45 protein-coding genes, 6 pseudogenes and 1 riboswitch (1 of these 52 cut by a window edge) are annotated in these 57,409 nt (G+C 67.6%); of the genes and pseudogenes, 27 read left to right on the top strand and 24 right to left on the bottom strand.

Translation table 11 applies throughout. The features are described 5' to 3' along the window. Positions 1 to 866 carry the 5' end (the start) of a tetratricopeptide repeat protein gene (locus ACZ7G3_RS15145; protein ID WP_470925874.1) on the bottom strand. The gene continues 1,771 nt to the left of window position 1, outside the view, so 866 of the gene's 2,637 nt are visible here — the first part of the coding sequence; its start codon is at positions 864 to 866; its stop codon lies off the left edge, out of view. Positions 867 to 1,189: 323 nt separating this feature from the next. Between ACZ7G3_RS15145 and ACZ7G3_RS15140 the strand changes: the two genes are divergently transcribed. Next, positions 1,190 to 1,318, top strand: a complete 129-nt coding sequence (locus ACZ7G3_RS15140) for a hypothetical protein (RefSeq protein ID WP_470925872.1) — start codon at positions 1,190 to 1,192, stop codon at positions 1,316 to 1,318. 262 nt (positions 1,319 to 1,580) lie between these two features. Here the strand turns inward: ACZ7G3_RS15140 and ACZ7G3_RS15135 are convergent. From ACZ7G3_RS15135 to ACZ7G3_RS15125, 3 genes and pseudogenes are all read right to left on the bottom strand, one after another. Further along, positions 1,581 to 1,745, bottom strand: a pseudogene (locus ACZ7G3_RS15135) (IS5/IS1182 family transposase); the annotation flags it as partial. Between the two features lie 50 nt (positions 1,746 to 1,795). Beyond that, positions 1,796 to 3,025 (bottom strand): NADH:flavin oxidoreductase/NADH oxidase family protein, encoded by a 1,230-nt coding sequence (locus ACZ7G3_RS15130; protein WP_470925870.1) that lies wholly within the window; start codon positions 3,023 to 3,025, stop codon positions 1,796 to 1,798. Between the two features lie 82 nt (positions 3,026 to 3,107). Next, a complete protein-coding gene (locus ACZ7G3_RS15125; RefSeq protein ID WP_470925868.1) occupies positions 3,108 to 3,929 on the bottom strand; it encodes an SDR family NAD(P)-dependent oxidoreductase in 822 nt (273 codons plus the stop codon). A gap of 191 nt (positions 3,930 to 4,120) precedes the next feature. Between ACZ7G3_RS15125 and ACZ7G3_RS15120 the strand changes: the two genes are divergently transcribed. Then, positions 4,121 to 4,552, top strand: a complete 432-nt coding sequence (locus ACZ7G3_RS15120; protein WP_426598237.1) for a MarR family winged helix-turn-helix transcriptional regulator — start codon at positions 4,121 to 4,123, stop codon at positions 4,550 to 4,552. Between the two features lie 366 nt (positions 4,553 to 4,918). Here ACZ7G3_RS15120 and ACZ7G3_RS15115 read toward each other — a convergent pair. Both ACZ7G3_RS15115 and ACZ7G3_RS15110 read right to left on the bottom strand, forming a co-directional pair. Continuing rightward, a pseudogene (locus tag ACZ7G3_RS15115) lies at positions 4,919 to 5,275 on the bottom strand (MBL fold metallo-hydrolase); the annotation flags it as partial. A gap of 178 nt (positions 5,276 to 5,453) precedes the next feature. Then, a protein-coding gene (locus ACZ7G3_RS15110) for an IS630 family transposase (RefSeq protein ID WP_470925866.1) occupies positions 5,454 to 6,532 on the bottom strand; the annotation gives its coding sequence in 2 pieces (ribosomal slippage) (positions 5,454 to 6,031 and positions 6,031 to 6,532; 1,080 coding nt in all). Between the two features lie 350 nt (positions 6,533 to 6,882). Between ACZ7G3_RS15110 and ACZ7G3_RS15105 the strand changes: the two genes are divergently transcribed. From ACZ7G3_RS15105 to ACZ7G3_RS15090, 4 genes are all read left to right on the top strand, one after another. Then, complete coding sequence (locus ACZ7G3_RS15105) at positions 6,883 to 7,788, top strand: hypothetical protein (protein ID WP_470925864.1); 906 nt, start codon at positions 6,883 to 6,885, stop codon at positions 7,786 to 7,788. A gap of 326 nt (positions 7,789 to 8,114) precedes the next feature. Then, entirely contained in the window at positions 8,115 to 8,786 is a 672-nt protein-coding gene (locus ACZ7G3_RS15100) for a hypothetical protein (protein WP_470925862.1), read from the top strand. Next, positions 8,783 to 9,439 (top strand): Fic family protein, encoded by a 657-nt coding sequence (locus tag ACZ7G3_RS15095; RefSeq protein WP_470925860.1) that lies wholly within the window; start codon positions 8,783 to 8,785, stop codon positions 9,437 to 9,439. The genes ACZ7G3_RS15100 and ACZ7G3_RS15095 overlap by 4 nt, the downstream gene beginning before the upstream one ends. Further along, positions 9,436 to 9,831, top strand: coding sequence for a DUF5958 family protein (locus tag ACZ7G3_RS15090; protein ID WP_470925858.1), 396 nt, complete (start codon positions 9,436 to 9,438; stop codon positions 9,829 to 9,831). Before ACZ7G3_RS15095 ends, ACZ7G3_RS15090 begins: the two co-directional genes overlap by 4 nt. Before the next feature lie 58 nt (positions 9,832 to 9,889). Here the strand turns inward: ACZ7G3_RS15090 and ACZ7G3_RS15085 are convergent, their stop codons facing one another. Continuing rightward, the gene (locus tag ACZ7G3_RS15085; RefSeq protein ID WP_470925856.1) at positions 9,890 to 11,140 is read right to left on the bottom strand and encodes a DUF4253 domain-containing protein; all 1,251 of its coding nucleotides are present in this window, start codon (positions 11,138 to 11,140) and stop codon (positions 9,890 to 9,892) included. Positions 11,141 to 11,230: 90 nt separating this feature from the next. Continuing rightward, on the bottom strand, positions 11,231 to 11,767 hold the full coding sequence (locus ACZ7G3_RS15080; protein ID WP_470925855.1) for a DUF4240 domain-containing protein: 537 nt from the start codon (positions 11,765 to 11,767) through the stop codon (positions 11,231 to 11,233). Positions 11,768 to 11,852: 85 nt separating this feature from the next. Between ACZ7G3_RS15080 and ACZ7G3_RS15075 the strand changes: the two genes are divergently transcribed. Together ACZ7G3_RS15075 and ACZ7G3_RS15070 are read left to right on the top strand one after the other, a co-directional pair. Beyond that, positions 11,853 to 12,407, top strand: a complete 555-nt coding sequence (locus ACZ7G3_RS15075) for a hypothetical protein (protein WP_470925854.1) — start codon at positions 11,853 to 11,855, stop codon at positions 12,405 to 12,407. Further along, a complete protein-coding gene (locus ACZ7G3_RS15070; RefSeq protein ID WP_470925852.1) occupies positions 12,394 to 12,909 on the top strand; it encodes an SMI1/KNR4 family protein in 516 nt (171 codons plus the stop codon). The genes ACZ7G3_RS15075 and ACZ7G3_RS15070 overlap by 14 nt, the downstream gene beginning before the upstream one ends. 286 nt (positions 12,910 to 13,195) lie before the next feature. On the opposite strand, the gene ACZ7G3_RS15065 is transcribed toward ACZ7G3_RS15070, so the two are convergent. Further along, on the bottom strand, positions 13,196 to 13,954 hold the full coding sequence (locus ACZ7G3_RS15065; RefSeq protein ID WP_470925850.1) for a hypothetical protein: 759 nt from the start codon (positions 13,952 to 13,954) through the stop codon (positions 13,196 to 13,198). Positions 13,955 to 14,246: 292 nt separating this feature from the next. Between ACZ7G3_RS15065 and ACZ7G3_RS15060 the strand changes: the two genes are divergently transcribed. The 3 genes from ACZ7G3_RS15060 (at position 14,247) to ACZ7G3_RS15050 (ending at position 15,775) form a co-directional block, all read left to right on the top strand. Beyond that, positions 14,247 to 14,699, top strand: coding sequence for a DUF3558 domain-containing protein (locus tag ACZ7G3_RS15060; protein WP_470925848.1), 453 nt, complete (start codon positions 14,247 to 14,249; stop codon positions 14,697 to 14,699). 134 nt (positions 14,700 to 14,833) lie between these two features. After that, complete coding sequence (locus ACZ7G3_RS15055) at positions 14,834 to 15,031, top strand: hypothetical protein (protein WP_470925846.1); 198 nt, start codon at positions 14,834 to 14,836, stop codon at positions 15,029 to 15,031. A 336-nt stretch (positions 15,032 to 15,367) separates the two neighbouring features. Then, complete coding sequence (locus ACZ7G3_RS15050; protein ID WP_470925845.1) at positions 15,368 to 15,775, top strand: hypothetical protein; 408 nt, start codon at positions 15,368 to 15,370, stop codon at positions 15,773 to 15,775. A gap of 1,110 nt (positions 15,776 to 16,885) precedes the next feature. Here ACZ7G3_RS15050 and ACZ7G3_RS15045 read toward each other — a convergent pair. Then, positions 16,886 to 17,233: pseudogene (locus ACZ7G3_RS15045) on the bottom strand (MBL fold metallo-hydrolase); the annotation flags it as partial. 364 nt (positions 17,234 to 17,597) lie between these two features. Here ACZ7G3_RS15045 and ACZ7G3_RS15040 point away from each other — a divergent pair. The 5 genes and pseudogenes from ACZ7G3_RS15040 to ACZ7G3_RS15020 all read left to right on the top strand — a co-directional run bounded on the left by ACZ7G3_RS15040 (position 17,598) and on the right by ACZ7G3_RS15020 (position 23,446). Beyond that, on the top strand, positions 17,598 to 17,912 hold the full coding sequence (locus ACZ7G3_RS15040) for a trypco2 family protein (protein ID WP_217167315.1): 315 nt from the start codon (positions 17,598 to 17,600) through the stop codon (positions 17,910 to 17,912). After that, positions 17,912 to 20,077, top strand: coding sequence for a VMAP-C domain-containing protein (locus tag ACZ7G3_RS15035; RefSeq protein WP_426558056.1), 2,166 nt, complete (start codon positions 17,912 to 17,914; stop codon positions 20,075 to 20,077). The genes ACZ7G3_RS15040 and ACZ7G3_RS15035 overlap by 1 nt, the downstream gene beginning before the upstream one ends. After that, complete coding sequence (locus ACZ7G3_RS15030; protein WP_426558054.1) at positions 20,074 to 21,069, top strand: AAA family ATPase; 996 nt, start codon at positions 20,074 to 20,076, stop codon at positions 21,067 to 21,069. Before ACZ7G3_RS15035 ends, ACZ7G3_RS15030 begins: the two co-directional genes overlap by 4 nt. A 4-nt stretch (positions 21,070 to 21,073) precedes the next feature. Further along, positions 21,074 to 22,504, top strand: a pseudogene (locus ACZ7G3_RS15025) (SAV_2336 N-terminal domain-related protein); the annotation flags it as partial. A gap of 288 nt (positions 22,505 to 22,792) precedes the next feature. Beyond that, positions 22,793 to 23,446, top strand: coding sequence for a response regulator (locus ACZ7G3_RS15020; protein ID WP_470926129.1), 654 nt, complete (start codon positions 22,793 to 22,795; stop codon positions 23,444 to 23,446). A gap of 40 nt (positions 23,447 to 23,486) precedes the next feature. Here ACZ7G3_RS15020 and ACZ7G3_RS15015 read toward each other — a convergent pair whose 3' ends face one another. The 3 genes and pseudogenes from ACZ7G3_RS15015 to ACZ7G3_RS15005 form a co-directional block, all read right to left on the bottom strand. Continuing rightward, positions 23,487 to 28,052 (bottom strand): AAA family ATPase, encoded by a 4,566-nt coding sequence (locus ACZ7G3_RS15015; RefSeq protein WP_470925842.1) that lies wholly within the window; start codon positions 28,050 to 28,052, stop codon positions 23,487 to 23,489. Beyond that, positions 28,049 to 28,927, bottom strand: coding sequence for a hypothetical protein (locus ACZ7G3_RS15010; protein WP_426558050.1), 879 nt, complete (start codon positions 28,925 to 28,927; stop codon positions 28,049 to 28,051). Before ACZ7G3_RS15010 ends, ACZ7G3_RS15015 begins: the two co-directional genes overlap by 4 nt. A 397-nt stretch (positions 28,928 to 29,324) precedes the next feature. Continuing rightward, a pseudogene (locus tag ACZ7G3_RS15005) lies at positions 29,325 to 29,672 on the bottom strand (MBL fold metallo-hydrolase); the annotation flags it as partial. A 951-nt stretch (positions 29,673 to 30,623) separates the two neighbouring features. Here ACZ7G3_RS15005 and ACZ7G3_RS15000 point away from each other — a divergent pair. Genes ACZ7G3_RS15000 through ACZ7G3_RS14990 form a run of 3 tightly spaced genes read left to right on the top strand, consistent with a single transcriptional unit; the run spans position 30,624 to position 39,620 of the window. Next, positions 30,624 to 33,848: a helicase-related protein gene (locus ACZ7G3_RS15000; RefSeq protein ID WP_470925840.1), complete on the top strand. Its 3,225-nt coding sequence runs from the start codon at positions 30,624 to 30,626 to the stop codon at positions 33,846 to 33,848. Next, the gene (locus tag ACZ7G3_RS14995) at positions 33,845 to 36,571 is read left to right on the top strand and encodes a DUF1156 domain-containing protein (RefSeq protein WP_426558678.1); all 2,727 of its coding nucleotides are present in this window, start codon (positions 33,845 to 33,847) and stop codon (positions 36,569 to 36,571) included. Before ACZ7G3_RS15000 ends, ACZ7G3_RS14995 begins: the two co-directional genes overlap by 4 nt. Before the next feature lie 52 nt (positions 36,572 to 36,623). Then, positions 36,624 to 39,620 carry a DUF499 domain-containing protein gene (locus ACZ7G3_RS14990; protein WP_426558676.1) on the top strand — a complete coding sequence of 999 codons (2,997 nt, stop codon included), beginning with the start codon at positions 36,624 to 36,626 and terminating at the stop codon, positions 39,618 to 39,620. Between the two features lie 535 nt (positions 39,621 to 40,155). Here ACZ7G3_RS14990 and ACZ7G3_RS14985 read toward each other — a convergent pair. After that, a complete protein-coding gene (locus tag ACZ7G3_RS14985) occupies positions 40,156 to 40,614 on the bottom strand; it encodes a hypothetical protein (RefSeq protein WP_426558674.1) in 459 nt (152 codons plus the stop codon). Between the two features lie 529 nt (positions 40,615 to 41,143). Here ACZ7G3_RS14985 and ACZ7G3_RS14980 point away from each other — a divergent pair. Beyond that, on the top strand, positions 41,144 to 41,689 hold the full coding sequence (locus tag ACZ7G3_RS14980) for a hypothetical protein (RefSeq protein WP_426558672.1): 546 nt from the start codon (positions 41,144 to 41,146) through the stop codon (positions 41,687 to 41,689). Positions 41,690 to 41,704: 15 nt separating this feature from the next. On the opposite strand, the gene ACZ7G3_RS14975 is transcribed toward ACZ7G3_RS14980, so the two are convergent. Beyond that, positions 41,705 to 41,866: a hypothetical protein gene (locus ACZ7G3_RS14975; protein ID WP_426558670.1), complete on the bottom strand. Its 162-nt coding sequence runs from the start codon at positions 41,864 to 41,866 to the stop codon at positions 41,705 to 41,707. Positions 41,867 to 42,290: 424 nt separating this feature from the next. Between ACZ7G3_RS14975 and ACZ7G3_RS14970 the strand changes: the two genes are divergently transcribed. After that, a complete protein-coding gene (locus ACZ7G3_RS14970) occupies positions 42,291 to 43,178 on the top strand; it encodes a DUF5677 domain-containing protein (RefSeq protein ID WP_426558668.1) in 888 nt (295 codons plus the stop codon). A gap of 504 nt (positions 43,179 to 43,682) precedes the next feature. After that, entirely contained in the window at positions 43,683 to 43,907 is a 225-nt protein-coding gene (locus tag ACZ7G3_RS14965; RefSeq protein ID WP_426558666.1) for a hypothetical protein, read from the top strand. Between the two features lie 19 nt (positions 43,908 to 43,926). Here ACZ7G3_RS14965 and ACZ7G3_RS14960 read toward each other — a convergent pair whose 3' ends face one another. Then, positions 43,927 to 44,181, bottom strand: coding sequence for a hypothetical protein (locus ACZ7G3_RS14960; RefSeq protein WP_470925838.1), 255 nt, complete (start codon positions 44,179 to 44,181; stop codon positions 43,927 to 43,929). Between the two features lie 188 nt (positions 44,182 to 44,369). Here ACZ7G3_RS14960 and ACZ7G3_RS14955 point away from each other — a divergent pair, with 188 nt between their 5' ends. Both ACZ7G3_RS14955 and ACZ7G3_RS14950 read left to right on the top strand, forming a co-directional pair. Then, positions 44,370 to 45,245: an alpha/beta fold hydrolase gene (locus tag ACZ7G3_RS14955; RefSeq protein WP_426555403.1), complete on the top strand. Its 876-nt coding sequence runs from the start codon at positions 44,370 to 44,372 to the stop codon at positions 45,243 to 45,245. Between the two features lie 66 nt (positions 45,246 to 45,311). Then, a complete protein-coding gene (locus ACZ7G3_RS14950; RefSeq protein ID WP_426555396.1) occupies positions 45,312 to 46,445 on the top strand; it encodes an IS630 family transposase in 1,134 nt (377 codons plus the stop codon). 271 nt (positions 46,446 to 46,716) lie between these two features. Here the strand turns inward: ACZ7G3_RS14950 and ACZ7G3_RS14945 are convergent, their stop codons facing one another. Continuing rightward, the gene (locus ACZ7G3_RS14945; RefSeq protein ID WP_470925836.1) at positions 46,717 to 47,952 is read right to left on the bottom strand and encodes an MBL fold metallo-hydrolase; all 1,236 of its coding nucleotides are present in this window, start codon (positions 47,950 to 47,952) and stop codon (positions 46,717 to 46,719) included. A gap of 167 nt (positions 47,953 to 48,119) precedes the next feature. On the opposite strand from ACZ7G3_RS14945, the gene ACZ7G3_RS14940 reads away from it, so the two are divergent. Further along, entirely contained in the window at positions 48,120 to 48,704 is a 585-nt protein-coding gene (locus ACZ7G3_RS14940; RefSeq protein ID WP_426598239.1) for a carboxymuconolactone decarboxylase family protein, read from the top strand. Between the two features lie 42 nt (positions 48,705 to 48,746). Next, positions 48,747 to 49,149, top strand: a pseudogene (locus tag ACZ7G3_RS14935) (TetR family transcriptional regulator C-terminal domain-containing protein); the annotation flags it as partial. A gap of 43 nt (positions 49,150 to 49,192) precedes the next feature. On the opposite strand, the gene ACZ7G3_RS14930 reads toward ACZ7G3_RS14935, so the two are convergent. Both ACZ7G3_RS14930 and ACZ7G3_RS14925 read right to left on the bottom strand, forming a co-directional pair. Beyond that, positions 49,193 to 49,978: an SGNH/GDSL hydrolase family protein gene (locus ACZ7G3_RS14930; protein WP_426525612.1), complete on the bottom strand. Its 786-nt coding sequence runs from the start codon at positions 49,976 to 49,978 to the stop codon at positions 49,193 to 49,195. A gap of 204 nt (positions 49,979 to 50,182) precedes the next feature. Next, entirely contained in the window at positions 50,183 to 51,148 is a 966-nt protein-coding gene (locus ACZ7G3_RS14925) for a M23 family metallopeptidase (protein ID WP_426598240.1), read from the bottom strand. A gap of 4 nt (positions 51,149 to 51,152) precedes the next feature. Further along, positions 51,153 to 51,310, bottom strand: a riboswitch (cyclic di-AMP (ydaO/yuaA leader). A gap of 423 nt (positions 51,311 to 51,733) precedes the next feature. Here ACZ7G3_RS14925 and ACZ7G3_RS14920 point away from each other — a divergent pair. Further along, complete coding sequence (locus ACZ7G3_RS14920; RefSeq protein ID WP_470925833.1) at positions 51,734 to 52,531, top strand: tyrosine-protein phosphatase; 798 nt, start codon at positions 51,734 to 51,736, stop codon at positions 52,529 to 52,531. Positions 52,532 to 52,547: 16 nt separating this feature from the next. On the opposite strand, the gene ACZ7G3_RS14915 is transcribed toward ACZ7G3_RS14920, so the two are convergent. From ACZ7G3_RS14915 to ACZ7G3_RS14895, 5 genes are all read right to left on the bottom strand, one after another. Next, entirely contained in the window at positions 52,548 to 52,664 is a 117-nt protein-coding gene (locus tag ACZ7G3_RS14915) for a DUF6126 family protein (protein WP_426525602.1), read from the bottom strand. Beyond that, on the bottom strand, positions 52,661 to 53,311 hold the full coding sequence (locus ACZ7G3_RS14910) for a helix-turn-helix domain-containing protein (RefSeq protein ID WP_470925831.1): 651 nt from the start codon (positions 53,309 to 53,311) through the stop codon (positions 52,661 to 52,663). Before ACZ7G3_RS14910 ends, ACZ7G3_RS14915 begins: the two co-directional genes overlap by 4 nt. Before the next feature lie 171 nt (positions 53,312 to 53,482). Next, positions 53,483 to 54,868, bottom strand: coding sequence for an aspartate aminotransferase family protein (locus ACZ7G3_RS14905; RefSeq protein WP_470925829.1), 1,386 nt, complete (start codon positions 54,866 to 54,868; stop codon positions 53,483 to 53,485). Then, on the bottom strand, positions 54,869 to 56,833 hold the full coding sequence (gene dxs, locus ACZ7G3_RS14900; protein WP_470925828.1) for a 1-deoxy-D-xylulose-5-phosphate synthase: 1,965 nt from the start codon (positions 56,831 to 56,833) through the stop codon (positions 54,869 to 54,871). It abuts the gene before it with no gap. Positions 56,834 to 56,860: 27 nt separating this feature from the next. Next, the coding region (locus ACZ7G3_RS14895) for a flavodoxin-dependent (E)-4-hydroxy-3-methylbut-2-enyl-diphosphate synthase (protein WP_470925826.1) at positions 56,861 to 57,409 on the bottom strand (549 nt) is incomplete at its 5' end.

Raw genomic sequence — 57,409 nt, 5'->3', positions numbered from 1 at the left:
CCGGCCAGGTACTGGGTGAGCATGCCGTCCTTAGCTAGGGCGGCCGCCTCCGCCAAGCGAGGGTCTTCGGAGTTCTTCAGCGCGTCGATGACGGACGGCGTAAACGCGTTGGGGAGGTGGATCTCGCGGCCGGACAGCAGTACGCGGGCCTGATTGAACGGATCGGGCTCTCCCGCCGGCGGCTGGGTGGTGAGCTTGTCGAAGTAGTCGGCACCGGGCCAGATCGTGCCCAGAATGAGGACCGGGCTGCATGAGGTATCCCCCAGGATGCTGCGCAGACCAGCGGCGATAGCTTCCCCGTGCTGCTGGTGGAGCAGGTAGTGGTGGGCTTCGTTCAACCAGATCACCGTCCGCGGTCCGACCCGGGCGAGGTCTGCGAGCATGGCCTGCGGCCGCTCCGGGGCAATCGGGTGCCACAGCCGCCATGTCGGCGGCAGCTGCTGGATCGCCTCCCAGCACGCGCGTGTTTTGCCCGTTGAGGAGGTTCCGACCAGCATCACCAGACGAGTGGCACCGCTCGCGGCCTCGGTCACGATGGAACGTAGCCGTGCATCGTGCTCGCGCTCGACGTACTTGGGCAGGCCCGTTGCCCCGTCCACGGCGATCGCATGGTGGACCTCAAGCGCATAGGGATCAAGGCTGGTGATGGGCTGGCCCAAAGGGTCAGCGAGCTGTACTTGCGTCCACAGCCGGGCGGTGTCCTTGGCAGCCGTAGCCACATCGCCGGCTGCCATCCGTGTCAACACCCTGACCAAGGCGATGGCATCAGCCTGCTTCCCCACACTGGTCGAATCACCGATCAAGCGCCCGATGGTGTCGCGGGACGGGCATGCGTCGAGATCGCTGGCCGCTACCTCATCCGCCATCTCGTCAAGGGTGGGCGCCCCGGCTGAAACGTACGCCAAATAGATCAGGTGCTTCAGGTCCCTCAACGGTCCTGGAGCCACCGCAGGCCGCGCGATCGGACGCGACGTCCCCGACGCTTTGACACGCGCACCCGACCTGGCCCCCGTCCTATCGCGACTCATCGCACCATCATGCCCGCACTACCCAAAACACCGTCACTGAACAGGACAAGGCCCGGTCCAGACCGAGAATCCATCGCAACTCGGTGAGTGACATCCAAAGACCTTGAGAGTGGATTTCATGCCGACCGGCAGACGCAGCCAACACAAGGTCAGGACACACCATGCTTCGAAAGCGCTCCCAGCGACGGCGTTACCAGTCCCGCGACGACCTGCGCAACGCCACCATCAGCGGAGCCGTCTCCGGCACCATCCGCGCACTCCTGGACTGGCTGTGCGACCTCATCCACTGACCTCAGCTCCCCACGGTCCTGGCACGCTGGGTTCAGCAAGCGGCCCAGGATGGTGTCTCATCCAGTGGTGTAGGCCGTCCGGGGTGCCGACGGGACAGTGGAGCTTGGGCTGGAGGGCCAGGCCCTGTCTCTTTGGAGCTCTGACGCCCTGGAAGAGGGCCGATCACTCTGGCGTGATGGCCAAGAGGATTCAGTCGGAACTGGTGGTTGACCGGCGAGGTAGGCCGATCGAGACACGGGGCATCTCCAAGGTCATCGATGGCCATGACGTCCTGGTCGTGCACGTGGACAAGGCCAGGACGGCGGCCAGGATCCGTGCCCAGGTGCCGTCGACGGCCCACCTGATGAGGCGTTTGTGGCCGTCTGGAAGGAGGCCGCGTTCCCCCGGCAGGTCCCGCCAGGGCGAACAGGTGCGGTACTTCCACGCACGTTCGCTGACTGAATGCGTACGCGGTGCCGACCCAATCCCGTCCGCCCTCAGACGGCCGTATGCCATTTCAGATAGGCGCGCCGGCGCCGGGCGCGGACGAGTCGTTCGAGGAGGAGAGCGACGGCCGGAGGGTAGGGCGTCTTCGACGGCTTGCCTGCACCGAGGCGGGCCAGCTGCCGCGACGTGACGGCCTGGACGGCCGCGGCTGCCAGCGTTTTGTGCCGGAAGCGGGTGCGGGGCGGGCGGGCCTGCGCATCACCGCCGGCAAGCCACTGTCCCGGCAGAGTGGGGTCGATTGCCAGCGCCGTGGCCAGGCCGGCCATGGCGACTCCGGAGTCGATCACCTGTTGGGCGACCGCGCGTCGCCGGATCCCTCCGGTCAGCAGCAGTGGCAGCGGCGAGGTGGCGACGAGCCGCTCGGCGAGTTCGAGGAAGTACGCCTCGCGGGCAAGGGTGCGGCCGTCCGCGGGGAAGCCTGCCGTGGCCAGGCTCTCGATGCTGCCGCCGGACAGCTCGACCAGGTCAGCCCCCACATCGGCGAGCATCTTGATCACGTCACGTGCGTCGTCGGTGTCGAATCCGCCGCGCTGGAAGTCCGCCGAGTTCAGTTTCACTCCCACTGCGAAGCCCGTGCCGACGCGCTCGCGGACCGCGCCCATGACATCGAGCAGCAGGCGGGCCCGGTTGTGCAGGCTGCCGCCCCAGCGGTCGTCACGCCGGTTCGCCAGGGGAGAGAGGAACTGGGAGAGGAGGTAGCCGTGGGCGGCGTGGATCTCGACTCCGTCGAAGCCGGCCTGTTGGGCCCGCTGCGCGGTCACGGCGAAGCGTTCCACCGTCTCGTCGATCTGCTGGGCGGTCATCGGCTGGGGTGTCGGGTACATGCTGGAGAAGCCGCCGGCGTCGATCGGCACTGCGGAGGGCGCCCAGGTGGTGCCGGCGAGGTCTTTGGGGATGACGCGCCCGGGGTGGTTGATCTGCATCCAGATCTGTCCGCCTGCCGATTTGCCGGCAGCCGCCCAGCGCTGGAACGGCTCCAGCGGCGTGCCCTGTTCCAGGACGACGTCGCCAGGCTGGGCAACTGCTCTGCCGTCGATCATGACGTGTCCGGTGATCAGCAGCCCGGCGCCTCCCGCGGCCCAACGGCGGTAGAGCGTGAGGAGTTCGTCACCGGGCAGCTGGCCTGGCGCGGCGAGCAACTCTTCCATCGCGGCCTTCGCGATCCTGTTGGGCAGCGGAGCGCCGTTGCTCAGGTGCAGCGGCTCATTCAGCGTGGTCATCTCTTCTCCCGTGACGTCGGCTCTGGGCGGCCTCGGTGGGCTGTCGGCGCCGTTGTCCGTCTTCGCGCCGCAGGTTGTGGCGTCACGCGGTGGCGGGGTCGAGGTCGCTCACGTCTTCGAATCCGGCCTTGCGGTTGAGGTTGCCGGTGATGCGGGCGACCGTGGTCCGGGGAAGCAGGCGCGACGCCCAGGTTCCCGCGCGGTTGGAGGCGCGTCCGGGGAAGGAGACGGACCGGCCGCGTGCGAAGTCGTCGAGTGTTCCGGCAGCGACGTCGGCGGGGGTGTCCGTGGTCTTCGGGTCCATGGACGCGGTCGTACGGTCGAAGAATCCGGTGTCGGTGGCTCCCGGGTGGGCCGCCATCACGCGCACGCCGGTACCTCGGACCTCCTCGGCGAGCGCCTCGGTGAACGAGAGCACGAATGCTTTGGTGGCGGCGTAACTGGCCTGGTACGGCATGGGCTGGAAGGCGGCGGTGGAGGCGATGTTGACGATGCCGCCGCGGCCGCGTTCGACCATGCCGGCGCCCAGGAGGTGGACCAGGCCGATCAGCGCGGTGACGTTCACGTCGACGGACTGGAGGTTGGGTTCGAGGGGACGGCCGAGGAAGGGCCCCACCGACCCCATCCCGGCGTTGTTGACCAGGAGGTCCACGTCCAGGCCGAGTTCCTCGATGGCGTCGACCACCGTCTGCGGGGACCGCCGGTCCGAGAGGTCTGCGGCGATCACGTCGACTCGGACGGAATGGGCCTTCCGGATCTGCCCGGCAAGGGTGTTGAGTGCGTCGGCCGAGCGTGCGACAAGGACGAGGTGTGCGCCTCGGGAGGCGAGTTCCCGTGCGAAAGCCTCGCCCAGTCCCTTCGAAGCGCCGGTGACCACGGCTGTGGTGTTCGTGTAGTCGTGCATGAGTGAGTGCTTCCTGTTCGGCTGGGCGCCGGGCCGCGTCGGAGTGGACGGGCCTCGGGAAGGACGGGACGCGGGAAGCGTCCCGCTCTGGGGACGGCCTCGTGTCCACAGCGGGAACGAGGACCGGTTACTTCGAGCCTCGAAGAAACATAACACTTCGAGACTCGAAGTAAAAAGGCTAGGATGAGGCCATGACGCGAAGCACCCTTGAGGCAGCGGTGGTGGCAAACCATGAGATCTTCATGCGGACCAGCGCCCGGATCGAGACCGTCCTGGCCGAACACGGTCTGACGCAGGCAACCGCTCAGGCACTCTGGGCGATCGACCCGGCCGAGGCGCCGCCCTCGATGAAGGAACTGGCCGGCCGGCTGTACTGCAACGCGCCCAACCTCAGCTTCGTCATGAATCAGCTCACCGGCCGGGGACTCGTCGAACGTTCCGCCGACCCCGCCGACCGCCGTTCACGCGTCGCAGCGCTGACGGAGGACGGCCGACGGGTACGGTCTGCGCTGATCGAGGCAACACTGGCCCTGAGCCCGTTCGCCCGACTGGACGCCGACGACCTGCTCAAGCTGGTGAGTCTCCTGGGCAAGGCGCTCGAACCGACGGCAGGTCCGGCGTGAGACTCGGCAGACTTCAAGACGCGGCACACGGACTCGCCGGTCTGCCGGCAGGGGTGAACCCCGGCGACTGGTCGAGCACGAAGGGGTGTCCGGGTTTCCGGGGTGTCCAGCCGTTGACCCGAGCTGCGCGGATTGCATCGGCAACCCGCTGTAGCCACTGCTGTGGCCGGCATGGTTCGCCGGGGTGATGGGCGGAGGCAGTGGCTCTCGTCCGCGAACCAAACCCTCGGTCACAGTTACTGGCCAACCGGAAATCAACGTGGCCAAGTACCGATCAAAGTCTCAGCACGGGCTGGATCCCGTGGTGCGCGTGTCCGGACTGCAACATGAACCGGGTCTTCTTGGGACGGCAAGGGCCTGAAGCGCTCACCGCTCCCCCGCGAGGTCGAGATCACCCCTGCTCGTCCCGGCCGTACCCTCAGCGATCCGGGGACGCCGCCAGGGGTGCGCGATCGGACCCGACACCGCCCGCCACCACGCCTCGACCGGCAGCTTCCCCGCAGGCTCGAACGGTTCACCCGGCCGCGGGAACGCCACCGCCTGCCCGACTTCCTCGGCCGCGTCCTTCGTCCACTCCCCCGGCTCCGCCCACGCGTGCGGAGCCAGGTTGAACGTCCCCCAGTGGATCGGCAGCAGGGCGCCGCCCGGCCGGCCTCCCTGCAGGTCGAGGTGGGCGCGTACGCCTTCCTCGGGAGTCATGTGGATGTCCGGCCACAAGTCGTTCTTGATTCTTTCAGCCCTCAGCGAGTCAACCTGCTGCCAGGTCCTCTGGACGAACTGGCACGGCGGCTTCTCGCTCGACGCCGCGGGCACACGACGATCGGCTTTACGTCCGACTCGACCTGGCTCTTCCCGCGCGCTTACGCGGGCCAGCACCTCAGCAGTTACTGACTTCGGCTGGTCAAGGTGACGTGGGTTCGTCGAGTCTCAGGCCGGTGCCGGCTATGAAGCCGTCAAGGGTGCCGGGCCGGTACTGAAGGCGCTTGAGCCGGTTACGGACGAGGGCTTCGAGCCGGTCGAGCGCGACTACGGCGAGGTTGGCCAGGCTGCGCTTGACGTGTGCCCATACCCACTCGACGGGGTTGAGGTCGGGCGAATAGGCGGGCAGCAGGAACACCGTCAGCCACTCACGCTCGGCGATCAGCTCGCGCATGGCGTGGGAGACATGGGTGTTCAGCCGGTCCCAGACCAGCACGATCGGTGCCTTGACGAGCTGGTGGACGCCGTCCACGAGCGCGACGAAGTCCCGCTCGCCCATGCTGCGGCGTGCGCTGCTGCCCGCTCGGTGAGTGCGCAGACGGCGGCACAGCCGGGTGCGCGAGCCCGGCCGTATCGCGATCAGCCCGGCCACCGACAGACGCCCCGAGCGGCGCCCGCTGACGGTCACGACCGGGGTGCGCCCTCGCCGGCCCCAGGTTCGTCCCCGGGGCGGCTTCCGGGTGAACCCTGCTTCGTCCTCGAAGCAGATGTAGCCCCCGCAGGCCGCCCGGGCCCTTTTACCTCCGCCCAGGTCCCCTCCTTCCACGCGGTCACGGCCTGCTCGTCACGCTCGGCGACCCTGCGTGCGGGGACCTGCGGGCTGAAGCCGAGCCGGTGCATCAGCCTCGTGGCGCCGGAGACGCTGTAGGAGACGTGGAACTTCCTGCCGATCAGCGTGGCCACCCTCGATGCGGTCCACACCTGGTCCTCCACCCAGCCGTGGGCAGCCGGGCCCTCATCGAGGTACGCAGCCAGTTTCTCCAGGCAGCGCGGGGACAGCCGACAACGGGATCCGCTCGGGCCGCGGGAAGCAAGAGCTTCACGACCGCCATCCCGCCACAACTGGTGCCAGTGGTAAGCCGACTTCACGCTCACCCGCAGCCGCCGTGCGACCTCCGACGGCTTGATCTCCTGCTCAAACCACTCGGCCGCCTGCATCCGTACTGACTCACGGCGCCGACGTCCCGCAGGGGGCAGCCCGCCCCCATCCGCATATCTCACACCACACGGATACAGCCGCCCACCCACACCCATCAGAGGCTTCGCAAAGATTCACCCTGACGAGCCGAAGTCAGTACCACCTGGGAGAGTGGCTGAAGCGTCTCGGCATCTACTCCCGTCCAGGCCGGACGTCCGCTTTGATGGGGCTGTCCACTCAACTGGCGGCGGCGGTCCTCTCGAAGCTTCTGGGCCTCAGTCTCGAGAGGGCCACCGCATGGATTCAGTCGGGAGGCAACTGGGTCCGATACGCTGCAGAGCTCAAGGACCATCCTCTCCCCAGGCTTCACCGCCCAGCGGATGAGAGCGAAACCCCGGGCGCTTGATGGCCCAGGGGTTCTATCGTCTCGGTCATGGAATCAGAGCAGTTGAAAAGCTCATCTCAACGATGGATGAACGCCGCACTTGCGGCCTTTGCCGAGGGGCCCGAGAGCTACGACTTCGCCGTCCACCACGCTGGAGTCGCTACAGAGCACCTGCTCAAGGCATACCTCGCCGGAATCCATCCAACTCTGATCATCGATGGTCGGCACTTCGACTCGTTGCTTCATGCCACGGGCCTAGGCTCCCATGCGGCTCCGCTGACCAAGGTGAAGACCATCGGCCTGGTCGACGCTCACGAGCGGGTACTCAAGCTCCTCCCCAGGAAGGTCCCGATCGACAAGAAGGCTCTCGAACCACTGGCGGACGCCCGAAATGGCGTCGCCCACAGTGCGATACACGACTCGACACAAGCCGAAGCGGTGTTCACAGTCTGCCTGCGCTTGGCCGACCCCATCCTCGAAGAGCTGAAGGTCGATCCGATCAGCTACTGGGGCCCTTACGGGGTCCTGCACGACAAGCTGGTCGATGAGCAAGTACGGCAGGAACGCGTCGCGACAGAAGCCCTGCTGGTCAAGGCCCGCTCCCTGTTCGAGCAACGATTCGGGCACATGCCACACAAAGAGCGCGACGTGGTTCTGGCCACAATCACCAGCAAACCGATGATCATGATGAGTCGGGAAGCACCGAAAACGTGCCCAGCTTGCGGAGCTCAGGGCTGGGTGGCTGGTGAGGTGAACGTCCAAGGCATCGCTGGCCAGGAAGTGGTTTACCTCATCCCTTACGGGTTCCACTGCTCAGCATGTGACCTCGAAGTGGACAGCAAGCTGCTCCCTCACTTGGGGGACCTCAATGAGGACATCGCCCTGGACGACGACCCCTACGACTACCTCGGGCACGAACCGCCAGTGGACGAAGACGTCTACAGAGGCCGATGAGCCAACTCACCTGACGACACTCCGCAGGTTCTGTCATCCGCAGCTTCGCAGGGCCTGCTTTCACTCCGGATCGGCAAGGAGGAGAGAGGGAGGAGGGGGCCGCAACGACTCGTTGAGAGACTCCCTCGCCGCTTCCAGGGAGCTGTCACGCTTTCCATCGTCGCCAGGACGACGCGCGACTTCGGGGTTTTCACGAGTGGGTCTGACCAGGCGGGACAGAAGCGGTTGAAGATCGCTTCCCAGCTAGCCGGAGATCGTTTCCCGTTGATGAGGCAGGCACTCGATATGGAGTGGAGTCAGGGCGGCTACGCAGGCAGAGTGGGACGGTGAGTGAACTGTGGGCACACACCCTGACGTGGGCAGATGTGGATCCGGCTCGACATCCGTTCGCGATGGACGACGATGCGGCGGAGGAGCTGGCGAGCCTTGTCGCGCCCTTGTTGCCCAGCGCTGACGTCGCTCGCGAGGATCGCTGGCGTTCGCTGGATCCCGTCACCGAGGTCCTGGCGGGCCGGTACGGCCGATGGGCCTGCGGATGGAACTGGTCGGTCGGCGAGGGTGACGTCGACGGAGGCGTTGTCGAGGTCTGGTGCTGTTCATCCGACTCCGTGACGACCCCGGATGCGACTGCCCCGCTGGTCGTCGAGGCTCTTCGGGAATGGCGTGGCTGGCTGGAGGACCTGGCGGAGCGGTTCGCGGCCCTGACCCCGCCGGAGAACACCGCGGCTTCTTCGGTGGACCTCTGGTACTGGGAGCGGGCGTGCACGCGTTTGGTCACCGTGGTGGCTGACCGCACCCAGACCGAGAGTGGCTGGTACGGGCACTGCATGCAAGTCCTCCGATGGTTCCTCGCCTACAACGGCATCGACGAGGACCAGGCCGAGGAGATCGTCAAGAACGCGGTCGGCGGCCGGTTCGGCAGTTGGATCGCACCTGATGTACCGGTGGTCGACGCAGTGAGTTCGCGGTTCGCCAGAAGCGTGGGTGGCATCAGATGACTTCCGGGACCGGCCAACCGAAGGACAGCCTTGTCGACTGGCTGCTCATCCGGCCGAAAATCCCCTGGCCGTCCTGGCGCGGCGCACGCCTCGTCTCGGAGGCGCCGGCCCGCGACGGCTTTCGGAATTTCTTCATGGCAACGCGAGACGGACGTGACAGCGAGGGTACCGCACGGGTCCTGAACGCCCTTGAGGTGGCCTTCGCCGACGCTGAGCAGGACAGGCCGCTGACCTTCGCCCTCATGGCGAAGTGGCAGCGGGCTGTGCTGGGCCACGACCTGGTCGGTTTCCGCACGATGCCAGCCTTCGCGAAGGGCGGACGGGAGCGCTACGGTCTTACACCCGATGCGCAGGCGCTGTTCGAGCGCTGTCTGTCCGATCGCTCTCAACCTGATCTGAGCCTCCCGTCACGCGCTGCCCGGACCTACCTCGACATCCTCTTCTTCCATCCGTTCGAGGACGGCAACGCCCGCGCGGCCATGCTGGCGTTGGCCTTCGTCCTGGCCCGCGAAGGCGTCCTCCTCGACCAGGTTCACCCACTGCAGACCACCCGCTGGGCCGATGACGCAGAAGGCGCGGCCGATCTGGCGGTGCTGCTCGGAATCCTGATCACCGCTGCGGAGCGGCGTCTGTCCCACGGGAGGCAGTCGTGAACGCACGCGATGTCCTGCTCAACAAGCTCGCACAGGGGATGCGCCCGATGTCAGAGGGCATCGAATGGTTCGACGGCCTCGGCCAGGAAGAGCAGTCCGAGGTGCTGCTGTTCCTGCGCCATCACTGCGTTCAGGCACGCGCCGTCGCCGAGGACGCGCCGGAGAGCATCCGCCGTGCGGGGCTGCGCCCGACGCATACGCCCGCAGTGTTGATCTCACGAGGCCGGATAGACGAGCAATTGGGAAAGATCGCCGGTCTCGCGCCTCTCGACGAGCGCCGCAAAGCGTTCCGGCTCCTGATCGCGGTGCTCGCGATCGCCGACGGACGGCGCCGCGAGCGCTTCTGCTCCGGCGACTGCAGTCATTGGTGGCACAGACTGTCCGTGGCCTGACAGCCCAGCACCGCACTCTGAAGGCCACATCCCAGTCGAACGCCTTCCGGGTAGCGGATCAGTCCCACCAGAAGTCCCAGTGGTGGGCACCGGTGATCCGCTGAGCGTATGCGGTCAGTGTGTACGGCCTACTGCCCTGCCAGATGTTGTCCGGGCAGAAGGCGAAGTGCTCGGCGGCGACCAGGAGAGCCTCGTGCTCGTCCACGGGAGGCGAGGCGACGCTGAGGTGCAGCGTGGAGAAGCCGACCGCTACGACACGAGCACCGAACCGGCGCTCCCAATCCCGGACGACCGCGGAAAACTTCGCGGTGTCATTGTCGTAGTTGCAGGGGCCGGCCCAGCCCGCGGCCGTCAGCGCCTCGGCACCGGACGCCGCGGCGACAAGCCCCAGGCGCGTCTGAGGGCGGTCAGCGAGGAACGCCTGCGCGAACTCGGCGGCCGGTTGATCGGGGTTCGCTGTCGTCTCCCGACCGGGCACGAGACCGGGCCAGGTCTGCCCGAAGGGGGCCGTGACAGCGAGGCGCTTGTCGGCTTCGAGCATGTCGTCGTCTTCGTCGACGGCTGTGTAGGTCGTCCACCACTGGGCGAGGAGGTCGGCAGGGTCGTGGCTTGCCGGGGAGGACATCTGCTCGGGGAAGATCTCCCCGGATCCCCATGGGCGGAATTCGCTGTCGTTCGGATCCAGCGAGTCGAGCAGCAGCGGCCACGGGCCGGAACGCACGTGCTCGGCGTGCACCCGTGTCCACAGCTCGGCCGTGGCCGGTCCGTCACTGAGCCAGAGGGGTTGTACCTCTCCGTCGCCCTCATCGGACGTGACCATCCGACCGGGCGGAAGCATGCTTTCACAGCCCGATCGGGTTTCATGGTGCATGGGGCGGACGCTGGCGCTGTGACCAGGAAGTATCACTGGGAGGGTCCCACCACTCGATCGCGGAACTGCTGGAAAGCGTGCCAGCCCGGACGTCTGCCCCGGAGTGATCAGGTCCCCTTCGGCGCAGTCGAGCGCCTTGCACCGCAGAGCCTCGGCGAGACGGAGGACGGGTGTCAGCACGTCGTCGCCGGAGCCCCGGATGTGGAGCATGACGGAGTCCACCGGGTCTTCTGAGCCGATGTTGAGCTCGATGGACCATGTAGGGCCGGAAAGTTCGCCCCACGCGGGGTCCAAGAGATCGACATCGGGAACGGCCTGGGTGACAGCCGCGAGTACGTCGTGTCGCCGGCCGAGCGGGTCTGGGGTGTAGTTGGCGGGAAACTCCTGCACCGAGGTGACGTCGTCGGGCAAGCGAAGGAGGATCACGTCCCAGCTCATGATGGCCTTCCGGATAGGACTCGAGTAGCGGTTGCGGTGGGGAAGTTCAGGCTGGGCTCTATCGGCATCACGGGAAGGTGCCCACTGCTGTCAGTACGAATACAGCGCGGTCAAGGCGGGGAGCCTGCGAGCCATCTCTTCACGGTCGTCAAAATTGAAGTCCCAGGCAGGGCCCAGGTCCGGGTACCGGATGGTGAAGGCATCGGCGGGGAGTTCCTGGCCAGTGGCCTTCTGGTGTGCGTTCCAGACGATGCTCAGCATGTCTTCGCAGTCGAGGTCGGTGCCCTCAGCCGCGGCAGTGCGGACGTGGGAGAGTTCGGCAAGTGTGTCGGGGGCTGCAAGGACGCCCTCGAATGTCGTACGTCCTTGTGCGATCAGCCAGCCTCGGAAGTAGTCGAAGCCGTCGTCCGAGCAGCCGCCGTTGACGACATAGGCGGCAGCCCACAGCCGGTTCTGGTAGGAGTCGGCCATGAGATCCCACAGGGTCTGCTGTGCCGCGGTGATCTCTTGGACTGAGCAGCGAGCAAGCAAAGCGGAGGCACAGTCGGCGATATCGGAACCGTCCCTGGTGTCAGGTACGTGTTCACGGGCTTTCTCGATCAACGTCCAGAACTGCTCCTTGTTCATGGCCGCGAGCATGCCACCACGCACTGACATCGGCTCCCGGCACGGTGATTGTCGGAGGGCACGGCTACCGTGCTGGCGTGCTGGCGTGCCGAACTCATATACGACGTTGTGGACGAACCACTTGTGCCGAGAGCTCGAACGGTCCGGCTATACCGGTCAGCGGCTGACGATGCTGTTCGGCGGGCCACACCAGTCGCTGCCGAGCTTCCAGCGCGCGGGGGTGCAGCCTGGCGACCGCATCTACCCGGTGCGTGTGCACCGCACCCGCCTCCATGTGCTGGGAATGCTGGAGGTAGCCCGAATCGTCCCCTACGAGAACGTCGGCTCGGTGCTTCCCGATGATGACTACGTGAAGTTGCTGGACTGGCGCCCGCTCAAGGCTGGATGTGTCACTGAAGTGCTTGTCGGACCGCCAGGTGCCCCGCTCACCTTCGACACGGTCGTCCCCGGGGACCTTCTGGAGCGGCTGACGTTCACATCTCGTCGTGGCGAGCGCCTGCTCAAGTACGTCGAGGGCGGGCGGCTGATCCGCTCGGTGAGCCTCCAGGGCATCTACCGCCTCGCCGCCGACTCCGCTGAAGAGCTTGATCAGTTGGTTCGCCACGACGGCCCGAGCGGAGGAGCCGATGAAGTTCGATGAAATCAAGGCGTCCTTCTGGAGCGGACACACCTACGGTGTTCAGCCCGCCTTGACCCAGGCGACCGTCGCCGACGCGGAGCAAGCCCTCGGGCTGCGACTCCCCGAATCGCTGCTCGACCTTCTGCGTGTGCAAAACGGCGGCGGTGTCACGGCCGGCCTGGATGCCTTTCCGACCAATCAGCCAACCTCGTGGAGCGAGGACCACATCCCGTTCACCGAGTTGATGGGGATCGGCACCGGCGGGCACGGCTTGTCGCTGTTGGACACGCCGTACCTGGTGGATGAGTGGGGACTGCCGTCTCCAGTCGTGCTGCTGTCCGGTGACGGTCACTACTGGATCGGTCTCGACTACCGGGCCTACGGCGCGTTGGGGGAACCGTCGGTGACCTGGTTCGACACCGACTCCGGGCGCAGAACTGCCGCTCGCGGCCGACTTCCGGGCATTCGTGGAGGGCCTTCAGCCTCTCAGCCAGTTCGAGTGAGCGGCCGTGGAGCCCGTTGAACGTCCGGGCTTCGCGTTCTGCGGCGGGAACAAAAGGCGCTGGTGGGGATGGCCTCCGGCTCTGCTGCGTCGGCGTGGATGATGGTGCCGTGACGAGCATCAGCGGAGACCACGACGTGAGGGCCTGTCGAGCAGCCCCTTCAGGAGGTTGGCCACGCCCGACTTGCCAGAGCCCCAAGGTCCCCCCCCTCTGGATCCACCCATTCCGTGATGGTGGTGGACATGCGGGGGCAGTGTGCGGTTGCTGATCAGTCGTCGGCCGGGTCGGTTCGGGACGGCTGGGGCATCAGCCGACCCACACGGTGTAAACAGCTCGGGTGGCCTCGCCGATGGCCGGGATGCCGGTCCACTGCTCGCGGTAGCTCATGCCCGTGGGCAGGGTCTGCGGGATGTTGTCGGAGAAGCCGCTTTCGCCGCCCACGACCTGGCCCTGGGCGTTGTAGAGGATGACCTGTTGCGTCACTCCCGACGACACGGCGTCCGTGGTGCTGTTGGTGACCTTCGCCGACAGGTCGTAGGAGTTCGAGGCGTCCGTGTACGTATCGTCTGTGCTCGCGGTGAGCTTGACCTCGCTGGTCTTGAGCATGGGCGCTTCGATGGAGCCGGCCCGGCCGAAAGCGTTCTCCGCTCGAGATACTTCGATCTTGTCCGGGGTGCCGGTCAACTCGGTGCCGATACTGCCGCCGATGGTGCCGAAGTAGTCGAAGGTCGCGCCGGCCGGAATGTTAGGCAAGGTGTCCTGGGCGGAGCCGACGATCGTGCCGGTCTTGTCGAGCGCGCGGACGTCGACAGCGACGGAAGCTTCGGAGGCCCCGGTGTTCTTGACCCGGGTCACGTACCAGACCTGGGGCTCGTCCCACGAGGTGGCGTTGTGGCTCCAGGCCAGGCTCACGGTAGGTGCGACGGCCACGGGCTCCACGGTGGCAGGCTGATCGACCTGTGCGGCGCTCGTTTCCTTCGGTGCCGGGTCGTGGTCGCTGCTGCATGCGGTGAGCGCGGCAGCGAGGACGGCTGCGGTGGCGAGCGTGATGGTTCTGGTGTGCATGGTCCCTCCAAGGGCGGTTCAGGCACCCGTCGTTGTGAGGGCTGCGTGAAGATGATAAATGCTATGTGCATGCTTCATGTCGCAGCTGCGACAGGGATCGCTAGATCATCTACCGGGAGCGATCCCTGCACGGCACTGCCATGCAGAACACTGCCCACGCGGTTGATCCGATCAACGACCTTCAGCGCGCTCGACGGGCCCAGTCGACGCGTTGATTCCTCGTTGTTGGGTGCCGTCTATCCTGCAACGCAGGGACACGCGTGTAGCCCTCGTGACATATATGGGGGGGAACGTGAAGAGAATCGTGATCGCGACAGCAGTTGGTCTGCTGCTCGTCGGGTGTTCCAGCTCGACTGAGGATGAGCCAGGCGGGAAGTCGCAGCAGACCTCTGCGGACTCGAGAAGCGGGTCGAGCGAGGCGCCGCCCGATGAAGCGCCGTCACCAGTGACGGTCGACGAGGCGCCGACGTCCGTGACGGTCAGCGAGCTCTACTGCTACGGCGGCGACGAACCGAGCGAGTACTACAGCACCTTGGAAGCGTCATGGGCCGGTGAGCACGATCTTTGTGAAGCCACGCTTGCTGGTGCTGAACTGAGCGAGGTCGAGAAGACGGCGGTGACGACTGCCTACGGCGAAGGCGCCAGCCTTGACCAACTCGCCGTCCTTTACGGGATGTGTGCCCAAAACGGCGCCGAATCCTGGGACTACCTCGCCTCGCAACGGCCGGCTCGGACGAGCAGCTGAGCGAAGTTCGTGGGGCCCTGCAACTATGCCCGAACCACCCCCAGAAGGGCGCAATCGAGAAGCTGATCGGCGGTGCGGAGAATCGCAACGACTTGGAGGCGGAAGGACGGGTCTTCGGACCCGGTGTGTATCGCGTGGGTTCGGAAATCAAGCCGGGCACCTACTACACAACGGATGTGGAGGACTGTTACTGGGAGCGACAGGATGCCAACGGCGAGGTGATCGATAATCATTTCACCACTGCCGCGAAGCGGGTACAAGTGACGATCAGCAGCAGCGACTACGCCTTCAACAGCGAGCGCTGCGGAGAGTGGCAGCCAGTCACTGGCTGACCTCCTGGTCGCCGCCTCTACAGCCCCCTGGCTGACTCTCGCACGCCGGGAGACTAGCTGATCGTTTCAGAATGAGAGCTTCCCGACCGAGCAGTCTCATTCCAATACCTGGTGGGATGGGATGGTGTGGCCACCTCCTGGTCGGCGATCCGGTCATTCCGAGCAGCCTCATGCTGTGGCGGGCATGACTCGGGCGACGTGCTCTGCGCCGAAGCGGTGCGGCTGACTCCCCTTCGAGTGCCGGCTGCCCAGGACAGGAGGAAGCCCATGCCGATATTTCGGGTGACGTTGAGCCACAGGGGCGCCAGCTCCTCGGTGTTGGACATCGCCTCCCAAATGAGCATCGGCACTACTGCGATGGAGATGCCCGAGGTCAGCGCGATCCGCCTGGCTGTCGTCAAGCGCCTCTGTCCCCGGGCCGTGCTGGGCGAGAAGGCGCAGCCGCACAGCCAGCCCGCGACCACCGCCGCGAGGAAACACGGAACGATGATGGACAGGTACGGCCGCTCACCGTCCTCCGATATCAGCGAGGCGAGAATTATGACGGTAGACAGAAGACCGAAGCATCCCCACGCGCCACAGGCCGCGCTTGCCTCCGTCGGCTTGGCCGATATGATCGTCGAAGCCTCCGGTGAGGGGAATCGCGTACTGTCCGACGTCGATCGAGTCGGGATGCGTCGCGCCGATCCTGTGGAGCGTTCCGGCCTGCGCACGGCGGCTGAGGGGTTCCGCCCGGTCCAGTAGGTTCGGGTGTGCCGACGTACGTACGTCGTTCGGCCGTTGGGTAGGCGGCGCTTGTGGCCGCGCACCGACACGGGGGTCCTGCGTTTTCTCGCCACTCGGTTCTCCCCGGACGGACCATGGTTACGGCTCCCGGTGGAGCCGTTCCTCCCGAGGTACTTTATATTGCAATGACTTCGGTGGTATTCGCAGGTCATGCCCTGTCCAGCACGGCCGTGAGACCGTCCGAGCCGCAGACGGCCAAGGGGTGAGGAGCATTGTCCGCCCGGCCGCCTCCTGTAACGCTCTTGCCTCCGAGAAACAGACATGCCCAGGTCATGGGCCTCGTTGGGCAACCCGATCCGCGGGTCACACGGTTCACCGGGTGTGAGAGCCAAGGCGATGGCACGGGCGCGACGGCGGGAGCATGAGCCACGCGATGGACAACAGCAGCAGCGCACCGGACTTGGAGGAGTTCGCCGAAGGGGGCGGCTCGCGGTTGCTGCGTACCGCGTGACTGCTGGCCTGCGACACGCACCTGGCCGAGGACCGGCTGCAGACCGCCTGGCGAAGGCGTGGCCTAATCCGGAGGCCGCCGACCCGACAGCCGGACCACCGGACGGCCAGCGCGCGGCACCAGGCATCAATCGTCCCGGCCTCCCGTGGGGTCTCCGGCGGCCTCTCGTACCCGCCCGGGCGGAACGGTATCTCCGGGCGCACAGAGGACCGGGGCCACTCGATCCCGGCCGGTCCGACAACCGGCCCGTCATAGAGGGTTATCGCCTCCCCTGGCGCGTTGAGGGGTACGCCGGCGACACGGGAGTCTCGGCTTCGGGCCAAGGTGACGAGGCAGGCATGCGCCGCACCCTAGACGCTGCCACCGACACTGGCCGAGCAGTGCGGCCGAACGCTGCCCAGCCAGGCCCCTCCCGCAAGCTCAGCGCTCCATATTGCGCGTTCGGACAACAACCCGGGACGGGCCTTCAACGGACGGCAAGGGCCTGAAGTGCTGAGCAGTGGCTTCACGGTCCACGCGAGGCGCTCCGTCCAAGGCTCGCAGCAAACGATCTCGCTCGTCAGCAGGGAGACACTCCAGCATCCGGACCATCTCCCCAAGCTCGTCCCCGACCGGCCTCACCGCTCCCCCGCGAGGTCGAGATCACCCCTGCTCCTCTCGGCCATACCCTCAGTGATCCGGGGACGACGCCACGGATGGGCAATCGGACCGGACACCGCCCGCCACCACGCCTCCACCGGAAGCTCCCCCGCCGGCTCGAACGGCTCCCCCGGCCGCGGGAACGCCACCGCCTGCCCGACCTCCTCGGCCGCGTCCCTCGTCCACTCCCCCGGCTCCGCCCACGGATGCGGAGCCAGATTGAACGTCCCCCAGTGGATCGGCAGCAGCACCCCACCCGGAGCGCCTCCCTGCAGGTCAAGGTGGGCCTGAACCCCCTGCGCAGGCGTCATGTGAATGTCTGGCCACATGCCGGGCAGCGGCGTATAGTCCGTGTGGTTCTTGGGCCAGAAGTCGTTCTTGGTTCTTTCAGCCCACAGTGACTCGATGGCACGTGAGGCGCCGGCATCGACAGCCGCGTCCCGCTCGGCGCCAGGTGCGAGCAGTACGACATCCACTACTTGGTCCGGCCTCGGCTTGGCATGCGATCGAGAGTTCCGCCCCTGTTGGAGCTCGTGTCGTTGCACGGGAACGTCAGGCGACGTCGGAGCGCGGACCCGTTCCTACCCGCCAGACACGCATCCCGACGCGTCCGTTCCCCCGAAGCCGGGGCGCTCGGCCCCATACCCTTGGCAGACTACTCCGCAGGCACAGTGCGCGTTGGGGGTACGGATGACGGGGATCGGTCTTACCGCAGCGATCGAGGAACTGCGGCAAGAGCTTTATCGGGCACAGGACCTGGGGGCAGACCAGCAATTCGCGTTTGGCATCGAGGAGGCCGAACTGGAACTGCAGCTGGAGCTGCGCAACAGCGGCAAGGGGGACGGCAAGGTCAGCTTCGGTGTGGCGACCGTCGGCGCGGGCGGCGAGCACTCCAGCGTCCGCGCCCACAGACTGACGCTGAAACTTTCGGTCCGGGACCGGGCCCGCGGCGGCTCCAGTCCAGAGATCAGCGACACCGAACCCGGCTCCTGGGATGAGGAGTGATGGACCCGCACAGACTGGTGCTGATCCGCAGCGGGACCACGCGGCTGCGCCATCGCGTCGGGTCCGGCTATCTTGTCGCGCCGCGCCTGGTGCTCACCGCCGGACACATCCTCCAGGACCGCGAAAGCGGCGCCTACTGGGAGGAGATCCAGGTCAGAGTGGGACACCCGGGCCGCGGTGAAACGCTACGCACCGGCGCGGAGCTGATCTGGACCCATCCGCAGGACCTGGACGTCGCCCTGCTGCTCACACACGACAAGATCGACGTACCGGGGTCGGTCCGATGGGGCCACCCCGTGGGCACGACCCCGCTGCGTTACGAGGGACTGGGCTTTCCGCTGGCATCCGCAGAAGACGGTCGTGACGCCGAACACCTTCGAGGTGTCCTGCCTCCGCTGTCCTCCGGGGCTCGTGGCCTCTACGTGCTCGACCAGGAGTCCGCACCCGACCTTCGCGACGACGGCCGCAAGGCCTGGGGAGGCGCCTCGGGAACCGCAGTGTTCTGCGAGGACTACCTGGCGGGCGTGGTGATTCGCGACGACCGGTCCTACGGCAACCGCCGCCTGCGGGCCCTCCCGGCGCATTGCTTCGTCCAAGACGCCGGCTTCGAAGCACTCCTGCGGCGGTACGCCGACGGCCCACCCCGCCTGACCGAGATTGGCGCCGCCCTCCCGACGGCTCAACCCGCGGCGGAACGCAGCCCGGCCGAGCAGGAGACCGAACGGCTCCTGTGGTCGGTGCTCGGCGGCCGGAGGACGTACGCGGCACATGCCCGCGACCTCGCACGGCGGCTCGGATATAACGTCTCCGACAGCCACGAACCGACCATGCCCGACCTCGCGGCACTCGTGGCAGCCCATCCCCGCGCCCTGCCCGCCCTGAGCAGCACCCTGACCCCGGCCCTCACGGGCGAGGACGAGCGCACCCGTCTGACGGACGTCCTCACCCGCGCCCGCGCCGGCGGACTGTGCCTGCTCCTGTCCCCGGACGAGTACGAGCACTTACTGGAACTGCTCTGCGGCATCTGCAAGGAGCAGCCCGCGCTGATACCTCGCGCCGCCCGCGAGGCCCTGCGCTTTGCCTGGCTGCCCGACCCGCTGAACCGCACGCATCTCTGCGTCGACGATCTCGAACACGTTATCGAGCACCTGGAGTCCGTCTCCGACAGCGAGCGCGTACCAGACGGCACACCGCCCGTACCAGCCCTGCTCCGCCTAGTCGAGGTTGTAGCCGCCGCCCTGGGAAGGGGAGCGGGCGCGGAGCTGCGCAGCTGGTCCGATCAGGTGGCCGCCCGGACCGGCATCCATCCGGCGGCGCTTGCCGAGCGCCGCACCGACGCCGGCCGCTGGGCCGCCCGGCAATCCTCCCCCTTCTCTCGCGTCGTCGTCGAAATATCCCGCGCGCGGACCGAACCGCGTGAGAGCTACTACTGCCGCATCCTGCTCGCCCGCGCCGACGGCACGCAGACCCCCCTCAACGAGGCGGAAAGCGCGCCGCGGACACCCGAGGGAGTGGCCCAGCGGGTGCGCGACGCCGTCGAGGTCGTCGCGGACGAGCTCGGCCCGACGGCCGTGCCCCACGCGACGGTTCTGGTGGACCGCGACAGCCTCCAGCTACCCATCGACGAATGGAACCCCGGGGCGCCCAACGAGTTCGTGCCTGACCAGCCGATCGGCGCCGAGTTCTGCCTCACCCTGAGCTGCCCGGAGATGAGCGACCTGGTGCGGGGCAGAGAACGTGAGCACCGGCGGCGCTGGGAGAGCGGACACGCGGCCGCGTTAGTGGTCGACGACGAATGTGTCACTCGCCCACGGCTTAGGCGCCTGCTGCAGACCACTCACCGTGATGCCACTCAGGTCGTGCTCCACGGTTCCCCGGACCAGCGGGACGCACTACTCGAACTCTGCCTGGCGCTCGGCGTCCCGGTCGTCCTTTGGGACAGGAGGGCCGACTGCCCTGCGGACGCGGCCGGGCTGCAACAACTGGACCCCACCGGCTCCCTCGCCGATCTGCCCGAGCGAGTCCGACTCTTCCGCGGGACGGCCTTCGACGAGCCGGAAACGTTCCCGGCGCGCCCCGCACTCGTATGGGAGGAACACGGTCGGCGACCGCGGCCCGAATTACTGACCCTGCAGGATCCCCCAGAAGGAGCCCACGCGTCATGACCGTCGCAGAATCCGCTGCCACCGGCCACCCCACCCCATCCGGCGACGGGAACTGGCGGCTCTTTCGGGGCGACGGAACGGCCCGCGCGGTCACCTTCCCGCCCGCACCACCATGGCGCCGGCTCCGCACAGAGGAGCCCGACGGCTCGCGGACCGCACGCCCCCACCCGTACCTGATCGACCCCGACGACGCGGACATCGTCAACGCCGCCCTCCACCTGCGCCGGCCTCTGCTGGTCACGGGACACCCCGGTACCGGAAAGTCCTCCCTGGCCCACGCAATCGCTCACGAACTCGCCCTCGGCCGTATCCTGCACTGGCCAATCAACAGCCGCTCCACCCTGCAGGACTCCCTCTACCACTACGACGCGATCGGCCGACTGCGGGAAGCCAACCTCCGCCGGGACACGGACAGCTCCGACCCCGGCATCGGCCAGTACGTCCGGCTCGGCCCCCTGGGCACTGCGTTGCTGGCCCGGGACCGGCCCAGGGTCCTACTCATCGACGAACTGGACAAGGGGGACGTCGATCTACCCAACGACCTGCTCACCGTGTTCGAGGAGGGCGAGTTCGAGATTCCGGAGCTCAGCCGCCTCCCCGAGGAACACTCCACGGTCCACGTCCAGACCGACGACCCTGACGCGCCAGCCCCAATTGTTCGAGGCCGCGTCCGCTGCCCTGAGTTCCCCGTCGTGGTCATCACCAGCAACGGTGAACGCGAATTCCCTCCCGCTTTCCTCCGACGGTGCGTCCGTCTCGACCTGCCCGAGCCCGACGAGGAACGGCTGCGGGACATCGTCGCCGCGCACCTCGGCCACGAGGCACTTCACGACATCGACGGCCTGCTGGAGGAGTTCCTCGGCCGCCGCGCACCCGGAGAACTCGCGACCGATCAGCTCCTCAACGCGGTCTTCCTACGCAAGGGGGGCATCGATCTGGACGCCGGCCGACTGCTCGACGCCGTTCTGCACCAACTAGGCGGGGCGGTATGAGGGCATGCTCGGACGTCTGAGAGAGATCCTGGCCAGGAGCGGCGTCGACCTCGCCGACGAGGAACTCCTCGACGTCCTGTGGCTCGCCAGGAACCTGCCGGGCGACGTCGATCCGTTGGCGCGACGTCCGGCCCCGGCCGCCCCCTCACGGCAGGTCGCCGAGCATGGCGAGCCCCGGGCCCCCGACGCGGACGATGCCGTGCAATCAGGTGCGCACCCGCCGCCGGACGTCGCCTCGCACCGCCTGTTCCCGCTGTACGCGGCCCCGCGAGGGAAGGGGAGCGGCAGGCCGGAGCCGACCCTGCACCGGGCACACGCCGTACGCACGCCGGGCCCTCATGTCCTGCCCAGCCGTCATCTCACGCTCGGCAAGGCGTTACGGCCGCTGCGGCAGCGGCTCCCCGATCGACGCCGTCAGGAACTGGACGTGGCACGGACGGTTGATGCCATGGCCGAGACGGGCCTGCCCGAGACCGTGACGGGTGCAGCTCGTAGCCGCTGGCTGTCTCTCGCCCTGCTGATCGACGACGGCGTGTCCATGGTCCTGTGGAAGCGTCTGGCCTCCGAGATCCGCACACTGATGGAACGGGCCGGGGCTTTCCGCGACGTCCGCGTCTTCGGACTCAATACCCGTGGTTCCCACGCTCCGTTGCTGAGCAACCGTCCCTACCACCAGCAAGGTCCCTACCTTCCGCCGGCCGCGCTCTGCGACCCCACCGGCGCCACCCTTGTCCTCATGGTCAGCGACGGCGTCGGCGACGCCTGGTGGGACGGCCGGATGAGTGAGGTGGCGGCCATGTGGGCCCGCCGGCAACCCACCGCGATTGTGCAGGCGCTGCCCGCCCGGCTCTGGGCTAACTCGGGCGTCATGACTCGGCCGTGGCACGTCACCAGTGTCCGCAGGGGCGGCCCCACCACCGCTTGGCACGTCACCGACCTGAGACTGCCGGCGGATCTGGTCGCGTTCGACTCTGTCCCCGTTCCGGTGCTTGAACCCACACGGGCCTCCGTCGGTGACTGGGCCCGGCTGGTCGCCTCACCGAGCGCGACCGCGGTGCTGCCGCTGTGGGACATCGGGCGGTACGTCACCCAATCCTGGCGCGCCGGAACCCGGCAGGTTACGGACGCTGAAGCCGTCCTGCGCTTCCGCGACGCGGCCAGCCCGGAGGCATACCGGCTCGCAGCCCACCTCGCAGCCGTGGCGCCCGTCACGCCCTCAGTCATGCGCATGGTGCAGGAGGCCCTGGGCCCTCCGACGGACACCGGGCACCTCGTGGAAGTCTTTCTGGGCGGCCTCATGCACAACGCCGCTGCTGACCCCACCGGCAGGTCGCCGCAGCCAGAGTTCTTCGACTTTTCCGCCGACGCACGGAGCATCCTCCTCGGCACGCTCCCCGCCCGCGAGCTGCTGCGCACCACGCGTCTCATCGCCGACCGCCTGGCAGCGTGGGTCCGGCACTCACCGAGCTTCACCGCCTGGGTGGCGCATCCGGGAGGAGCCGCCGCCGTCGGCGCACCCGAACGATCGTTCGCCCATCTGGAAGAGCGGCTACTGAAACGCCTTGGCGTCGCCACGCACATCGACACCCCGACCACCGACCGGCCTCCCCCGACCCCGCGGCTCCCGGAACCCCGGGAACAGGAGGGACCGCAGTCACCTGCGGCTTACCGGACGGCTACCAGGCTCCCCGCACCGTCCTCCGCGGCGGACACGAAGGTCAAGATCCTTTTGGTCGATGACCAGCCGGAGAACTTGCTGGCCCTGGAGACCGCCCTGTCCGCGCTCGACCAGACACTCGTCCGCGCCTCGTCGGGCGAGGAAGCCCTCAAGGCGCTGGACGAGGACCAATTCGCCCTCGTCCTACTCGCCACCCAGATGTCGGGAATGGACGGCCACGAGACCGCCACACACATCAAGCGCCGATTGCGGACTCGTGACACCCCGATCATCTTCATCAGCGCGTACGAAATGGGTACCCACGCCACCTTCCGAGGGTATGCGGCGGGTGCCGTGGACTATGTATCGCGGCCGTACGAGCCCTGGGTGCTGCGCGCCAAAGTGACCGTATTCGTCGACCTGCACCAGACAAACGTGCAACTGCGCAAACAGGCAGCCTTATTGCGCACCGGGGGCGCGACCGATCTGCTGGCGCAGCTGTCCACCCTGCTGTCCGACGCCGAGTCGCAGGCACACGACCTGACCGGACAGCTCCAGGCACAGGCATCGAGCGCGACGGTGAGGACCACGGCCAACCGCCTGGAACGCGCGGTCAGGAGCCTGCGCCAGGTATTGCAGGGTGCGTTGGAGCTGCAGGAAGAACTTGGTGCCCCGCCCGCCCCGGCTTCCCTACACTCACCACGACATCGAGACCAGTGAAGGCAGCCCGGCCGCGCGGGGCATTTCCAGCGCGCTTGATTTACAGCCGGACCGAGACCACGGCAGCGCCCGCCGTTCCACCGAAGACGAGCACCGGCTCGGCGAGCTTTGGATCGTCCCACGCGGGCGGGGCGCAGAGCGATGTCAGAGCAGCACCAGTAACGATTCGCGTCAACTCCTCCCCCGTACGGGGCTCCCACACCCGCACAGTGGTATCCCGTTGACCCACCGTGGCGAGGAGGGGTGGGGCGGTGGGCGAGGCCCGGAAGCTCGTAATGGCAGTCACCGGGCCCTGATGGCCGCGCAATCCGGGAAGCGCCTCCTGTCTCAGTGCATCTGGAGACCAAAACCGAACTATGCCGTCGGAGCCGCCGGTGGCGAGGAGCACAGTGCCGTCCTCCGCCGTCCAAGTGGTCAAGCAACCTACGATGCCGATGCGGGAAGGAAGGCGCCCCTCGGAAGGCTGCCCGGGACGGCAGAACCGTACGGCCGCAGCGGATGAGTAGGCCACGATCGTGCCTTCCGCACTCGGCAGGGCCACCAGGGCGCGGATCGCATGTGAGGCGCGGACGACGGGCCACGGCTCTCCGGTGGCCAGATCGTGGAAGGACACGGTGCCAGAACTCGTGCCGCTGACTACGAACACCTGGTCCCTGCCATCCACGCCAAAGGTTGTCAGCGCACGTATCGGTGTCAGATCGTGTACTGGCCTCGACAAAAACGTGCGGGTCGGATCAGGCATGCGGAACCATCCATTCTCTTGGTCCCAACGGACGATGCCGCCGCCATACGTGCCCGCGATCACGGATACCGATCCATCGGGCCACAGGTGGCTGGTGACAGCTGTCAGTCCTTGGAAGGCCACCTCTTCGGGCAAGTGGATCTGCTGCCGCACTTCCCCAGTCACGACTGAGGTGACGTTCAGAGAACGCAGCGACTTCGATCTTAGGAGGAGGGCCGTATCTCCCCGCGCGGGGAACGGCACCATGATCGACCCGTCACGCGGCTCTTCTTGGCGGTTGCTTCGCTGTAATAGGGGGGTGGAAGGATCCCAAACCCGGACAGCGTGATCGTCGGACCCAGACACCAGCCTCGGGGCCACTTCCCCCGCATCAAGGACGGTCAGGCCCTTGACCCTCTTGTCGTGGTTGGCGGCGAAGTCGCGCACTGCCAAACCGGTTTCCGGATCCCAGAGGCGGACGCTCCCGCCCCGGCTGGGTCCCAGAGCGAGCAGTGTTTCCGTGCGGGAATTGCGTCCGACAGGGTACAGGCAGATGGTCACAGCAGACTCGCGAATGACAGCTGTAGCGTTCTCCTTGCCCGTCCACGCGTCGTAGTTGCGCACGCGCCCCGTGGAACGTGAGGCTGCGGCCAGCCGCGGACGACCATCACTGCCGACGTACAGGGCAAGAGCCGAAACTCCCCTGCCCTGGCCCCCCACCTCGCTGACCAGCGTGAGCGACTCGGCATCGAGTACTTCGACCGTGCTCCCTTCTCCGCCGAGAGCGATCAGAGTCTGGCCGGTAGGGAGCTGCAGCGCGGCAAGGGCCTTGATGGAGTCACCCCACATCGTTGCGCGGGGTGTTCTGGACAGCACTTCGCGTGCGAGGGGGTCACAGATCACCAGGCCCTCGGCCGTGCCCAGCGCCAACCTGGTGCCGCCGCCCGCCGCGGAGAATATGGCTAGCGCGTACACGGGGGCCGACACTGGGAGATGGTCGACGTGGCCGCTCTGCGGATCGTAAAGCCAGGCCCCTTTTGCGCAGCCGACCGCAAGCAGTGGCTCTCCCCGGCGGCCGGCCAGCACGGCCAGAGCTCGCGCATACGGACCGCGTCGTACGGGCAGCCCGAAGTCGGTTCCGGTGAGCGGATCCCACAGGCGGACCTCGCCGCCGCTGTCCCCTGCCGCCACGAGGACAGTGCCGTCGGGCAGGGTGAAGGAAACGAGCGAGGAAACCTCTGCCTGGGTGCGACCCAGCAGGTTTCCAGGCACTCGCAGCTCGTTCCACCGCGGGACGACACGCCGATGTGCTGGTGCCACGTCGTTCTCGCTGCGCGCGGTCGGCGTGGCTTCGCCCTCCGTCGGATCCTGCGTATTAAGTGCGGTGCCGTCGTATTCGCGGACCATGCCGAGAGCAGCTAGGGCCAGGCTGTCGGCGCGTGCCGAGGGTGGGGCATCGGCGAGGAAGGGCTCGATGCGTGCCCACGAGGCCAAGTGCAGGGTACGGCGCGTGGGGTTGGCCGGGAGCCCGAGAGCGCCCCGTACGGTGCCGCTGGTCTCCCAGGGAAGGAAGTGCGCTGGAACGTGGCTGCTGTCGAGGACCTTGGCGGCTGCGGCGTGAGCCACCAGGTGGCGCCGCAGATAGGGGTGCGGGGCGATCTGGTCGCCCGCACGGGGAATGAGCCGCTCAAATGCCCTGACTAGTGCCCGGTGGCTGTCCGAGATCTCCTCGTCCGAGAGCCTTTCACGCACGCCGTTTTCCGAGGCCCCAAGGAGTGTGCGCGGTGCGTAGCGGAGTGTCTCGCTGATCCGCTCATGCACCGGCCGGTATACGGTCCGGCCGTCCTCGACCGCGTTGGTGAGATAGCCGGAGAGGCGGCTATCCCACACTTTCCGGATGACGTCATCCGGGTCGGCGACGGAGGTCGGTGAAAGGCAGCCCACGGCGGCTGGCCAGATGTCGGCCCATGGCAGGCCGGCCCCGTACGCGAGCGCTGTGGCGCGCAATGCGGACATGAGTTGCTCAGCGGCCGTGGAGTGCGTATCGGCGACGTCACGGAGGTCTTCCCGCAGGAGGGCTTCGGTGCCCTCACGCAGGGTCTTGAGCCACTCGGGGTCCTCCGGATCCGGCAGGATGCATCGTGCGCGCAGGCGTTCCGCCGCTATACGGGCGTCCAGGAATGAAGGGGTCACTTCCCGGGCCACCGCCTCCGCCAGTTTCGCGTGGCGGCCGAGCGGCGGAGCCGACGGCACTTCCCCGTCCTCCTGGCCCGCATACGGTGCTCCCAACAGCGCGTGGACGTACGGGGCGATGTCCTGCGCGGTGTCGGGGCCGTCTGTGCGGATGGGGGCACTGGTGGCAGTGGCCCGGACCAGCAGGTCGAGGAGGTCTGGGGTCTGGGCACGCAAGGCGGGAGCCTCAACAGCGGCTGAGGTGTCGGGACGGGTACTGCGGATGCCGAGCAGCAGCCGGACGGCAGGGCGCTCGTCCGGCATCCGGAGATCTGCCAAGGGACGCAGCAGGTCTGTGATGACGCGTGTTGGGTTCTTGGCTTCGTCGATGCCGTCGATTACCAGGGTGAGCGGCTCGCCCCGGTGTCGCGCCTCGCTCTGCAACAGGTTCCGCAGTCGAGTGAGGTGTCCGCTCACGGGGCCGCCGGCCCTGGACGGGATTCCTTGCCCCAGGTCGGCGTCGAGGGCCTCGCAGAGCGCCTGGGCGAGCTCGTCCGGGCCGGTGTTGCGGGCGAGGACGGCAGCATCCACGGCCCCTTCCGGTACCTGAAGTTCTACCGGGATCTGAGTGACCAGCGCGCGGTACATCTCGTCGGCCCGGAAGCGGGTGTCGCTCAGGGTCACGGTGCGGGCAAGGAGGGCAGACTTCCCGGAACCGGCCACGCCGGTGACAATCAATACGCCTTCTGTGCCGGTCAGGAAGGCGAGGATGCGCTTGACGAGCTCGGTACGGCCGGTGAAATACCAGCCCGGATTGTCCGGTTCGGAGGTACCTGCGGCGCGGGAGAGCCAGAATGTGTCGAGCTGGGCGCGTGTCCACCCGACCTGGTGGGCGGAAGCCTTCAAGACTGGTTCGTTCCCTGTCTGGCCGGGGTTGGGCAGGCAGGGGCTCAGCTGTGCTTGCGCCCTCTCTGTAGAGGCCGAGGGCGTGGGCCAGGCGTACACGAGGTCGGTCATGGTGCTCTCCTCGAACACCTCTATAACGATGCTCTTCCATTCTTGCCAACTTAGGTGCGACTCGGCGAAGCCATTGGTCTTGTCCTTGCAGTGTGCCCGCACTGCCCGCAGGACGTTGGCGAAGGCATTCAGGCTGGGCGTGCTCTGCTCATTCCCTGCGACGAGGACCACCAGCGAGGCAAGGGCGCGGCGCTCCTGCCGCAGACCCCTCAGCGTGGTCTTGAGCTCAGCCTCAAGCCGACCCGAAAAGCAGGAGTCCACTATCACCAAAACGTGCGTGGCATGGGAGTCAAGCACGGTGGTGATGATCTCAGCAGTCGGGAACGCGGTCGCGTACGGCCTGTCCACGTACGTGTCCCGCAGTTGCAAGAAGTGCTGAGGAGAGTTCGTCGGAGCCAGCCCGTGCCCGGTGATATAGACGACAAGGGCTTCGTCGTCATCCGCGTTCCCTAGGTCCTCCTCCAGGAGGAAGGTGCGCAGGTCGCGCAAGTCGTGAAGCTGCTTGGCCTCGGAAGGCTCGAAACGGCGCTCGTCATCGAGAGAGGGATGTGCCCACCAGTCCTTCACCGCCGTCACCTGCGCGGTGATCGCCTTTCCGAACGCCTCCTGCTCGGCTGCAGATCCGTCGTCGTACTCCGAGACCGCGATGACAACGAGGCGGCGGGCGAAGGTATCCGGGGCTGGCGCGCGTGTCACGGTCGGCCGCCCACCACGGCGCGAGCCACGGGCACGCTGCGGAGATAGCGCAGGGCACTATGCGGATCGCCAGTGCCATTGTTCACCGGAGCTTCGGTGAGTTCCCGCGCGACGGCGGACAGGCTCGCGCCCCCGGTGATGAAGTCGTCGGGGTCAAAGACGTTGACCCACCTGATGCGCGAGTCGAGCTGGAGGGGTGCGCCATCGGTGAGTCCCATGAGCCGCCGCACGGCGGGTATGCCCAGCGGCGAGCCACAGGTCACCAGCGTGTGCAGGTCAGAGCCGGGCATGCCCGCAGCACCGAGCTCCTTGCGGCGGAGCAGATCGTAGGCGATGACACTGCCGAGCGAATGACCGATGACCACGGCAGTATCCAGCGTGAATCCGTCCCGAACGAACGCCCGTACCTCGGCGGCCAGGGCTGGCCTGGTGAGGTAGTAGCGCACCTCCCGCAAGCGCCGGACGAGGAACTGCACGCCGCCTCCCGGGAAACGGTGGTCATAGGCCATCGCCAGCCGGGTCAGACGCGGCGACCACAGCTTGGGAAGCCCCAACGTGGCCAGGGGCCGGGTTTCGGCAAAGGCTACGTCCTCGGACCGTACAAGGTCGGTGAAGGCCTCGGCAACGAAGTCCTCTTCGGCTGCCTCCATCGGCACTGACTGGCTGAAGAGGTCGTCCTCGGGACCCAAACGGTCTGTTCCCCTCGCCAGGAGTGCCGTCCAATGCGGCACCACGAGGGACACCGCGCAGGCTGCTATGTCGGGCAGCGAGTCAATGCCGCGCTGGAGCGCTCGACTCCAGTCGGCGGTCAGTCGATGCCCAGAGGTCTTCGACTGCCCGATTCCGTGTACACCGACGACCTGTACTGTCTCCACGCCTTGGCTCGCCCCGCTCCACCGTGTGCCTGCCTGCAAGCCGCGGATGTACTGTTGTCCCCCGGCTGAAGGCCATTGTGCTGCATACGATGCGGGCATATGGGCGCTTCACACGTCATGCGCCGCACCAAGACGCTGCCTCCGACATTCTCCGAGCAGTGCGGCCGAGCGCTGCCCAGCCTGGGCTCCATCTGGCTAGTTCAGCGCCCCAAGATGTGTGTTCGGACGGCAACCCGAGATGAGCCGTCTAGGGACGGCAAGGGTATGAATCGCTGGGCAGTGGCTTCACGCTCCACGCGGGGCGTCCCGTCCAAGGCTCCCAGCACACGGTCCTGCTCCTCAACCGTGAGACGTTCCATCATCCGAGCCACCTCGCCGAGCTCGTCCCCGACCGACGTCATCGCTCACCGGCGAGGTCGAGATCACCCTTGAACGTCTCGGTCGCCCCCTCAGCGATCCGAGGAAGCCGCCAAGGGTGCGCGATCGGACCGGAGACCGCCCGCCACCACGCCTCCACCGGCAGCTCCCCCGCCGGCTCGAACGGCTCCCCCGGCCGCGGGAACGCCACCGCCTGGCTGACCTCCTCGGCCGCGTCCTTGGTCCACTCCCCGGGTTCCGCCCACGGATGCGGAGCCAGGTTGAACGTGCCCCAGTGGATCGGCAGCAGCACCCCTCCCGGAGTGCCTCCCTGCAGGTCAAGGTGGGCCTGCACCCCCTGCGCAGGCGTCATATGAATGTCTGGCCACATGCCAGGCAGCGGCGTAAAGTCCGTGTGGTTCTTGGGCCACATGACGCTCTATCAGGCTTCAGGGCCGCGACCCCCTGCTGCATTGCATCAACCGAGTTGAGCTTCTGGAGCAGGTCCAATACCTGTGATCCTGCCGGACCCGGGGCGGTGGCGCGGACGCGTCCGCACAGGTGGATGCCAGCGATGGACAACGTCCGCATGATGCCGTTGGCTCGCTTCTCGTTGCCCCGCAAGCCGTTCGCGCAGAGCCCGGCGGACACTCGTGGGCAGCCGTGGGCGCTCCCAGAGTCGCCGTACACCTCGCAGTCGTTCATCGCCATCGACAGTCTTCTTGGTTCCTCCGAACCAAGCAGATTCAGTACCTGCGTGTGCAACGCTCAGGGCCGAGGCTCCGGACGAAGGAAGGTGGCGTTATGCGGGGCTACTGTAAACGCCTTGCTGCGGGACGGCTGCCGCAAGTCGTTCCAGGCCATGCCTCAATGCTGCCGGACGGCACCAAACAGAATGCTGCAGCAGCTCGTGAACCGGTCCACTTGGAACCGAGTGCTGGTACGCGACCGAGTCGGCCTTGAACTGCGGCAGCGGATGAGTCTTCATGACCACAAGATGTCCGTTCTCAGATCCTCATGATCCAGTGCCGGGTGTGTCCAGGATCGATGATCGACCCCTGTCACCTCCCCGTAATCTGGCTCAACTTGGTCGTGACAAGGCCCCTGGACTATGCAAGGCACCAGCGACAGGAGCTGCACCTGACATGCTTACGCGACCTTCGTATTGGAAACCCGCAGGTCATGCGATAACTTGACGGTTCGTTAGTCGACCGGGTTGGGGAACCGTAGGTGGTCGAGGGGGAGGGGGCCGGGACATGTCTTGTCCACGTCCAGTGAGTCGTCATGTGAGCATTTCCGGCAGCTGGGTACCGGTAAGCCTCCGGGCAGACACGTAAGCATGCAGCCCGAAGGCTTATTCGAGCGCGGCCAGAGAGTAAAAGTCCGAGCCGCCGGCGTGCCTGAGTTCGCCACGATCCGCTTCGCGCTGCCCGGAGACGAGCCCAGTTCATGGGACCTCATCCTCGTCGACGACGACGACCGACGCCACGAGGTGAATCTGGCGCCTGGAGACACCGAGACCGTGCGGCCTCTCGTCAGCGACGGCAAGGCCAACTCGGCCCGCGTGTTGGCCGCCATGTGGACCCAGTGGATGAACGCGGCGGCTACGAACGCCGAGTCCAGTGCAATGGCGGCAACGCCGCTGAAGCCGTACGCGCACCAGACCACCGCTGTCTACGGAGCGATGCTTCCGCAGCCCCTGCTGCGCTTCCTCCTGGCCGACGAGCCGGGCACCGGAAAGACGATCATGGCGGGCCTGTACCTCCGTGAGATGCAGCGACTCGGCTTGATCAAGCGGGCGATCATCGTCTGCCCAGCGAACCTCGCCACCAAGTGGGTGGACGACTTCCAGAGGCTCCTGGGCGGCGGACTGCGTCAGCTCACCTCGGCCACGGTGCGTGAGGACGCCGTGAACTCCAACGACCTGTGGGTGGTCTCTCTCGAGCTCGCAGCGGTGAACCCGGCAGTGCAGGACGCGATACGCCCGGACAAGGCCGGCTGGGATCTAGTCGTCTTCGACGAGGCCCACCGGCTGACTCCGACTGCTGCCGGCTTCCACCAGGTTGGACGGCTTCTGGCCAAGAACACCCCGCGGGCACTGCTAATGACGGCAACACCGCACCGGGGCAAGGAGTGGCTATTCCGACACCTGCTCCACTTAGTCGACCCCGAGATCTACCCGGATCCGGGCAGCGACCCCAACGTCGAGCTCAATGCACTGCGTCCCGGGCCCATCCACTTCCTGCGGCGGATGAAGGAGGACCTGGTCGACTACGACGGCACGACCCGGTTGTTCAAGGGGCGCACCGCGCACAACCACCGTGTCCCGCTGTCGCAGACCGAGTACGGCTTCTATCAGGCTGCGCTCGACATGGTCGACCGGTTCTTCCCTCCGGTGGCGCAGCCGCTTGCCCGCATGGTCTACGGCAAGCGAGCAGCCTCCAGCCTCTACGCGCTCGCCGAGACCCTGCGGCGGCGTCACGAGCACATGGGGGCGATGAGCGAGGCGGAGGCGGCGCTCATCGCCGATCGCGAGGACCACGGTGACGAGACCGAGGTCGATGAGGCGAAGGTGATTCACACGGTCTCGGCCTCGACCAGGGCTGAGCGGACCGCGATCAACGGCCTCCTGCAGCAGATCGAGGCAACGATCACTGATCCCCGCTGGCAACCGTCGAAGTGGAAGCGGCTCACCGACGACTGTTTGGCCGCCCACGGCATCCTGCCGGGAAACAGTGAGCAGGCCGTCATCTTCACCGAGTACGCGGACTCGGCTGAGTGGATTGCCCGGCGGCTCCAGGCCCAGGGGTACTCCGCCGAGCTGTACTCCGGCCGCCAGAGCAAGGTCGAGCGCGACGAGACCCGCAAGTCCTTCATGCGTGCCGAGTTCCAGGTGATCGTCACCACGGACGCCGGCAACGAGGGCATCGACCTGCAGGCCGCGCATGTGCTAGTGAATTACGACATCCCTTGGTCCCTGGTGCGCCTCGAACAGCGGATGGGACGCATTCACCGCGTCGGTCAGCAGCGTGATGTCTACCTGTACAACCTGGTCGCCGCGGACACCCGGGAGGGCGCGACCCTGCTCCGTCTCCTGGACAACTTCGTTACGGCCGCGAACGAGCTGCGCGGCCAGATGTTCGACAGCCTGTCGGCCGTCGCAGAGATCACGGGCGTCGACTACGACAAGTGGCTGTCGGACCTCTACGGCAATGACGAGGTGAAGAAGCAGCAGGCCATCGACGCAGCCCAGGCAGTCCAGGCCCAGGAACTCACCCGGGCGGCCCGGAAGGTACGGGACAACGAGCGCCGCCTTGCCAGCCAGGTGGACGCGGTCGCCGCACTGACGCTGCTCCAGCGTGACCTGTTCGCACGCATCAACCCTGCCATCGTTGAGGCATACCTCGACCGGCTCGCAGCCGCCGACGTGCTGGAGTCCGCACCGACTGCGGCCGGCCCCGGGTTCCGGCGGCTCACTGTGAACGGCAATACAAGTTTTCCTGTCACCCTGGGCGGACAGCACGAAGTTCACGTCGCGACCAGCGGCGACGCCGTACGCAACGCGTCCGAGAGCATCGACGTCGGAGGCACCGTTACCCTCGGCCCTGGCGAGCCCGGCTTCAGCGACCTGATCCACATGGCTGAGCATGCCCTGGCCGAAGACCTGTATCAGTCCGGTGCCTCAGCCGATCCCACCAGCCTTACGCCGTACGACCTGTACGCGTACGAGGCGACGATGACGGAGAGCAACGGCAACCGCGCCAGCGTGTGGGCCACCCTGATCAAGGTGGACGACAGCGGCAACGCACGGCCGGTCCGGTGGGAGTCCCTGGCCAATCTTGTCCCCGCCGAACAGTACGGCGGTGAACCACACCCTGCCCGGGAGGGCCACGCGCTCACAGCGGCCCGCGATGTTGCCGCCGCGACCGTCGCAGAGCACCGGAAGGTGCGCGCCGACTGGTTCGCCCAGGCCCGCCGCGACCTGAACAACCTGCCCCTGAGTCTGACGGACCGGATTGAGGACCGAGCTGCCCGCCTTGAGCTGCGGCGTCGGCTTCAGGCCCAGACCGCCCAGCGGCTCCAGGAACTGCAGCGGCTCGCGGACGTGCATCTGACCGAACCGAAGCAGATAGGTCGGATCCGCGTTCTGGCCACGGCGGACACCCGCGTACAGGCCGAGATCGATGCCGAACTGGTCTCCATGCGACACGTCCAGCAGCTTCTCGAGGACGACAGCTGGACAGTGGCCGACACTCACACAGAGGGCCGCGGATACGACCTGGAGGCCCGCCGCAACAGCCAGGTCCGCCATGTCGAGGTCAAGGGCGTGCTCGGCAGCGCGGCGAGCGACGGCATCCGCATGACCGGCAACGAAGTCCTCATCGCGACCCAGCACCGCAAGGAGTACTGGCTCTACGTCATCGACCACTGCGCCGACGGCAAAGGCCGCTTCTTCGGCGCCTACCAAGACCCCGCCACCCTCTTCGCGAACGTCATGACCGGGAACGCGGTGTTCCGCGTTCCCGGCAGCAGCCTCAAGAACGCCCCCGGGAGCAACGCATGACCCGAATGATCGAACGATGGTTTCCCAGCGCGGAGGTGTCGGCCAACAGCGACAAGGGATGGGGCTCTGGCAACAGCGAGATCTCCCTGTTCATGTGGTTTGCCAAGCGACCCACCGCACAGGCGAAGGCCGCCACAATATGCTCGCTCCTGCCGTGGCCAGACGACCCCGAAGAGCGGACGCGACTGCAGAACCTTGTCCGCGAGGCCATGAAGGGGCGCTACGCAGCCTGGGGTGAACTTCAGACCGAGATCACCAAGGCCAATCCTGATGAAGCGACCACGCTGGACCCGTTCTCGGGACGCGGCATGATTCCATTGGAGGCGGCCCGCCTGGGCGTCCGCGCCTTCGCCGTCGACTACAGCCCGGTAGCCGTACTCGCCAGCAACCTGCTCACGTCCGCGGCGTTCAGGGACTGGAGCGAGGAGCCCGAGCTCCCCTTCGGGAACAGCCGAGATCATCTGTTGATGTCTCGAACCGACCGACTGCTGGGCGACATCGAGTCACTCTTTGCGGAGATACAGACTCGCCACGCTGAAGCGATGAGCGATTTCTATCCCCGGCACAAGGGTTCCCTCCCCTGGGGGTACCTGTGGTCCGTAACCATCCCTTGCCAGGAATGCCACCACCGGTTTCCGCTCATCGGTTCCTACGAGCTGATGCCAGCCCGTGGGGACAGAGAGGCTATGTCGTTCCACATCGAGGCGGACAGGGCCTCTGGCAAGTGGGAAGCCGTCGTGACGCCAGGGAAGGCCACCCGAACGCCGTCGTTGACCAACACTGTTGCAGCCGGCAAGAAGATCGCGGGAAAGAGTGCGATCTGCGTGTTCTGCAACCACGTTCACCCACTTGCCGTGCACCGTCGACAAATGCAGGAGGGGCACGGCCTGGACGCATTGGTCCTCGCTGCAGACATCGGCCCTAAGGGCCAGAAGACCTTCCGCAGGCCTACAGATGCAGAGCGCGAGGCTGCCGCAGAAGCCGCACGAGCGTTGGTCGCAGAGGCCGCGTTCAGCCCGTTTCTGCCAGCAGTTCCGGATGAAGGCATCGCGCCAGGCAATAACAACATTATCGGTCCAAGCATCTACGGGGCCAAGACGTACGGCGACTTGATGGTCGACCGCCAGACCCTGTCGTACGTGCGGCTTGCCCGCGTCATCAATGAGGTCGGCGAGGAATTGGCCGCCGGCGGGCTGTCCGCGGAGTACGTGCGGGCACTGACCGGGTACGCGACCGCGGTCGTGGTGAAGAAACTGCGGCGCTCCACCCGCGGTGCCCGGTTCCAGAGCAAGGGCGGCGCGCAGGTTGGGGATCTATTCGTCAACGAAGGGTCGATCACCTTCTCCCACGACTTCTTCGAGGCAGGCATCGGCCATGGCCCGGGAACCTGGAAGTCGATCGCAGACAACGTCCTGGCCGCCTGCCGCAACCTGTTCTCCGATCTTCGCGGCAAGCCAGCTTCAGTGCAACGGGGAAGCGCCACAACCCTGGCCTTCCCGCCCCGCACGTTCGCCGCAGTCGTTACTGACCCACCGTACGACCAGATGATCGCGTACGCGGACGCTTCGGATCTCTTCTACGCATGGGTCAAGCGATGCCTCCACGGCACTTGGCCGGAACTCGTAGTCACAACCGATCCTCACGGTTGTCAGGACAAGAGCCAAGAAATCATTGTGAAGCGGGTACGCGGTGAAGCCCCAGACGAGCACCGCACGCGCGAGCACTACGACACCCTCATCACCGAGGCCTTCACGCAGATGCGGCAGGTAGTCCGGGACGATGGCGTCGTCACCATCGTCTTCGGCCACGGGGAACCCGAAGTGTGGCAGCGGCTGCTCCACTCGATCGAGCGAGCTGGGCTGGTAATGACCGGTTCCTGGCCAGCTAACACCGAGTCCGGTGGCCAACAGGGCAAGGCCAACATCGAGACGACCCTGACGATGGCATGCCGCCCCGCACCCACCGGCCGGCCGCCCGGCCGAAAGGGGGCAGTCGAGGCCGAGATCAAAGCTGAGATCAAGCAGCGCTATCCGGACTGGGAGCGGTGGGGCTTGGCCCCGGCCGACATGCTCATGGCGGCTGCCGGACCGGCGATGGAAGTTGTCGGCCGTTACAGCGAAATCCTCGATGCCAAGGGCGAGTCGGTCGACATCTACACGTTTCTTCCGCTCGCGCGAGCTGCCGTCCAGGAGGCGATGGCGGTCGAGATCGACCACCAGCCGCTGGAGACCTTCGACGCGCGCACCCGTTTCGCGTTGTGGTGGATCACGCTCTACAACCGACAGGTCCGGGCAAAGTCCGAACTACGCTGGCAGGCTCTGGCAGCCACGCTCGAGTTGGCTGCGATTCGTGATCTGGTGCCCGACGCGGACGGCGGTGTCCGGTTTATCGCCTCCCGCGACTTCAAGTGCAAGATCAGCGGAGAATCGGCCGTCATCGATATCGCCCTCGCGCTTGCAGCCGCCTCGGAGGAGGGCCTGCAGGCCATGGGTGAGGTGCTCGCGGCCGCGGAACACACGGCCGACGACACCTTCCTTTGGTCAGCCATCCAGTTCCTCGCGGACCGGCTGCCCGACAACGACCCGGATTCCGTCCGTTTCACCCGAGTGCTGCGCAACCGACCGGGCGTCATCGGGGCCGCCGAGGCCGCCGTCGCTGCGAACCCTTACGAGAATCCGCAGCTCGAACTGATCGAAGACTCCCAGTTGAGGCCTTCGCGATGAGGCTCCGCAGCATCCCCACGCCCCTTGATTCCACCAGCCCAGGAGAGCAGCAGTGACGACCAGCGTGACGCCTTGGTGGAAGGCACTCAAGCTCCGCCAAGAAATCCTCAACGCCTCTGGGCAGATCGACGACGTACAGATGTCGCTGTTCCGGGCCGTTCACGCGACCGGAGCCGATCGCCCGCCCTACGCCGACGCGGGCTACTACGGGGACATCACGCACCCGACCGAACTGCTCGTCGACCTGCTCACCGAGGTCGCGGTGCGTATCGGTGGCGGTGACGACTACTTGAAGGCCCGAGCGGTAACCCGACTTGCCCAGGGCATGGGCGGCGGCAAGTCGCACGCTTGCATAGGCGCCTACCACCTGGCCGCCAATCCAGCGGCACTGCTGGGTACCGAACTCGGCCAAAAGGTCGCTGAGCGGGCACAGGCCAGGATCGGGCACCCGCTGACCGACGACCTCGGGCGTCCGCACGTCGTCGTACTGCCCTGCGACAACATGACCCCGGGCGCCGGCGTGCAGGAGCTCGACGGCCCCGCCGTCACCCTCTACGAGCGTTTCCTGTGGCGCCTGTTCTCCAAGGACTACACCCTCTACGCACGCTATCGGCCTTTCTGGAGCGACAAGCACAAGATCGCTGAGGCCATCAGTGCGGTGAACCGACCCGTGCTGATCATCGTCGATGAAGTGCTCGATTACATCGGCAACGGACTGGACGGCGCGAACAAGACCGACCTGGCGGCGCAGGACATGGCGTTCCTGCGGGCAGTGCTCGATGTCGTCAACGATGTCCCTCACGTCGCGATGCTGGTCGTGATGATCGCCCCCGACGTCGACAAGACCTCACTGTCCGCCGCTGCGCAGGGTCGCCGTGATGACTTGAACAGCCAGCTCGACCGCAACGGCCTGCCGACCACTGTGACCGGCGTGGGCGACTTCGCCGACATCCTCCGCCGGCGGTTGTTCGACGCCGAGCCCGCCGGGGAGGTCCTTGCTGCGACTGCCGCACTGCACGAGAAAGTGCTGACGGACAAGTCTTGGGCGAAGCAGGTCTGGGACCCGATCAATGCCAACTGGCGTCGCAACTGGCGCACGGAGATGGCGACGTGCTACCCGTTTCACCCTATGCTCATCAAGCTGGCGCAGGATGAATGGGGCAAGATCACCGGATTCCAGCGGGTACGGTCCACGATCCGCATCTTCGCTGCCACGGTCTACGCTCTCCAGCAACGCGGCAAGGCCGGCGAGTGGGTGCCAGCCCTCATAGGCCCCGGAGACCTGCCGCTGTCGGACAACACCGTCCGAGAGGCGCTCCTGGGCAGCGGTCTGGTGGAGGACGACCGGACCATCGCCAATTACCGAAGCCTGGCCGAGATCGAAGTCGTCAACCACGACGCCTCGTCCGGGGCCGCGCGCCGCCAGGACCTCGATCGCCCGTCGAGCACCTGGTCCTCGCACAACCCCCGCGCGGCCGAACGAGCGGCCACCTTCATCCTCCTGGCCAGCGTCGTCGGCACCCTGCGGCCGGGGCGAGGCCGCGGGGCCAGTGCTCCCGAGGTCAAGGCGGCCACCAGCGTCCCGGAGACTACCTACACGATCACTGACGCCGACGGCGTGGTGGACGAGCTGGTCAACCCGAACCGAGGGATGAGCGCACTCGACATCACGCCTGGACAGGGCAACAACAAGCCGGCCCGCTACTTCCTGTCCACCCGGCTCACCCACCGCATGCTGGTCAAAAACATCCGGCGGACCATCACCGACACGGAGCGCGACCAGGTCCTCTTCGACTTCGCGAAGAGGCTGACCAGCAGCGGACCGTTCCGTGAGGTGAAATACGTCTCGGCGGACCTCCAGCGCAGCGCCGCCGACGTCCTCGCCACGGCCGGGCTGGACACCGCCCACACCATCCGGCTCATCGTGCTCGACCCCGCGCAGTTCAGTCTGCGCAACGGCATGGAGAAGCCGACCCTCGAGGCGCTCAACGTCGCCATGGGACTCGGGCAAGGTTCTCAGCAACTTCCCGTCCAATGGGCCAGCAGCGCGGTCTACGCCGTAGTGAACACGCAGCAGCGAGCCCTGGCACGCAACCTGGCGGTGGAGTACCTGGCCAGGCAAAAGGCTCTGCAGGCACCCGAGATCCAGAACGACGACGAGCTCAAGACCATCGGGGCGAAGGAGCTCAGCGAGGCCAAGACCCAGCTGGAGAGGCAGATCAAGCGGGCTTACCAGCATGTCGCCTTCCTGGCCCAGCCCGACCCGGATCGAGAGCGGTACCTGGACCAGCTCACGTTCGACAAGGACAACATCACGGCCCTCGACGGCTTACTCGTCTGGAAGGGCCTCGCCGACCGGGACAAGGTCTTCGACACCGGCCAGTTCAGCGCCAAGGCCCTCCTGCACAACCTCCGCGACAACGACTACGGCAAGACCCTCTCCGACATCCGGGCCGCCTTCTACAGTGCTCCCCGGCTGCCGCTGCTGTACGGCGGCGACCGCGATCTTCAGCAGGCGATCTTCGACGCCGTAGGCCAAGGGCTGCTGAGCATCGTCGACGGAACGGGAACCGAGGTGGCAGTCACGGCTCCCAGCCAGGTCAACCTCGCGAGCACGGGCCTGCGCCTCGCCAAACCGCAGACCAAGGCATGCTCCACGTGCGACCAGTCGGCCCACGAAGGCCCGTGCGCAGGCGGTGTCGGCGACACCGCGGGTGGTGCCTCGTCGCTCGCGTCCGGGGAGCTGGTGGGTGATGCGGCCGAGACCCCTCCGCAGCCGGCTGGCGGCGAGGAGCCGAATAGATCACCGAAGCCGGCACCCGTCAAGGAGCGGCAGGTTGCCTTCTCCTTCACCAAGAATCTTCTGGCCAACGCTGACAGCGCCGACGGCTTCGCCGCGCTCTTCCGGGCGTTCTACATGACCCTGGACGAAAGGCAGATCAGTTACCTGCAGGGCACCCTCCAGTTGGTGATGCAGGCTGACGCGGCAGAGGAAATCCAGCAGCGCCTTGAAGAACTCGGCATAAACGGGACGTTCAAGGAGATCTGACAGGCCACCTGCCACCGGCTGTGGCGGAGACTGCCCGGGGCGTCCGGCCCCGAGCAGTCGTGTGTCGGGGGCTGGCACGGCCCTGATACCACGGGACGTTTCATGTTCTGCCGCGAAAGGCAACAGCCCGGTGACAGAGACCATCTTGGAATGATGCTTCGATCCGTGGAACCAGAACTGATCAAAGCCGCGGCGAGCACGTTGTGCGGCACGGTATTGGATGCCGTACTCACGTGGTGGATGACCGCCCGGCCCAGCGGCGGTCGGCATGCGAATCCAGGCAGACTCCGTGGTCGTCCCGGTCGGAGAGAGGGCCCACCGGGCGCCCCGCCCTCGTCCGCGCCGCCCACAAGCTCGGCAAGGGCATACTGCTCCAGCGCGCCCCCAGCGCCGCTGCCCCGCTGGGCCAGGCCCTCCACGAGGGTGCATCGCCGTGGCCGCCGGCCTTCCGGGGCTGGCCGCATCTGACCTTGAACGCGCAGGGCCCCGGTCACCACCACGGCGACCGGGGTCCTGCGCTCACCGCACCGCGAGATCACTCAGGCTTCGTACGATCCACCGTCCCGACCTTCGCCGCCACGATGTCACTCAGCTTCCCGTTCTGGATCTCCGCCTCCAGGACGCCGATGTCGCCAGTGCTGGACTTGCCCGGCCCCAACCGGTCCGCCGTTACCCCGGTCTGCCCGAGGTGATCGCCGTCCTTGTCCACCAGGCGGATCTCCGCAAAATAGTTCGCTGCGTCGGCACCGGTGTTGGTGATCTCGTAGTGGACGACGTACGCGCCGTCTCCCCACACCTGGTGGTCCTCCACCCCCGCCTTGGTGATCTTGACGTCGCCGGACGCCGCCGGCGCCTTCGACGACTCCGCCGCCGGTGCGCTCTCGGAAGTGCTGTCGCTCTTGCCGTCCCCGCTCGCGGTGTCCTCCGTACCGCCGCACGACACCAGCGCCCCGGCCATGAGCACAGCGGCTGCCGCCAGTCCCAACCTGCGCATTGCTCCCGTTCCTCCCATTCGTAGCAAGGGAGCAGAACGTAGCGGAGCCCTCGCGCCCGCCGCCATGCGCGATCACCCCCACGGGGGGCGCTCGACCACCAGACCGGATCCCCTTACCCGACCGGCTCCCCCACCCGGGGGCCACCCCGCGCCACTCGATCAGTTCCGACGTCTCCAGGTGGACGTCGTCCAGGCCAGCCCTCCGCAAGAACTTCTCGACGTCTCGCGTCCCGTACGCCAGGCCGAGGATCTCTCCGTTCATGCGGACCCGCCTGCCGCCTGTCGGCGACGGCTGTCCCACGACTATCGGGCGACGCCCCATGCCTCCAGCATCAGCCCGGCCCCAAAAACGCGCACCCGCAACGCAAAGCTTCCTGTAGGCTCCCGTCCCGAGGCGGCCGCGCCCGCCGGACTCCCCGCGGACCAGCACCCACGCCCCGCAGGCGGACAAGGTTCCCCGAATCGCGCCCCTATCAGCTTCGAACTCCTCGCTTCGGCGTGGGCGTGGGCACGCCAGCAAGGAACCGTGATGACCCGTGACCGGCGCCGCAAGATGGACATTCGCTCCACCGCGCGCGGCAGGTACACCCACGCCCGCCGCCGGGCCCTTCCGTCGGCTGGACTGAGCATCGCCGACCACCCCGGGGAGCTCTACCTCTGCGGCACCTGCGGACAGCCCGCCTACCCCAGCGCAACCGGCCCCTGCCACTTCACCGAGCAGGGTGGCGGCGTCTACTGCCCCACTTTCCCGATGGCCGCCAACCTCCTGCGCATGGACTGGAGCCTCTCCCTGGGCCTCGACACCATCCGGGAGTTCTACCCCTGGCCGACGACCGGACCGGCGCATCGCACGCCCACCATGGGCCGGGAGTTCGGCCACTTCACCGGCACCGTCTACGTGTGCGCCAGCTGCGGCCAGCCCGCCCACAACACTAGCGACTACTGGGGACCGCAGCACTTCCACGACCAGTGGGACGGCGTCCACTGCGAATGGTTCCCCCTCGCGGGCAGGCTTCTGACCACGCGCCTGCACCCGCGATCCCTGGCTGACTGGAAAGGCGGCTACACCACCTGACCCACCGGTGGCGTGTCACCGCACTCGCGGTGCCGTCACAACCGCATACCGCGTCGTCCCGGCCAGCACCTCAACGAGCAGCCCCGTGGCCACGACGCTGTAGAACTCGCCCCCGGCCGCCTGTCCCTGGCCGGCCGGGGACAGGTCGATCAGAATCTCCGCGACCTGTGCAGCCACCAGCGGACCGAGCCGCTGCGACAGCGCGACCCGACCCCCGGCAGACGCACCGCCAGCGCCCGCGGGTGGCTCGCGGCCCGGTAAAGCCAACCACCTGGGCATTCTCACCGTCTGCGCATGCCGGATCATTTTCCGGGTGCACTGTCCGATGGAGGCCGTTTCCCGCGGTCCCACCGAACGCACCGTAGAACGGGCGACACTAAAGGCAACGGACTAGCGTCATCTGTCGCCCCTGGCGACGCGGAATCAAGTACGCCGCGTCGCTCGGCCTCTGGCCACCGCCGTCGTGGGCCAAACTCACAACAAAAGGGTCCGGTCACCCCTTCCTCATCGGCCACTTCGATGGCACACGATCAGGGTTCTGTGGCACAGGACAGCCGTAAATGAGTCCGCGTGGGGTGTCCTGCTTCGCTACCGTCAACGCATGACGCAGAGGAATCGGAAGTCGAGCAGTAAGAGGAAGCGGTCGGGGCCGACGGCACGCAACTCGCAGGCGCTGGCCGTGCGCTCCCCGAAGAAGTCCTTGCGGGCGGAGCTCGCGCTTCTGCGCGAGGTCGCGGTTGCGGCTGAGGGAGCGATCCGGGTGACTCCCGATGCCTCTGACCGGCTGGTTCGGTTTGATCTTGAAATATTGATGCGTGGGTCGAACAGCCTGAAGGCCATGATGGTGCTCCTGGAGCAGGGATATTGGGAGCATGCCGTCGCGATCGTCCGCCAGTTGTTCGAGTTGCTGGTGAATATGGAGCATCTGGCACAGCAGGAGGACCGTGAGGCGGGGGCTCTACTGTTTGCGCGGTACGGCATGCTTCAGATGATTCAGGCGCACCATCGCCGGCTGACGTATGAAAAGGACACGGGCCGGCAGGTGGATGAGGAACTTTTTGCGCAGCTTGGCTGGTGGTTGGAAAACGAGTTCACGGACTTCCGCGCGAAGACGAAGAACGACTCGGTGAAGTGGGTGTCAAGCTGGTGCCGACAGACGGCCCTCGACTTGGCGAAAGCGTCATCGGATTCGATGCGGGTAAATCAGTACAACATTCTTTACCGGGTGTGGTCGGAAGAAGTCCATGCAGCGCCTGGCGCCCTGATTTCTAATATGTTCCGAGATGTCGAGGATGGCTGGGTGGAGCGGACCGTTTCGGAGAATGAACGTCGCAGTCGAGAGGCTGCTTTTCTTGGAGTGGCTTTCTTCTTGGCTTTGTGGATGCAGTTGCCGCATGTTGAAAAGTCGGTGCAGCGGATTCAGGGGTGGTTGCAGCAAATGAGCCGGGCGTACGGCGGACCCGACCTTCCCGACCCTCCGAGTGTGTAGGCGGGCCCTCATGTGGGACAGGTCGACGAGCAGGCAGAGCATGTGAACCCTCACCTTCTGGCGCTCGCTGGACGCGGGTGGAAGGCGGCTCGACTCCGAGGGAATGTGTCATGAGCGCGTCTGGGGGTGGCTGTAAGCCACCGGCTAATCAACGCAACACTTCGGAAGATGTGACGCGAGTACTCGGCCTCACGGTCGATATCGAGCCATATCCAACCGCGTGCCCATGCCAGGTCCCTCACCTGCAATTTCTGGACAACGCACGTACTCTAAGAACCCAGGCTATAGGCCCATAACCTGCGGGTTCTGTCCGTGATCATGTGCGAACTGAGGATGCGTCACGCCGCCCAAGGATCAATCTGGCTGGCGGAAAACCTTCACGACGTTCGGGGGCTTTCCGTCGCTTAGCGTCTACCGCAACGGACAGAGGCCGCCCCGGGCAAGGGCGACCTCCTCCTGTCCGTACTCCCTCACAGCCGCAAGCAGTAGGGAATGGACGGCCCCATGGAACCACAGCCCTGGACGAATCTGGGCCTCGAATGGCGTCGCCCCGGCGTCGCGGTCGCCGGCGCCGTCTGGTATCTGCTCCACACTCAGCCGCAAGTCCACGAGGTGATCGCCGCCGCCGTGGCCCTCTTGGTCCTGCGCTGCGCCCGTCCGCTGGCCGGCCGACAACCACCAGTAGCCCTCCCCGTCGGACACAGCGCGGCCCCCTCGCCACCACGGTGAGGGGGCCGCGCGCGTAACGTCAGGGCGCCGTCGGCAATCCGGTCCGGTCGGCCAGCATCCCAGCGCGGAAGGCATGTACATCTACGCCCACCGTGACGTTCTGATACTTGGCCGCCAGGCCGTTGAGTTGAGCCAGGCCCATCCACCCGCAGGGGTAGTCGGAGTCCCCGGTGAGCGTATAGAACCAGGCAACGGGGTTTTCTTTGGTGGCATTCAGCGGGACAACCAGGTACCACGCCGCGATGCTGGCACCCTGGGAGGCCGCGTACGCCACGCCTGCACCATCGGCTCCCCTGGCACGTTCAAGGAGTACACCGGCGACCGGGGAGTCTTGGCATCGAGCCAAGGGGACGCGGCAGACATGCGCCGCACTCTAGTGCCGCATCAGGCAACGTTTGCCCTGTTCAGGGTCAAGGTGAATTTCAGTTGCGGGACGACCTGTCCATGACCATGATGTTGATCATGGCTGGATATATCGATATTCCTACCCGGTTGGGCGAAAGTGCTCTCTCTGATGGACGGTTGCTTGGCTGGGCCGAGTGGGGGCCGTTGGACGGAGTGCCCGTTCTGTTGTGTCCAGGCGCGGCTACGAGCCGGTGGCTCGGATTCGGCGCAGGCGTTGTTGAAGCACTCGGAGTGCGGCTTGTCTCTGTGGATCGTCCGGGTCTTGGTGTCTCGACGCCCGCTCCTGGGCGGACCTTCTCTGACTTCGCTGGAGATATGCGTCAACTCTGTGTGCAGCGGGGGCTGGGGCAACCTGTTGTGGTCGGGAATTCGCAAGGTGCACCATTTGCTCTTGCCTGCGCTGCGGAGGGGGCCGCTTCGGCACTGGCTGTCGTCTCCGGTGCGGACGAGGTCGCCAGGCCGGAGTTCGCTTCAGTTCTGAACGCGGACCTGCGTGGTCTCGTCGAGCGGATTGAGTGCGATCCGGCTGGCGCCGAGGAGTTTTTCACCGGCTTCACTGCGGATGCGATGTGGGACATGGTCATGGCCGGGAGCCCGGGGTGCGACCTGGCCGTGTACCAGGATCCTGATTTCGCGGCTGGTTACCGCAGGGCCTTGAACGAGGCATTTGCTCAAGGTGCTGCTGGTTACGCTCGCGACACGGTCCTGGCAATGGGGCGGTGGCCGTTCGCCCTCGACGCGATCACCGTCCCGGTCGACATCTGGTACGGCGAGCGGGACACCAGCCACTCGCCCGACAACGGAGCACTGCTCGCTGCCCGTGTGCCCGGTGCTCGTCACCATGTAGTGTCGGAGACTGGCGGCGCCCTCCTGTGGACACATGCCGAGCCGATTCTCACGTTGCTCCTTGGGAAGGCCATCGCCGACGGGTAGACGATCGGTTTATGGCCGTACTGAGGCGTGCGCGTGCCGGGCAACGATCTCCGTCAAGCTGTGCGCGTGGCTGAACATGTGCGCGTCCGCGAGATCGATGACGATGAAGGGCAGCGCCTGCTGCAAATCATCCGCAGGGGCACGGGATCGGTGGTGACCTGGCGACGCGCGCAGATGGTGCTGCTGTCCGCGCAGGGCATGAGCGTGGCGAAGATCGCCGAGGTCACGTTCACCAGCGCCGACCGGGTCCGCGACGTGATCCACAACTTCAACGCCGACGGCTTCGACTCCCTGTATCCGAAGTACAAGGGCGGGCGGCCGAAGACCTTCACACTGCCCGAGCGGTGCGAGATCAAGAAGGTCGCGAAGTCCAAGCCGGCCGAGCACGGCCTGCCGTTCTCGACCTGGAGCCTGACCAAGCTGGCCGACTTTCTGGTTGCCGAGGGGGTGGTCGACGACATCAGCCACGAGGGCCTGCGCATCCTGCTCCGCCAGGAGGGCGTCTCCTTTCAACGCATAAAGACCTGGAAGACCTCCCGCGATCCGGACTACGCCATCAAGAAGGCCCGAGTGGAGCACTTGTACGCGATCGCCGACGGCGAGGTCGTCCCCGAGGACGGCGAGCCGGACGCGGTGTTCTGCCTGGACGAGTTCGGACCACTGAACCTGCAGCCGCACCCGGGACGGCAGTGGGCCGAACGCGGCGGCAGGCATAAAGACCCCGATCGCGAGCCCAGGCCAAGGCGGCGGGCGACCTACACCCGCCCGCACGGGGTGCGCCACCTGTTCGCCGCCTACGACCTGGGCAAGGACAAGCTCTACGGCCACATCAAGAAGACCAAGAACCGGTCGAAGTTCCTGGAGTTCTGCCGCTACCTGCGCACCCTCTACCCGCCGACAGTCCGCCTGGCGATCGTGTGTGACAACTACTCCCCGCACCTGACCACCAAGCGGTGCCGCCGGGTGGCGGACTGGGCAGAGGCGAACAACGTCGAGATCGCCTACACCCCGACCAACTCCTCGTGGCTGAACCGCATCGAGGCCCAGTTCACGGCACTGCGTTACTTCACCCTCGATGGCACCGACCACGCCAGCCACAAGGAGCAGGGCAGCGTGATCCGCCGCTACATCATCTGGCGAAACCGCCACGCCGACGACCAACGCCTACGTGCCGTGGTCGCCAGGGCGAACGTTGCCTGATGCGGCACTAGACCCGCCACCGACACCGGCCGGGAGTGTGGCCGAGCGCTGCCCAGCCGCCCCTTCCTGCAAGCTCAGCGCCGCACGAAGCGCGTTCGGACGACCACCCGAGACGGGCTCTCCAGGGACGGCAAGGGCCTGAAGCGCTGAGCTATGGCTTCGCGCTCCACGCGGGGCGCTCCGTCCAAGGCTCGCAGCAGCCGATGCCGTTCGTCAGCAGGGAGACGCTCCAGCATCTGGGCCATCTCCCCCATCTTGTCCCCGACCGGCCTCACCGCTCCCCCGCCAGGTCAAGATCACCCCTGCTCGTCCCAGCCACGCCTTCGACGATCCGGGGAGGCCGCCACGGGTGCCCGATCGGACCCGACACCGCCCGCCACCACGCCTCCACCGGCACCTTCCCCGCCGGCTCGAACGGCTCCCCCGGCCGCGGGAACGCCACCGCCTGGCTGACCTCCTCGGCCGCGTCCTTGGTCCACTCCCCGGGCTCCGCCCACGGATGCGGAGCCAGGTTGAACGTTCCCCAGTGGATTGGCAGCAGCACCCCTCCCGGAGTGCCTCCCTGCAGGTCAAGGTGGGCCTGCACCCCCTGCGCAGGCGTCATGTGAATGTCTGGCCACATGCCGGGCAGCGGCGTATAGTCCGTGTGGTTCTTGGGCCAGAACTCGGCGTACGCCCCGAGCTGGATCATCGTGGCGTCGAACGGGCCGTGGGCGGCACCGATGTCCCGGAATCCCTCGAAGTAGCCCGTGTCCCCGCTGTGGAAGACGCGGTGTTCCCCACCGGCCACGACCCAGGACGCCCAGAGGGTGTGCTGGGTGTTGCGCAGGCCGCGCCCGCAGAAGTGCCGGGCCGGGGTGGCGGTCAGGGTGAGGTCGCCGACGCGCGTCGACTCGTGCCAGTCCAGCTCGCGCAGCCGGTCGGCGGAGACGCCCCAGTGTTCGAGGTGGGCGCCGACGCCGAGGGGCACCGCGAACAGGGTGTCCGTGCCGGCCAGCGCCGAGATCGTGGGCATGTCCAGGTGGTCGTAGTGGTCGTGGGAGATGACGACGACGTCGACCGGGCCCAGCGCGGCCAGGGGCACCGGGACCGGATGCAGCCGCTTGGGGCCGGCGAAGGGGAACGGGGAGCAGCGCTCGCCCCACACCGGGTCGAAGAGCACCCGCTGTCCGTCGATCTCGGCGAGCACACTGGAGTGCCCCATCCAGGTCAGCCGCAGTCCGGTGGCGGGCGGCCGGGCGAGGTCGGCGAGCGTGGTGGCGTGCACCGGGACCGTGCCGCGCGGCGCACGGCGGAGCCGCGCCTGCCTGTCGAGGTAGATCTTGGCGAACTCGCGGGCCGATCCCGAGGGCCGGGTCCGGGCGGTGCCCCCGGGGTTCTGGAAGACGCCGTCAGCGAAGTGCGGCGATCTGCGGATACGCGCCATGCGCTCACCGCTGGGGTCCGCGCCGAAGGCCGCGGGCCGCGGCACGCGGAGCCCGGGGCTCGGGGAACGGAAACCGGCCACGGTACCTCCAGGTGGAGTAGGTCAGGCTCTCATTGTCGCCTCGTCCGACGTCACTCGAACGCCCGATGTCACATCCGAGTTCCCGCCGACCGTCGTACCGGTGAGGGCGCCCCCGCAGGAGCGCCCGGAAGGCAACGGCACGACCGACGGACAGGAAGGTGGCCCTCATGGCCCGCGTATCCCTCACCCCGCCCCGGACGCTCCTCCTCCGCGTCATGGAGTGGTACTCCCGGCGCACCTACGGCAAGGTTCTCGACCCCGGCAAGGCGCTCGCCCACAACCCGCGCGTGCTCTGGGGCGACCTGCGGTTCGAGCAGTCCGTGGCCAAGTGGAACAGGCTGGACTCCGATCTGAAGGCGCTCGCCGTGATGGCCTCGGCGGCCTCGATCGGCTGCTCCTGGTGCATGGACTTCGGCTACTGGGAGAACGCCGAGCGCGGCATGGACCGGCGCAAGCTCCACGACGTGCCGGTGTGGCGGGAGAGCGACGCCTACACGCCACTGGAGCGGGACGTCATGGAGTACGCCGAGGCGGTGACGGCGACGCCGCCCACCGTCGGCGACGACCTCGCCGAGCGGCTGCGGATCCGGCTGGGCGAGCCCGCGTTCGTGGAGCTGACGGCCATGGTCGCGGTCGAGAACCTGCGTTCCCGTATCAACGCGGCGCTCGACCTCACCAGCCAGGGCTTCAAGGACTCCTGCGACCTGCCCGACGCCGGCCCCGCGGCGGCGACCGCCGCGCCGGCGGACTGAGCCACCGGGACCGGAAGCGGCCGTCACCGCGGGTCCGGGCGGATCGGCCGCCGTACGACGGTGCTGCTCTCCGGCTGCGCGCGGGCGTGCGGTGGTAGGCCCCGACCGGGCAGGCCAAGGGGTGGTGGCCGGGGATCGAGGGCTGCGCGGGGACGCTGCGCGAGCCCGCGCTCCGAGAGGTCCGCAGGAACCGGACCGCCCGTGGAAGGCTGCGATCGCCGAGGTCGTCGCCGCGGGCGTGGCCGCCGGAGAGTTCTCCTGCGCGGAACCCGACGGCGCCGCCCTGCGTCTGACCGCGCAGCTCGACGGACCGGCCGCGCAGCACGACGGACCGGCCGCGCAGCTGACGTCGTACGGGGGCGCGGTGTCACGGGCCCGGGCGCGGGAGTGGACGGACCGGGCGCTCGCCCGGGAACCGGGTCCGGACCGCGCGGCGTCGACGACACCGCGCCGCTGGTCCGGACCGCCCGCCCACCCACGCCCCGCTGTCAGGCAACCGCCGAGATCCGCATCTTGATGTCGTCCGGCGACAGCGTCCCCTTGGCCGTCACGTGGTCCCCCGACGACTCCCCGCGCAGCCGGCGTCCGATCCACGGCACCAGGTACTCGCGTGCCCAGTGCACGTCGTCCCGTCGTACGTGGAGGGTGCCGCGGGGCGGCAGCTGCGGCCAGGGCTGCTCCGGGTCGGCCGGCACCCGCAGGCCGAGGGCCTGACCCGCGCGCAGCGCCACGCGCGTGTGCCCCTCGGGTGACAGGTGCAGCCGGTCGGCGTCCCACGCCCTGCGGTCCTGGACGCTCCGCAGCGACCACAGGTCGAGGACGGGACAGCCGTAGCGGTCGGCGACGGCACGGACGTGTCCGTTGTACGTGGCGATCTTGCCGCGCAGATGCTTGAGGACGGGCACCCCACGGGTGTCGAAGCCGGTCGTCACGAGGACGGTGCCGGCCACGGCGGTCAGCGCGGCCACCGCCCGCTCGAACCGCTCCGCCACCTCGTCGGGATCGGTGCCGGGCCGGATGATGTCGTTGCCGCCCGCCGCGAAGGAGACCAGGTCCGGCGCGAGTTCGGCGACGCGCGGGACCTGTTCCGCCACGATCTGGTCGAGCAGCCTGCCGCGCACGGCGAGGTTGGTGTACCTGAAGTCGCCCTCGGGGCGTCGGTCGGCGAGCAGTACGGCGAACCGGTCGGCCCAGCCGACGAACGCCCCGTCGGGTCCGGGGTCGCCGACGCCCTCGGTGAAGCTGTCCCCCACCGCCACGTACGACCCGATCACTTCTCTGCTGTCACTCTTCGAATCGTCTGCCACGTCGGCCCATGATTCACCTCGGAATGTGACCTACGCGACCGTAGAAAGGGTTGACGGGCGGTGAGAAAGACCACTCCTAAAGTGTTCACCAATTCAGGAATACACCGAAGGCCGGACCCGGGGATCGGGGTCCGGCCTTCGGTCGCGCGGGGGCTGTGCCCGAAACCGTCGTCAGAGGGAGACGCCGTGCGAGCGCAGGTACGCGATCGGGTCCACGTCCGAGCCGTAGTCCGGCGTGGTGCGGATCTCGAAGTGCAGGTGCGGGCCGGTCACGTTGCCGGTGGCACCCGAGAGACCGACCTGCTGACCCGCCGTCACGGACTGCCCGGCGGAGACGGAGAGCGAGGACAGGTGGGCGTACTGGGCGTAGTGGCCGTCGGCGAGCTGGATGACGACCTGGTTGCCGTACGCTCCGCCCCAGCCGGCGGAGACGACGGTGCCCGCGCCGACGGCCTTGAGCGAGGTGCCGGTCGGGACGACGAAGTCCGTGCCGGTGTGGTAGCCGCTGGACCACATGCTGCCGGTCTGGTGGTACGGGGTGCCGACGCTGCCGCCGGGGACGGGCGAGGTGAAGCCGCTGGTGGCGCCGGCGGACTGGCCGCTCGTGTCCGAGGAGTCCGAGGACGAGGTCTGCGCGGCGTCCGACGACTTCTCGGACGACTCGGACTTCCCTGCCGACGACTTCTGCGGCGCGGCGGGCTTCTCGGCCGCCGGCTTCTCCGACTCGGCGGAGGACGACGGGGCCGACGCCTTGGCGGCCTGCCCGCTGATCGAGAGCTTCAGGCCGGGGTGGATCAGCGAGGGGTCCGAACCGACGGCCTCGCGGTTGTCCGAGTACAGCTTCTTCCAGCCGCCGTCGACGTCCTGCTCGTCGGCGATCCTCGAGAGGTAGTCACCGCTCTTCACCGTGTACGTCCGCGCGTCCGCGTTCTTCTCGGCGCTGCCTCCGGCGGCCTTCTTCGCCGTCGTCGGGACGGACTGCACGGCCTGCCCGGAAACGGACTGCGCGGGAGCGGCGTGGGCAGCGGCGGCGCCCATCAGCGGGAGCGCGAGCGCGGCGCCCCCGGTTCCGGCGACGGCGATGGTGCGGGTCAGGCGCATGGTCCTGGTACGGCGGTGCTTACCCTTCGCGGGCATGACGAATTCCTCTCCGGCGCCTGCGAGGTGAGCTGTCGGGTGCGGGCTGGAGATGCCCGGCCGCGCCGAGACGCGGCTTTACCCCGAGCCGTTCCGGGAACCGGAACAGGCAGTCGTACCTGTGGGTCCCCCGCTCCTGCCGTGTACGGGTGGTGGGTGGGTGCGGGCTCCGGTCGGCGGCAGGATTAGGCGTCCGTCCGGATCGGTGGTGAACGTAAGGGACCAGGACGCGCAGGGACAAGCGAGGGGTTCCATTGACAGGTGTTCCGATTGATCCTTTACGGGAATCACCGGTCACCCTCCGTCGATTCGCGGAGCGCCGTCTCACGTAAACCGCCTTGAAAACCGGCCTGATTACGTGAGCATGACGAGCAACGCACGGTCACGGATATGACGCTGCTCACGCGGCGCCTCGCCACCCTCTCTCATTTCAGCGCTAGTTGGAATGAAAGCGCTAATTCGGACAGAAGGCTTAGGAATGGCGTAGTCGGACGGCTGAAACGCCGAGGCTCCAGGACCGTGCCGTATCGTCGAGTGGTGCCTGTCGGCGAGCGGCGTCGACGGGGCGGAGTGGGAGGAGTCCCCGTGACGCAGCAGGTCCCGTCGACCGAACCCGAACTGGCCGGTGTGCGCAACTTCCGTGACGTGGGCGGACTGCCGACCGTGGACGGGCGGCGAGTGCGGCAGGGGGTGCTGTTCCGCAGCGGTCACCTGGCGCACGCCACCGGTGAGGACGCCGCGTTCCTCGCCTCGCTGGGCCTGCACACCATCTTCGACTTCCGCAACGCGGCCGACCAGAAACTCGAAGGCCCGGACGTCGAGCTTCCGGGCGTGCGCAATGTGAACCTGCCGCTGAGCGATCCGGCCGACGGCGCCGAGTTCTGGAAGATGGTCCGCGACGGGGACCTCGACCAGCTGCGCGAGATCCTGGCGGACGGCAAGGGCGCCAACCGGATGATCGACTCCTACCGCATGATCATCAAGGAGCGCACGGCGGAGCACTCCCGGGTGCTGCACGCGCTCGCCGAGGACAGCGTCCCCGCCCTGATGCACTGCGCGGCCGGCAAGGACCGCGCGGGCCTGTCGATCGCCGTCACCCTGCTCGCTCTGGGCGTCGAGCGCGAGGCCGTCGTCGACGACTACCTGAAGTCCAACGCCGCGCACCGCCGCTACAAGGTACGCCGCAGCAGCTCCGCCGCCTCGGCCTACTCCCCCGAGGTCATGGAGCTGCTCAGCCCCCTGTTCGACGCGCGGGCCGAGTACCTTGCGGCGGCCTTCGAGACCGTCGAGGAGACCTGGGGCGGCGTCGACGCGTACCTGGAGAAGGGCCTGCGGATCACCCCGGAGACCCGGGAGCGGCTGCGCGAGCGGATGCTGGACTGAGGCATCCGCTCACCCGCTACTTGGCGCCGACCTCGAAGAGCAGGTAGATGAAGGCCGCGAAGACGTGGCCCACGATGAGGTAGATGAAGAGCCGCACCCACAGGGCGCGCGGGAACTTCTCCTGCAGATTCATGGCATCTCTCCTAGGGTCGGGTGGATCGCGGTGGTGGCCGGTCCCAGGCACAGCGCCGCCGTCGGGCTCTGCAGCAGGGTGTGGACGAAAAGCAGTTCGACCCCGTCGGCGTCCTGGGCGGCGATCCGGTGCGGGGTCAGCGAGTCGAAGTGCGCGCTGTCGCCCGGAGCGAGCCGGTGCACGGTGTCCCCGAGGCGCAGTCGCAGCCGGCCCCGCAGGACGTGGAGCCACTCCTCGCCGGGGTGCACCCGCACGATGTCGCCCTGCGAGCCGTGCGGCACATGGACGCGCAGGGCCTGCATACCGCGGCCGGCCCCGCCGGCCTGCCAGTACGTCCAGCCGCCCGCGAACGTCGGTTCCATGGCGTCCGCGCGCACGACGGCGTCCCGGTCCACCGCCGTCTCACCGAGCAGCTCCGACACGGTCGTACCGTAGATGCGGGCGAGGGAGAGCAGCATCGGCAGCGAGGGCTGACGCTGCCCGGTCTCCAGGCGGGAGAGATGGGCGGGCGACAGCCCGGCGGCGCGGGCCGCCGCCTCGAGGGTGAGGGCGGCCCTGCGCCGCAGGGCACGCAGCTGCGGTGCCACGACGGACACCGCGTCCGCCGGCGCGTCCGGCGCCGGTGGTCCGAACTCGTGGGAGGTCATGCCTCCATTCAGTCCGAGAATTGCCTGTCAGGCAATTTTTTTGCCTGACAGGCAAAGGCGACCCGGGCAGGCGGCCCTGGCAGTCCTCCTGACGGCCGGGAGCGGTCCTCCAAGACGGCCGGGAGCGGTCCTCCAAGACGTGGGGGAGCGGTCCTCGGTGGCTCCGTCCCGCTAGCGGTTGGCCACCGCCTGCCTGACCAGGGTCTTGCCGAAGTCCCACATCAGGCCGCCTCCGTTGTGCGCGTCGTCCATCACCTCGGTGAAGGCGTCGACGAACCGGTCCGCGTCCGCCACGTCGATGATCAGCGGCGGGATCAGCTTGATCACCTCCAGGTGGTCGCCGGAGACCTGGGTGAGGATCCGGTGCCGTTGCAGCAGCGGCACCACCACCATCTGCGCGAACAGTCCCTTCCGCGTGGCCTGCAGCATCGTCCACCGGCTGCGCAGCTTCAGCGATCTCGGCCGGCCGAACTCGATGCCGATCATCAGCCCCCGGCCCCGGACGTCGGCGAGCAGCTCGTAGCGGTCCACCAGCTCCGTCAGCCGGGACTTCAGCCGCTCCCCCACCGCGGCCGCGTTCGCCACGATCTCCTCGTTCTCCATCACCGAGAGCACCGCGAGCCCGGCCGCCATGGCCTGCGCGTTGGACCCGAAGCTCGCCGAGTGGACCAGCACCCGGTCCATCGAGGAGTACACCTTCCGGAAGATCCAGTCCCTGCCCAGCGTGGCCCCCACCGGTACATACCCGCCGGACAGCGCCTTGGCCACGCACACCAGGTCGGGCTCGACGCCGTCCTCGTGCTGGAAGGCGTAGAACTTCCCGGTCCGGCCGAGGCCCGTCTGCACCTCGTCGGCGATCAGCAGCGCCTTGTGCCGGTGCAGCAGGTCCTGCGCGGCGCGCAGATAGCCGGGCGGGGCCTCGTGCACGCCCTTGCCCTGGACCGGCTCCACGATCAGCGCGGCCACGTCGCCCTGCTTCAGCTCCCGCGCCAGTGCGTCCAGGTCGCCGAGCGGTACGGCGGTGTCGGGCAGCAGCGGGGCGAAGCCGTCACGGAAACCGCTCTCGCCGTTGACGGACAGCGAGCCGGTGGTCAGCCCGTGGAAGGCGTGCGTGCAGTACAGGATCCTCGGCCTGCCGGTCGCGTACCGGGCGAACTTCAGCGCGGTCTCGACCGACTCCGTGCCGCTGTTGCCGAAGAAGACCCGGTCCAGGTGCGGGCTGTAGGAGAGCAGCTTCTCGGCCAGCAGCCCGGGCAGCGGCGGACAGTCGAAGCGGGTCAGGTCGGCCAGCGAGGCGTCGAGGACGTCGTGCAGCGCCTTGCGCACGACGGGGTGGTGGCGTCCCAGGCCCATCACCGCGAACCCGGCGAGCATGTCCAGGTAGTCGTTGCCGTCCGCGTCCCAGAAGTGCGCGCCCTCGGCCCGCTCGTAGACCTTGTCGAACCCGATGGTGCGCAGCATGCGCGGCAGCTGGTGGTTGAGGTGCCTGGCGTGCAGCTCGTACCGCTCGGCTCCGCGGTCGGCCAGGAGGGCGGCGAGGTCGAACTCCTCGGTCATTCAGTTCTCTCCTTGCACTGGCATGACGATCCGTCCGCCCTCGGTCCGGTCTCCGGCCTTCTGCCCGGCCTGCGCTACGGTCTGCGCCGCGGTCGGTGCCGCGACGGCCAGACTCGCGCTGATCCGGCCGGCGATCTCGACCGGGGTGAGACCGATGTCGGCGAGCACCTCGGCGCGCTTGGCGTGTGCGAGGAACTGCTCGGGGATGCCGAACCGGCGTACGGGAACATCGACCTCCGCGTCGCCCAGCGCCAGGGCCACCGCCGAACCGACCCCGGCCGCACGGCTGTTGTCCTCCACGACGGCCACCAGGCGGTGCCGGGCGGCCAGGGGTGCGAGCGCCGGGTCGACGGGTTTGACCCAGCGCGGATCGACGACGGTGCATCCGACGCCGCGGGCCTCGAGCAGCTCGGCGGCGCGGAGGCAGACGGACGCCATCACGCCGACCGCCACCAGCAGCACCTCGGGCCGGTCGGCCGCGTGCAGGACGTCCATGCCGCCGACCCGGTCGACGGCCGGGACCACCGGCCCGACGGACTCCTTCGGGAAGCGCACCAGCGTCGGCGCGTCGTCGACGGCGACCGCCTCGCGCAGCTGGGCTCGCAGTTGGTCGGCGTCGCGCGGGGCGGCGATCCGCAGGCCCGGGACGACCTGGAGGACGGACATGTCCCACATGCCGTTGTGCGAGGGCCCGTCGGCGCCGGTGACCCCGGCCCGGTCCAGGACGAAGGTGACCCCGCAACGGTGCAGGGCCACGTCCATGAGCACCTGGTCGAAGGCGCGGTTGAGGAAGGTGGCGTACACGGCGACGACCGGATGCAGGCCGCCGGTGGCGAGGCCGGCCGCGGACACGGCGGCGTGCTGCTCGGCGATGCCGACGTCCCAGACCCGGTCGGGGAACCGCTCGGCGAAGCGGCCGAGACCGACCGGGTGCAGCATCGCCGCGGTGATCGCCACGACGTCGTCGCGCTCCTCACCGATCCGGACGATCTCCTCGCCGAACACGGAGGTCCAGGACGGCGCGTCGGAGGGGCTGAGCGGCGCGCAGGTGAGCGGGTCCATCACGCCGACGGTGTGGAAGTGGTCCGCCTCGTCGCGCAGGGCCGGTTCGTAGCCGCGGCCCTTCTCCGTGAGGCAGTGCACCAGTACGGGCCCGTGGAAGCGTTTCGCGCGACGCAGCGCCGACTCGACGGCCCCGATGTCGTGCCCGTCGATCGGACCCACGTACTTCAGCCCCAGGTCCTCGAAGAGTCCCTGCGGGGCGAAGGCGTCCTTGAAGCCCTTCTTCGCACCGTGCATCGCCTCGTACAGGGTGTTGCCCACCACGGGTGTGCGCTGGAGCACGTCCTTGCCCCAGGCGAGCATCCGCTCGTAGCCGTCGGTCGTGCGGAGCGTCGCGAGGTGGTTGGCGAGGCCGCCGATGGTCGGCGCGTACGAGCGTTCGTTGTCGTTGACGACGATGATCAGCGGCCGGTCCCTGGACGCCGCGATGTTGTTCAGGGCCTCCCAGGCCATGCCGCCGGTGAGCGCGCCGTCGCCGATGACGGCGGCGACGTGGCCCCGCCCGCCCTGCACCTGACGGGCTTTGGCGAGGCCGTCGGCCCAGCCGAGCACGGTGGAGGCGTGACTGTTCTCGATGACGTCGTGCTCGGACTCCTCGCGGGAGGGGTAGCCGGACAGCCCGCCCTTGCCGCGCAGCTTGGAGAAGTCCTGACGCCCCGTCAGGAGTTTGTGTACGTAGCTCTGGTGGCCGGTGTCCCACAGGATGCGGTCGGCCGGTGACTCGAAGACCCGGTGCAGGGCGACGGTCAGTTCCACCACGCCCAGGTTGGGGCCGAGGTGGCCGCCGGTGCGGGCGACCGCGTGCACCAGGAAGTCACGTATCTCGTCGGACAGTTCACCGAGTTCCGCCTCGGACAGCGCCTTCAGGTCGCGTGGTCCCCTGATGCTCTCCAGAATCGTCACGCTCGGGCCCCCTTCGGTCCGTGCTGTTCAGCTCACGGTGACGGCCGGCTCCCCCGACGCGCCGTCCTTCTCCATCTGCTCGGCGATCTTCATGGCCTCCTCGATGAGGGTCTCCACGATCCTGGACTCGGGGACGGTCTTGATGACCTCGCCCTTGACGAAGATCTGCCCCTTGCCGTTGCCGGAGGCGACGCCGAGGTCCGCCTCGCGGGCCTCGCCGGGCCCGTTGACGACACAGCCCATGACCGCGACGCGCAGCGGCACCTCCATGCCCTCCAGACCGGCCGTGACCTCCTCGGCCAGCTTGTAGACATCGACCTGGGCGCGGCCGCAGGACGGGCAGGAGACGATCTCCAGACCGCGCTGCCGCAGGTTCAGCGACTCCAGGATCTGGATGCCGACCTTGATCTCCTCGACCGGCGGCGCCGACAGGGAGACGCGGATGGTGTCGCCGATGCCCTGGGAGAGCAGCGCGCCGAAGGCGACGGCCGACTTGATGGTCCCCTGGAAGGCCGGGCCGGCCTCGGTGACACCCAGGTGCAGCGGGTAGTCGCACTGGGCGGCGAGCTGCCGGTA

It is taken from the genome of Streptomyces sp. NPDC037271, from assembly GCF_055603605.1.
This window is presented reverse-complemented; position numbering and strand designations above follow the sequence as displayed.

Excerpts from the sequence above, each read along its gene's own strand:
- ACZ7G3_RS14995 (WP_426558678.1), top strand. The coding sequence starts at position 33,845 with ATGACCCGAATGATCGAACGATGGTTTCCCAGCGCGGAGGTGTCGGCC.
- ACZ7G3_RS15065 (WP_470925850.1), bottom strand. The coding sequence starts at position 13,954 with ATGCACACCAGAACCATCACGCTCGCCACCGCAGCCGTCCTCGCTGCC.
- ACZ7G3_RS14955 (WP_426555403.1), top strand. The coding sequence starts at position 44,370 with ATGGCTGGATATATCGATATTCCTACCCGGTTGGGCGAAAGTGCTCTC.
- ACZ7G3_RS15085 (WP_470925856.1), bottom strand. The coding sequence starts at position 11,140 with ATGAGCTGGGACGTGATCCTCCTTCGCTTGCCCGACGACGTCACCTCG.
- ACZ7G3_RS15080 (WP_470925855.1), bottom strand. The coding sequence starts at position 11,767 with ATGAACAAGGAGCAGTTCTGGACGTTGATCGAGAAAGCCCGTGAACAC.
- ACZ7G3_RS15140 (WP_470925872.1), top strand. The coding sequence starts at position 1,190 with ATGCTTCGAAAGCGCTCCCAGCGACGGCGTTACCAGTCCCGCGACGAC.
- ACZ7G3_RS14910 (WP_470925831.1), bottom strand. The coding sequence starts at position 53,311 with ATGACCTCCCACGAGTTCGGACCACCGGCGCCGGACGCGCCGGCGGAC.
- ACZ7G3_RS15095 (WP_470925860.1), top strand. The coding sequence starts at position 8,783 with ATGACTTCCGGGACCGGCCAACCGAAGGACAGCCTTGTCGACTGGCTG.
- ACZ7G3_RS15030 (WP_426558054.1), top strand. The coding sequence starts at position 20,074 with ATGACCGTCGCAGAATCCGCTGCCACCGGCCACCCCACCCCATCCGGC.
- ACZ7G3_RS14985 (WP_426558674.1), bottom strand. The coding sequence starts at position 40,614 with ATGCGCAGGTTGGGACTGGCGGCAGCCGCTGTGCTCATGGCCGGGGCG.
- ACZ7G3_RS15040 (WP_217167315.1), top strand. The coding sequence starts at position 17,598 with ATGACGGGGATCGGTCTTACCGCAGCGATCGAGGAACTGCGGCAAGAG.
- ACZ7G3_RS15035 (WP_426558056.1), top strand. The coding sequence starts at position 17,912 with ATGGACCCGCACAGACTGGTGCTGATCCGCAGCGGGACCACGCGGCTG.
- ACZ7G3_RS15070 (WP_470925852.1), top strand. The coding sequence starts at position 12,394 with ATGAAGTTCGATGAAATCAAGGCGTCCTTCTGGAGCGGACACACCTAC.
- ACZ7G3_RS14965 (WP_426558666.1), top strand. The coding sequence starts at position 43,683 with ATGGAACCACAGCCCTGGACGAATCTGGGCCTCGAATGGCGTCGCCCC.
- ACZ7G3_RS14940 (WP_426598239.1), top strand. The coding sequence starts at position 48,120 with ATGGCCCGCGTATCCCTCACCCCGCCCCGGACGCTCCTCCTCCGCGTC.
- ACZ7G3_RS15130 (WP_470925870.1), bottom strand. The coding sequence starts at position 3,025 with ATGACCACGCTGAATGAGCCGCTGCACCTGAGCAACGGCGCTCCGCTG.
- ACZ7G3_RS14970 (WP_426558668.1), top strand. The coding sequence starts at position 42,291 with ATGACGCAGAGGAATCGGAAGTCGAGCAGTAAGAGGAAGCGGTCGGGG.
- ACZ7G3_RS14915 (WP_426525602.1), bottom strand. The coding sequence starts at position 52,664 with ATGAATCTGCAGGAGAAGTTCCCGCGCGCCCTGTGGGTGCGGCTCTTC.
- ACZ7G3_RS15000 (WP_470925840.1), top strand. The coding sequence starts at position 30,624 with ATGCAGCCCGAAGGCTTATTCGAGCGCGGCCAGAGAGTAAAAGTCCGA.
- ACZ7G3_RS14905 (WP_470925829.1), bottom strand. The coding sequence starts at position 54,868 with ATGACCGAGGAGTTCGACCTCGCCGCCCTCCTGGCCGACCGCGGAGCC.
- ACZ7G3_RS14925 (WP_426598240.1), bottom strand. The coding sequence starts at position 51,148 with ATGCCCGCGAAGGGTAAGCACCGCCGTACCAGGACCATGCGCCTGACC.
- ACZ7G3_RS15050 (WP_470925845.1), top strand. The coding sequence starts at position 15,368 with ATGAGCATCGGCACTACTGCGATGGAGATGCCCGAGGTCAGCGCGATC.
- ACZ7G3_RS15105 (WP_470925864.1), top strand. The coding sequence starts at position 6,883 with ATGGAATCAGAGCAGTTGAAAAGCTCATCTCAACGATGGATGAACGCC.
- ACZ7G3_RS14980 (WP_426558672.1), top strand. The coding sequence starts at position 41,144 with ATGACCCGTGACCGGCGCCGCAAGATGGACATTCGCTCCACCGCGCGC.
- ACZ7G3_RS15125 (WP_470925868.1), bottom strand. The coding sequence starts at position 3,929 with ATGCACGACTACACGAACACCACAGCCGTGGTCACCGGCGCTTCGAAG.
- ACZ7G3_RS15120 (WP_426598237.1), top strand. The coding sequence starts at position 4,121 with ATGACGCGAAGCACCCTTGAGGCAGCGGTGGTGGCAAACCATGAGATC.